Source organism: Micromonospora gifhornensis (genome assembly GCF_016863515.1).
Classification (GTDB): domain Bacteria; phylum Actinomycetota; class Actinomycetes; order Mycobacteriales; family Micromonosporaceae; genus Micromonospora; species Micromonospora gifhornensis.
In genome coordinates, this window is record NZ_BOPA01000042.1 from 1 (window position 1) to 47,095 (window position 47,095).

A 47,095-nucleotide genomic window follows, 5' to 3' on the forward strand; every position below is an offset into this window, starting at 1 on the left:
CTGACTGGACGTTTAATCCACGCTCGTGGCGAGAGTGGCGGATTCATATATCGATTCTGATGACCGGGCGGGTCCTCTGAGCGTCGCGCCTACCCGTCCGACCTATCCGACGCCCGCTGGGCCCTGATCGCACCCCGACTGACCGCCTGGCGACAAGCCCGCACCGACGCCGGAGTCGGCGGCCGCACCGCCACCCACGACCTGCGCGAGATCCTCAACGCCATCCTCTACGTCAATCGCACCGGCATCGCCTGGCGACACCTGCCCCACGACCTGCCGCCCTACCAGACCGTCTACGCCTACTTCGCCGCCTGGAGCAAGGAAGGCATCTTCTCCGAACTGAACTACCACCTCACCGGCCTGGTCCGTGACCACCACGGGCGGACCACCACCCCGACCGCCTCCATAATGGACATCCAGAGCGTCAAGACATCCACCAACGTTCCGACCACCACCCAGGGCATCGACCCGAACAAGAAGATCGTCGGCCGCAAACGCGGCATCATCACCGACACCCTCGGCCTCCTACGCACCGTGATCGTCACCGCCGCCAGCGTCAGCGACTACACCATCGGCATGGACCTGCTCGACCAGGCCACCACCGCCCATCCCACCCTGGCCAAGACCTGGGTCGACGCCGGCTTCAAAAACCGCGTCGTCGAACACCACCGCGGCTGCCCGACCACGCCTGGATCAACCAGCCAACCCACCAGGAACCGTCTCCGTTTGACTTGACAACTACCGCGCGGCCTGTGCATCGGCTACCTCGCGCAGTTCCCCGCCGAGCAGCCGCCACCTTTGGCCGTGGCACCACAAGGCATCAGAGAGGGCGCCAGTCATCCTCGAACGTCGAGGGATACGCGCCCGCAGGCAAGACCGGACGTAGCGCCTCGAAGACCCGCGCGGCCCGCTCCGGCGTGTAGTCGGCGACACCGGCAGACGCACGCAGCAACCACCCCCCGGCAGGCAGTCGCTCCACCCCGATGAAGGCACCGTCATCCGCCACCTTCCGCACCCCACCGAGCCGGTCAACCACGGCGTCCGACACCACGGTCACCCAGGAATACCCCCGCAGCACCTCATCGACCTGCCAAATCGTCCGCCACGGATCAAATACAGCGCATACTCCAGCCCGGTCATGTACTCGATGCCGTAATCAAAGCCGATGAGCCCGAACAGCGGCCCAGCCTGCTCCGCAGCATCCCGGAAAAACCGATACAGGCCGTCCTCACGGCCACTGTCGGCCAACAGAAAATCACGCGGCGCCGACACACCGAGCAACGCCAGCGTACGCCCGTCGACCTCGTAACGGTCGACACTGATGCTCAACTGACGGACGATCCAGTCACCACCGGCGACCGCAGTGTTGAACTCGTCGACCCACTCCCGCTCACTGGCATTGAGACTGTAGGCCTTGAACACGCCGCTATTCAGGTCACCCAGAAACCGCTGCCACTCCTGCGGGGTGTACGCGTCGCTCTCACTGTCATCGCCACCACCCTCCGTCACCCGCTCCAGACACACCTCCACCCCGAACGGACAAAGCACCTCCGGCAGCGACGCGCCCACCGCCTGAGCATCAGCCGTCTCCCTCAGCTCATGGCCAAGCCGACGCCACCCGGACTCAAACCAGTCCCGGATCACGCGGTCACTCCGCCCACCATCACCGGACACATCAATGACGAGCTGCGCATGCACCAACTGCGGCCGCCGACGATCCCCCATCTGGCCCTCCCTCGTCGGGCGATCCTACGACTACCCCGACAACTGACGGGCGGACTGACACTCCACGTCCTCATCGCCCCTACCAGGGATCGCAACATCGCGACGGCGCTCTTGAGCGCGGCCCGGTCTGGTCCTCATCGCCCCTACCAGGGATCGCATGTTGGTGGCCAGTTGAGATTCCCCAGTGGCGGCCACTTGGCGGGGATGGGGTTGACCCGGTTTGACGGACAGGGTCGATAATTTGATCTCACGCTACCCTGCGGGTTGGCCTGCGGGAATAGGCGGTCTCCTCGTACTCGCTGGGGCTGAGATAGCCGAGGGTGGAATGCCTGCGGCGGGTGTTGTACCAACCCTAATGGCAACCGAGGACGCCCGTACCAGCCGATGGCCGTCGAGCCGGGGAATCGAGAGCGGCGCCTCGTTGAGGATCGTGGCCGTTGCTGACGCCTGTAGAAGTGGCGGGGCGTTGACCCTGGATATCGAGAGGGGCGCGCGGCGGCCGCGACGATCGACGGGGATGATCGTTTGGTGGTTCGCCGGCGGGCTGAGCCTTGGTCAGTCGTAGGCCTGGAGCCTTGCGCTCCGGCGTCTGGTCCCCTCGACCTGAAGGAGCAGAGTGATGATCGCCAGCACGCTCAGCCGGGACGAGCTACTCCAACTACCCGCCATGATCGATCTCGCGACCGCCGCTCGGGCGCTCGGCATCGGCCGGACCAAGGCGTACGAATTGGCGAAGATCGGCGAATTCCCCTGCCCGGTGCTGCGGATCGGAACGTCCTACCGGGTACGCACGGCAGACCTGCTAAAGCTCATCGGCATCGAGCGAGACCAGCCCGGCCGCGAAAACCGTCCAGCCCGGACGGACAGCTGAACGACAGCTATCGGGGTGGGTCTGCCTCGTCCGGCGCCGGGGCAGCCCACACCGGCCGGTATCGGCCGGCGAGCACGTCATCGACGAGCAACGCGACGACCCCCGACGGCGTGAGATCAGGCCGCAGCACCGCCAGCCGTTCGATCTCCGAAGGCGTGAGCCGGATCTTGACCTGCTGATCGCGCTTCTCGCGGGCAGGCAACGGCGGCAGGTTCTCGGCAGCAGAACGCCGTCGCGGCATTCCTCAACTCCTCGGCGAGCAGCTCGAACGGTGGGGATGACGAGTCGAGGTTCCCACATCCCACACCGCCCACCACCAGCCACCACCACACGAGCCAATTCGGTACCATTAATAGGTACCGCTTTACGGTGCCGCGATATCGGCTCACCGCTCTGGCCTCAGAACCCTGAGGCCAGAGCGCCAGCCCTCCCCCTTCGCGAAAGGACAGGTCCCACGTGAGCAGCTCAGACCCGATCAAGAAGATCACTCTTCGCAACGGCAAAACCCGCTACCGGTTCGTCCTCGACGTCGGACGCAAACCGGACGGCCGCCGGGATCAGTGGACGTACACCTTCGACACCAAGAAAGAAGTCCGGGCCGAGTACGCCCGGATCAAACACGAGACCGACCGCGGCACGTACGTCCGGTCCGGCAAGGTCACGGTCGACGAGTTCCTCGACGAGTGGTTGGCATCCGCCACCCGCGACGTGGAGGAGGCCACGGCTTCGAACTACCGGGACGCGCTCCTACCGGTCCGGGCTCGACTCGGTGGAAAGCCGCTCCAGGACGTCAACGAGGCAGACTGAGGTTCCCCCCGGGATGTGGACACCGGGTTATGCCGCGATCTGGTGCAGCGTAGTCGGTGTAAGGGTTTGTTCGTAGTCGGCGGGGCTGAGGTAGCCGAGTGCGGAGTGGCGGCGTCGGTGGTTGTAGAAGGCGATCCACCGGAACACGTCGCGGCGGGCGTCGGCTTCGCTGGTCCAGGTGCGGCGGTCGACGTCGAGTTCGCGTTTGAGGGTGGCGAAGAACGACTCGGCCAGGGCGTTGTCGTACGACGATCCGACGCGTCCCATGGAACGGCGGACACCGTGGCGGCGACAGGCGTCGGCGAAGCCACCGCCGCTGTTCGAGCCCCTGTCCGAGTGGAAGATCACGTCCTGGACGTGGCCGCCGCGGGCGGCGACCGCAGCGTCGAGGGCGTCGATGACCAGTTCCGCGCGCATGTGGGTGTTGATCGACCAGCCGATCAGGCGGCGGGTGGCGATGTCGATGACGGTGGCCAGGTAGAGCCAGCTCTCGCCGACGCGTAGGTAGGTGATGTCGCCGCACCACCGCCGGTCCGGTGCGGCGGCGGTGAAGTCGCGGCCGATCAGGTCCGGCACCGGCGGGGCGGCCGGATCCGCGATGGTGGTGCGTTTACGGCGGCGCAGGTGCCGGCCCACCACGTCGCGTTGCCGCATGATCCGCTCCACCCGCTTGCGGTTGACCCGCACGCCCTGGTGGTGCAGCTCGACGGTCACCCGTGGGGAGCCGTAGGTGCCGCCGGAGTCGGCGTGAATCCTGGTGATCTGCTCAGCGAGGGCGTCTTCGCCAGCAGCGCGTTCCTGCCGGGTCGGCTCGCTGGCGACCCACCGGTAGAACCCGGAGCGGGATACCGCCAGGATCCGGCACAGCCGCTTGACGCTCCAGATGGCGCGGTGGGTGGAGATGAACCGGAAGCGGCTGGTCACCGATCCATCTCCTTCGCGAAATAGGCAGCTGCCTTACGCAGGATCTCCTTCTCCTGCCGCAACTCAGCCACCTCACGCCGCAGCCGGGCGATCTCCGCGTCCTTGTCCGCCACCGACAGCCCGTCCCCACCCGATGCCGAGCCCGTCCCGGTCTGCCGCTCCTGCTTACGAACCCAGTTCCGCAGCGTCTCGTGACTCATCCCCAACTCACGGGCGACCTGGTTGATCGGCCGCCCCGACGAACGGACCAGGTCAACCGCGTCACGCTGAAACTCTTCCGTGTACTTCGATGGACGCCCCAACGGGGACACCCCTTCCTCTGGACCAACATCCAGTCTCAGGGTGTCCACATCTCAGGGGGAAGCCCAACCCTGGAATTTTGATCGATCCTGTCAGTTAGGCGATTACACGTTCAGGTCAGATGCTCGGCGAGGCTACTTGAAAGCTGCACACGGGACCTGGCACTCGCGCACGCCCAAGCCCAATCGTGGAAGCCCGGCTCCGCGCCCGTAGTCAGCAGGCCATCGCCACGTTAAGACCAAAGATCCTGATCACGCCGCGCTGCGGACCCCACACGGTGCCCGTGGTCGTACGGGCCACCCTGGTCCCATTTCTCGCCGTGACCAGCCGCTACTCAGGATGGACGGCGCCCTGCATGCTCCGCGTCGCTATGGGCGACCCTGCGTAGCTAGGATCAGACCGCTTAGCGCAGCATCACGGATCTCGAGACGAGGCTCCATGGCCCACGTGGACGATGAGTTCCCGCAGCACCTTCTCGGCTACCGACGTGACCCGAAATGGCGGGATATGTCGGACTATCTAGTTCACTTCACCGAGAACGAAGTCAATCTCGTTTCGATCCTTCAGGAGGGTGAGATCCGGCCGGGAGGACCGTTCGGCTCGGCCGCAAATCTGGAGGACCGGCTGGGCTCCCAGAAGTCGGTCTGCCTCAGCGAGGTTCCTCTGGACCAACTCAACAGGCTGATGGCGCGTCACGGACGGTATGGGCTGGGATTCACCCGTGACTTTATACGCCAGCGAGGAGGTGCGAGAGTCTGGTATCTCGATCGAGATGCGCCAGCACAAATCGCATTCAACGAAATGGTTCGCCAGGCGATGATAGGCGGCGTCAATCCTGCTGCAGAAATCTGGAGGTTGACACCCTTCATCGATCGCGTAACGCCGGGAAAGTACGAATTCGAATGGGAGAGGGAGTGGCGGGTTGTTGGAGGACTCAGTTTCGAGCATTCCGATCTCGCATTTGTGCTTCTCCCGAACGGCGACCGACAGAAAGTGGAACAAGATTTTGCACTCGAGGCCCCCTACATTCACCACGACGGTAGCGCAACCGGCTGGAGTGCGATCCCGGAAGCCCTGGGAAGCAAGCTCGATGAAATGACAGCCAAATTCCTCGAAGAATTCGGCGACCCGAACAATCATTTACCCTGGGATGAAGGAGAGTACGTCTGGCTCGTGCCCGAGTGGAGCACAGAAGGTGCGGTTGAATACCTTTTCTCGGAACTAGGAGACAGTGTCCGCGAGCAGCTCGTTGGCCACTTGGATAGCATTAGCTTTCAGTGGCTACGGATCCGCGACATGAGGGAGCTCGCCGAGGGCGCCCGCTAACTTGATCTTTAACCTGCTGGGTGGCGGCATCGACCCTATCATGGGAACAGCCCTTGATCGATCATTCCTCTTGTCTAGGGAAAAAGATCGCAAACCAAGGGCTGTCTGGTGATCAGTGTGCACGATGCCGGGGCGACCGATGAGGTCGGGCGGTTGGCCGCGTTTCGGTGGAGTTCCACGCCTGTCTGACCGCTCGCGGGGACGCGTTGTTCGAGCTGGCCGACGCGCTGTTATGTGGTGACGCGCCGGTGCGGTCCCTGGCGGAGTTGTCGTTGGTGGACTACACAGGGCGCACGAGGCCGACCTGGCGGGTTACGCTACTCGGCATAGGTGGGTCCGCTACTTGATCGCTCATTATCGATGTCGTGGGCTAACCCTGATCAGCAAGCATCGAGAGGGCGCTGATTAGCGGTCCAAATGAGCGCCTTTGCCACGAGGACTCATCTGTCAAGTTTATCAGCGCGGTCATCTCGCGAATGGCGTGTTGGTGAGCGCCAGTCTGAAGGAGACGGATAGCTGAAATCATCCTGTACTCAAGTGAAGCGTCGCGCGCCATCAGAACTTCACGCCAGAGTTGCTGTGCCCCCCGCAGGTCTCCAGCAGCGGCGAGATGGTCCGCCACTGCGGCGCGGTCGCCAATGGGCAGATGTCGATTCATGATCGCATCGAGAATGTCCTCCGAACTGGCAAGCCCAGCGGCTGTAATCCACGCTTTGGCGGCGGTAATGATACAGAAGGGCTGCTCCGTGCTGGTAGCTATCGCCCGGGCTGCTAGCCACGTCGCCATCTCGACCAGGCCGTGTTGGGCACATGACTCAGCCACGATGGCGCATTCCCACCCGCCCAGGGCCTTGCGTTGCTCCAGGATCAGGCGCAGCTCGTCGGCGACGGTCGGGCCAGTAATCTCAAGCCATGCCTCAACGGCGCCCTCCAGGTCCAATCCGTCGATCCGCGGCGCGGCGACGAGATCCTTGGCAATTGCAACGGCTTGATCTCGACCCCCTGCCTCCGCTAACGCGGACAGGATCCTGCCCGGCCCGGATATCGGCTCGGTTGCACGCCGCTGCAAGTGGCTGGACAGGGTTTCTCGGATCGAGTCGCCAGCTGTCATCAGCCAGGCGTTGACCGCATTGCGGATGTCGTAGCCGTCCGACTCAGGGTCGAGCACGACCTCGCTAGCCAACGACGCGGCCTCGCTGAGATGACCTGCTTTAGCCAGCCCTTGCGCGACCGATGCCCGGTCCTCCGGTGCCCGCCGCTCTTGTAAAGCGGTGAGGACGAATGTGGGATCGGGATTGTCTGCGGTGGACAAATAGGCGGCGACGGCCTCGTCGAGTCGCCATGACGGACACGCTGGATCGGTCAGTGCCAGCCTCGCCAGTTCATGAGCCTCGGCTCGTAGGCCAGCTTCTGCGAACGCCTCGCTGATCTCGATACAGTGATGTGGGGACTGGCTTGCCTGTTGACGCACGGCGTCGGCGATTCGGCCAAGGTCGCGGTCGTCAGCGATTCGCAGCCATGCCTGGACCGCCGTCCGTAGCGCGGACGGGTCTAGTGAGGCGTTGCTGACGACGATCTCGCTGATGGTGCCTGCCGCATCGCTATCCGAGTTGGCTAGTTCGTTGGCGGCGTCTGCGCGGCTGGTCGGGTGGGCGTGAGGATCGTGTGCCAGTCGGACTAGCAGCGTTTCGGCGAGCGGGTCTTGCGGGTCGAGGTCGCGTAGGGCACGTGCGATGCGCACGGTGTCGTCGTCCTGGGCCAGCGAGACGATTCGCTTAAGAATCGGCAATGCGACTGCGGGGTCAGCCGCTCGCCCGAGTGCTGTCGCGGCCTCGATGCGTAGCAGTAACGGCAGCTGAGGGTGCTCCGCCAGGTAGGTTAGGCGCTGGGCGACGGTCGGGTTTTCGGCGAGAGCGCCGAGGACGTCCATGATCGAGAAGACTGGGGTGCGCGAAAGGCTTGCTCGCCCAGCGACATCTGCGACGCGGCCACTTTGCTCCAGGACGGCGTTGCCGATGGCGAGGTCCACTAGCCGGTCGACGACGAGTTGGGCGTCCTCCGGCGGCGTGACGGGCATCTCTGCCATCACACGTCCAGCCAGCATCGCGCGTTCAGGGTTTCGGGCGAGCAGTCGGCGCAGGATCAGCGATACGTTGTTGCCAGGGCGTCGGCTCCACATGACGAACAGGAACAGTACGAAGCTGCGGTCGGCGGGCTTGAGTCCGCGGGCTATCCAGGAATCCAGGTCGGGGAAGGTCGCGTCGATCCTCTCGGCATGCGCCTCGGCGGCCAGGTACTCGGCGAACGAGTGGTGCAGAAACCGCGGCCCGTCGCCTTCGTAGACGAACAACCCGCTACCGATGAGCAACAGTTGAAGGTCTTCCTCCCATCCAGGCGCACGGTTCACGTCGTTGGGTGTGTGGCTACTCACCCACTCTTCAGCCACGCGAGCAAGTGACTGCTCGCTCTCCAGTCGCGTGAGCGCCAGGTGCTGAATCAGCTGGAGACGGTGCTGGTGAATCCACTTGGCAAGGGGGTACCGGGTTGGATGGCCAGCCTCCAGCCTCCGAAGCTCTGCCGATGTTCCGCGCCCGCTTGCCTCCTCGTCGATTAGGTAAGCGAAGAAGCGCTCATATAGTTCGAGCCGTCCCGAGGGCAAGGGGCGGTTGGGTTCCAGCGTGTATGAGATGGCGGCGATGGTTGCCAGCAACGGGTTCCGTACGAGATCACGCAGTCGGCTGTCCCCGGTCTGGCGTAGGAACCGATCCGCCGACTCCTCCGCGTTCGTCACGTCCTGAGCGGTGAACCACTGTCTGGCGAACGTCTCAAGTTGTTCGCGTCCGAACGGCTCGATGCTGTAGTGGCCGACTTGCCGCGCGCGGAGCGGCGCGAACTCGGTGTCGGGAAGTTTGCGGGTGGTGACGACGACGCGGTAAGGCCCGGCTGGCCGGCAGTGGGTCGCGATGGCTTGGATTACATCTCCCCGCGCCGTGCGGTCGACGATTTCGTCGAGACCGTCTACGATGATCAGCCAACGGGTGCCCTGCAGGGGCCGCTCGAAGATTGCAGGCAATGGGCTCGTCACGAGTCGCATGCCCAGGGTTTGACCAGTCGCCTTTGCTAGGGCTTCGCTCCACGTCGCTGAGCCGGCAAGTGCACGGGCTGGCACACGAAGCGGTATCACCGGCTCGCGCAGAGGTGCGTCAGCACCGCTGCTCAGGCGAAGCCAGATTCGCGACAGCCGCAATGCAAGGTACTGCCCGAACGTCGACTTGCCCGCGCCGGGTTCGCCAGTCACGACTAGATGTTCGTGGCGGTCGAGCGCCTCCGCGACTTCTATGACCGAATCGGTGGCGCTTGCGTCGGGTCGGTCCTTGTCGTCCGTCTGGTCGCTGTGGCCGTCAGGCCGCTCCGGTTTGGCTCCGGCCTGCAGTCGAGCCTGCTGACGGACGTAGACCGTCGATAGCGGTGGCGCCTCAACGCCGAGCAGCCGATAGGGCAAATGATCTACGGCTCTGCTCTGGGCCTCCAGGATGTCGTGCAAGGCGAGTTCCGGCCACGGCAGCTCGGCCCACGACTTGAGTCGCCGGCTTACCTGGTCCCGCTGTGCCAGCGCTGAGCGTTCCATCGCCTCCTTGGCTCGCCACCAAAGAGGCTCGACTTCTTCGGCCTTCCGACGTAGCGCAACGGCGACCGCCTGCGTCGACTCCAGCGACAGGAACCGGGTTCCCTTGAACAGTCCATAGATCTGGTTCTTGTCGAACGGATGCCGTTGAACGAAGGCGTTAATGCTGGTAAAGCCCGCATCGGCTAACGCCTGCCGCAGCCACGTCGACAGCTCGGCGAGTTCGGCGTGGACCTGCTGCTTGCCCTGCTCAGGTCGGCCACCTGGCATCGCGTCCTCCGGCTAGGGGTTTCCTGAAGTTTCTCCACGGTAGAGGGAAACCGAACCGAGCCGCGACAGTCGGTGACAAGCAGATAGGCGACTGCTCGACGGAGGAGACAAGATGCCCGACCTTCAACTCGTGATCGCGCTGGCCACGCCCCTTTCTGCCGTACTTGTGGCCTTGCTGAACTATCGCAGCGTAGCGATGGCCGAGCGATGGCGGACACGACGCCTGTTGATCAAGCTTTGCAGCGAGGGAACTGCCGGACGTAACCCGCTCGCGGCCGCCGAGGACGAGACGACGGAGCCGCTGGAATGAAGTAAAGTTCCCCTTTCTCGTGCGGCAACACGGGTCCATTGACCTGCGCATCGTATTGCTACGTAACGTCACACACTGAACTCCGGTGTGGAGCCGGCCTTTCGGTCCGCCAGGTAGGGCGCCCAGTCCCGGCGGGCGTGGCCGGCCCACCGGATGGCGGTGACGCCGATGCAGAGCAGGTCAGCGAGTACGACCGGAGAAGGTCTGCGGCGAGGCCGGCGAGCGCGGTACTTCGGCCGGCCCGAGGTCGAATGCCGTGGCGTTTGAGGGTGTTCTGTACCGCGCTGGGTTGGCGGGTCGTCGATGCAGTCCAGGAATCAGGGGCCCGTCATCGTTTTGGTGGTGCCGATGGTCCACCGGCGGCATGTTTCGTTGCCAGAGCAGGACCCGGGTGAGTACGGGTGGGTCGAGCAGGCGATGGCGGGCCACCACGAGGGGGTTTTGTTGCCATGCTGCTCGATCTGCCCGAGGGTGATGCTGGTCAGCCGGGTGACGGACGGCCCGAACAGCAGGACCAGGGCGCCAGCGATACGAAGGTTAATACTCCAACGTCATTTGGCCCGGCCGTTGGGCGTGGCGCGGGCATGAAGACGGCCACCGCGTGATCATCGATGGTTTGTGAAGACAACCGAAGATCGTGCGGTGGCCGCGTGCCACAGCGTAGACCCCGGCCGGTGGCGGGTCGTCCTGGACGAGGCGGTGACGCGTGTCGCGGGCCGGTTCGTGCGGGCCGAGCCACGGGCGACGGCCGGACGGTTCGTGGAAGGGCTGCTGTCGGATGCGGAACGCAAGACCTGCTGGTCGCTTGCGGAGCGGGCGGGTCACGCTGATCCGCAGGCGATGCAGCGGCTGCTGCGTACGGCGGTGTGGGATGCCGACGCCGTCCGCGATGATGTGCGTTCCTGGCTGATCGAGCAGTTCGGGCATCCCGACGCGGTGCTGGTGACCGATGAGACCGGCTTCTTGAAGAAGGGCTGGTGTTCGGTCGGGGTGCAGCGGCAGTACACCGGTACCGCCGGACGTGTGGAGAACAGCCAGGTCGGGGTGTTCCTGGCCTATGTCACCCCGCATGGGCGGGCGCTGATCGATCGTCGGCTCTACCTACCGGAGACGACCTGGTGCGACCAGCCCGATCGCATCGCCGCCGCCGGCGTCTCCGACCAGATCGAGTTCGCTACCAAGCCGGCCCTGGCCCGGCAGATGATCACCGACGCCCTGGACGCCGGTGTCCCGGTCGGATGGGTGACCGGTGACGAGGTCTACGGCGCAGACCCTGGCCTACGCGGCGACCTCGAACTCCGCGAGATCGGCTACGTCCTGGCGGTCGGCTGCGACCGACGCGTGGCGGTCAACGACGGCCGCACCCTCGTACGCGTCGACGACCTCGCCGAGCGGATCCCCACCCGCCGAGTGGCAACTGCACAGCTGCGGACCCGGGGCGAAAGGTCTACGCGAGTACCTGTGGGCCTGGATCACCACCGCCACCCAGCCAGGTGAGCACCGGTGGCTGCTCATCCGCCGCAACCGCACCACCTCAGAGCTGGCCTTCTACCTGTGCTGGTCACACCGCCCAGTGCCGCTGCACACCCTCGTCACCGTCGCCGGCTCCCGCTGGAGCATCGAAGAGCTGTTCCAGACCGGCAAAGGCCAAGTCGGCCTGGACCACTACCAGGTCCGCGGCTGGACCGGCTGGCACCGATTCATCACCCTGGCCATGCTCGCCCTCGCCGTCCTGACCAGCCTCACCGCCCAACAGCCCGACACCGACCCGAAGACCATCGCGCTGACCGTCGCCGAGGTCCGCCGACTCCTCAACGCCTTCGTCCTCACCGCTGCCTTACCGCCGGAACACATCCTGCACTGGTCAATCTGGCGACGAACAACCCAAGCCCGAGCCCGCCGATCCCACTACCAGCGCAGACAGGCCAAGTGACGTTGGAGTACTAACCAGCGTGCTCGATATCGATGGTTCGTCACAAGGGGAAGGCGGCATCGAGACGGTAGCCTGCATCGGTGGCAACCCAGGCTCAGGTACGCGGCTACCTCCTAGAGGAGGTCCTGGCCTGGCTGTTGCGCAACAACGGTTACGTGCTGCTGACCGAACCGGCGTCCGGGGACCCGGCACTGGAGATGAACGGTGCCGGGCTCACAGTGCGCGGACGAGGCGCCCGCCACCAGGCCGACGTGCTGGGCGAGTTCCCGTTCACACCGCCATTTTCCCTGCCGATCCGGATGTTCGTCGAGGCAAAGAGCTATCAGCCCACGGACCCGGTAGGGCTGGGCGTCGTACGCAACGCTTGGGCCACCGTGGCCGACGTGAACGAGTTCGACGTGGGGTCGAGCCTGAGTCGGTACCGGTACGTGTACTCCCTGTTCTCCACGTCTGGGTTTACCGATGACGCGGTCGAGTTTGCACTGAAGCATCAGATCAGCCTCGTTGACCTGACGTTGCCGATGTACGACGCGCTTCGCACCGGGGTCGAGCAGGCCGCGTCGACGGTGCACCCCTATGTCATAGGGGCCGGCAGCGTCGAGCGGTTGCGCCAGCTCGTCCGCCATGTCCTCGGCACGGCGGACGTGCAGCTGCCTCGGCAGATCCCTGGACGGCAGACTCAGCTCGACACGATCCGGCAATTCCAGTCCGACCTGGAAGACAGCTTCGGAGGCGAGTTCCTGCTCGCCTTCCCGCCCGCGCCGTTCGTGCTCGCGCTCACCGGGGACATCGGTCGGTTCCTGCGCCACGCCGAGCTAGGGCACGATCATCGGATCAACATCCTCCGTGACACCGAGGATCCCACCGCCACCGGGTGGATCATCCGGCCCGCTAACGACAGTGGTCCTGCCGACAGTAACGATTTCTCCTACACCCTGCGGTTCAGCCTGCCGCCCTACGTCGAAGAGTGGCTCATGATCCACCGGCGGAACGCCCGACAGCTCAAGCAGACCAACCTCGCCACTATCATAATCTACCGGTTGTATGGCGGTATCCCGCAGGCGTACCAGCTGCGCTACGTACCTCGGCCGCCTCCTATCCAGGCCGTCCGATGACCTCACCAACCACCTTCGACCTCGGCGCATGGCTACTCAAGTGCAACCCAGCCATGTGGGACCTACCGAGATTCATTGGCGATGGCAACCACACCATCCGCAGCTGGACAGTAAGCCGGTACCGCGAGCGGTTCACGGCCGGACAGCCGGTGCTGTTTTGGGTCACCGGGCCGACCGGAGCATTCCCAACACCGGGTCTCTGGGGCGCCGGGGTCGTCACGGCCCACCTCAGGCCGCTGGAGATCACCACGGTTACTGGCTGACCTCGCCACCCGAACCCGGCTTCGTGCGGTGGCTACCAGTCGACATCACGCTGTTCTCCGCACCCGTGCCAAGGTCCGTGCTAGCCGACGACCCCCGACTGCACAGTCTGGAGGTCGTCAAGAATCCGAAGGCCGGTAACCCCCAGCGGGTAACGACCGACCAGTTGACGACGATCGGGCGGTATCTCAGCGACCGAGACACCGCCAGCTACGGATCGATCGCACAAGCTCGCGCTATTGTGACTCACGCCTACCGCAGCAGAGGCTGGCAGGTCGAACGCGCAACCACAGCCGGCTCAGACCTAACGTGCCGGCACGGTGCGCAGGTGCTCCAGATCGTCACCCGCCCGGTCGGCGAGGTCATCATCGGACGCGCTGAAGTCGCTGCCGCGGCCGCCCCGGACTGGCGGCTCATCGTCGTCGACGGACTGGACCTCATCGAGTTCGACGGACCCGGTGCCCTTAACCGTGCCGAACCGATCGCCTACTGGATACCACCGCTATAGGCGAACCGCGTTCCTGTGAGTTGTCCAGCGAGCCACCCGCCTGTATCGACACCGACAAGCTTTGCCCGCTACCCCCGCGAGCCACAACGGCAACGAGCTATCCGGCAGGGTTCGCCTCCCGACACGAACTGTGGAAGTACGCCATGGTCGGTCCACACAGCCGTCCGTGATCGACAAGAGCTGCCCTTGTCGGAACAGCATGCTGAGCCACGACTCAGCAATGGCCAACATCTCCGGCTGGAGTACCGATCATCGACACGCTCGGCGACGAGTGGGTTCTTGCCCTCGGCTCGGTGCCAGCGACCGCCCTCCCTGCTCGGCTGTGCAGACCTTCGTGCACGGCGGCCGCTGGTAGCGATTACCTCTTCATCCCCCAGCGATTTAGCTACGAATGCCGATCTTGAGCGGGTCATCACCGGTGCCAGCCCGGTAATGGAGGAATCTCGCCATCTTGCCCGTCGTCGGTGAGCCAGCATGCCATCGCCCAGACCACGATAGAGACCATCCGTCGGCGGTGCTGAGCCAGCCGGCAAGGGCTGCGGTTCGTGCCGTGGAGAGTCGTATGAGACGTTCACTTAGACGAGGCATCCGGGGTGTCAGTCCTCGAACCACTCAACGTGAGCGGCCCCTATCGGGTTTACGACTCCGTTCGGCACCGGCGCTCCGAGGCGTCGCAACAGATCTTCGACGCCATCTGCGAAGCCGCCGGGGTGGTCGTCACGGAGGAGTTCGACACCGACGTGGACGCCGTCATCGTACGACGAGCGGATTCGGAGACGCGAGCATGTCGCACAGCCCGAGATCGCGGCATTCCGCTCTTCCGCAGCGACGAGTTCACCGGCCGGATCGCGGAGGCGATGCTGTCTCGGTTCGTCGGAGCCGCCACAGGCGCGGCAGAATGCGGCACGCTCGGTCAACGTCGGAAGTGCAGCCGGTTCCTCGACGCCGGCGTGAGGAGGTGCCCGGAGAGTCCTGCTCGGTCCGGGCCTCGCCAATCCTCATCACGGCGCCGCTGCAGGCTGCTCGACCGGACCTTGATCTGGAACCAGCGGCACCTACTCCACGCCCTGCGCGAGTTCGAACAGTTCTACAGCGGACACTGACCACACCAGGGCATCGCGAACGCACGCCCGCTGTACTCGTTACCCGCACCGATCGCCGATCCGGACAAGCTGACCCGCCTCAAGTACGAAGACGTCAGCGCGCCGGCTACATCCTCCACGAGTACGAGCATGCCGCATGACCTGCGCGGACGAGGTTTTCGGCAACTGCATCGCCAGCGCCGCTGCCGGACCATGGCGTGCTGGCGTCCGGGGCACCGAACGCTTTCACCCGATACGCGCGGTCGGGGTTCCTCGGCCTCGTGTCAGAGGCCGGTCGAGGCAAAGGCAACGTCAGGTCCGGATGGCGTCCAGCGCCGGTTCGGGGGGCGTAGCGGCGTGCCGCGTGAGTAGGCGGCGATGCCGGTCATCAGGTGCGACCAGATCTCGGCCCGCCAGCCGGCACCCGTCCGGGTGACCAGGAGTAGACGGCGCCCGTTCCACCAGCCGTGCACCGCCGGCTCGTCGTCAGACACCACCTGGACGTCGGGAAAGTCACGCAGAGCGTCGAGGGCGGCGATCACCGCTTGGCGGGTGGTCCGGCCGCGTGCGACGTGGACGACGGAACCGTCGAGCCGGGCGCCGTCGAGCCGGTCCACCGCGTCGTGTAGCGCCGAGCGTCGCAGAATCCAGTCGAGTTCGGTCACGAAGTTGGTCTGCCCGAACAGCACCCCGAAGGTGTGCCCGCTCAGGCCGGCGGCATACCGTCGGACCGTCTCTTCCGGCACCGCGGCGCGCCAGTCGGTCCACTCCGCGTATGCCTGCCGTAGTTCCTCGAACTGTGCGACGAGATCGCTGTCCGGCTCGGTTCGTCGGTCGATGCCGGTGCGCAGCGCCACGAGTCCGATGGTGGCGAGGGCTGCGTGCTCGTCATCCAGGCTCTCTTCCTGGTCGGTCATCCAAAGTTGCAGCGCCACCCAGTAGAGAAGGTCGGACCAGTCGGCTGCATCCACCCAGAGTCCGCCGGCGACCAGGGTCAGCGCCAGCCGGCTGACCGCCAGCTTCGCCGGCAGCGGCCATTCCTCCGATGCATTGACCAGTTCTTGGATCTCGCGTCGTAGGCGGGTGCGTTGGCCTCCAGTGAGAGCGTCCAGCACGGTCGTGACGGTTTCCGGTCGCGCCGGTGGGACGGCGCCTGCCGTCCCGGTCTCACCCTGCGGTGTGGGCCGCGAAGCGTCGTTCTCGTCATCCGAGCCGTCGAAGATCTCGTCGTCGGGCGGCACGAGCGTGCTTCGACCGTCCATGCCGAGGGCGAAACGCAGTAGGGCTGGCCCGACGGTTGCGGTGATCCGACTTTCCACCTGACGGCGCCGGTCGACACCTGGCGAGGCGACGATGCGGTCCGGGCGGACCGAAGCGAGATGGGCGAGCGCCTCGAAGAGCGCGGCCAGGTGCGCCTGGTCGGCGATGACGAGCGGCAACGACGCATGTTCCAGCGGAGACGGGTGATCAATCCGTGACAGCGCTGCGGGCACGTCGGTCACCACGACGTCGCGGATCTGCGCGCCCGTGTCCGTCTCAACATGGGTGGTGGCACGTCCATCGGACGCGATGGACCAGCCGGGAGGCGGGACCCCGATATAGAGGTGGAGTTGGCCGTCACTGCGCTTGTGGTCGAGTCGCAGCCCTTCCACCGTGAGCCATGCCGGGACCCGGTGTCCGTCGGTGAGGACCGTTGCCTCCACGCTCTCTGCACCTACCCGGACGCCGAGGACACGCAGGGCGCACCGGGAGGAGACACCTTCGGCGGGTTTCCGCACGTGCAGGCCCGCAGGTTGTGCCAGGTCCACTTCGTGTGCGGGTACGGCGGAGATCAATGGGTCCGGGGTGCCGGTTAGCAGGCCCAGTTCACAGTTGCCACCCGTGGCCATGGTCTTGATCAGCGCAGCTTTACTGCAGTTGGCGCTGCCGGTCAGCGCCCATGACCGGCTATCCGTTGTCCATTCGACGACCTTCGCGTGGTGGTAGCGGCTGCTTTGTGGGGTGGCTACCACGCTCGTGCGGGCTCGTTTGACCACTTGGGCGACGGCGTCCGGGTCGCACTGGACGTCCCGGGTGAGCAGGAGCTGCAGTTTGGCGGGTCCGAAGCGGTCGACCAGCCGGCCCAGCGCCTCCGCCTGTGGGTCGAAGAACGGGGCGGCGACCGCCAGCGAGGTGGTGGGCGTCTTCGGCACCGGGAGCTGCTCGATGATCGGACGTGCTGACGTCGTCACGAGCACGGGCTGGCCGGGCGTCTGGTCTGCCGGGCGGGAGGTGAGCAGCTCTGCGACGCGGTCGAGGCATTCCCGGCCGAGGTTCTCCATCCAGACGGCGGCGGGCAGTCGACGTAGCCAGGCAGCGAGGTCATGGAAAAGCTGAGGCACTGTCGGGCCGGAGCCGCGCAGCACTGCCCAGACTTCGGCGTTGTGGTGCCAGCCCGACGGGGTGGCGTTGCCGGATCCGATGGCCACCACCCCGTCCGTCTCGGAAGCGATCACCACGAGCTTCGGATGGAAGGCCCCGCCTGCCTTGCAGACGACCGGAAGAGCCAGGTAATCGGACCGGCGGGGTCCCTGGGTCAGCTGGTCGGCGTCGTACAGAATCGTCGTGCGAGCGCGGACGGCCTGAGCCTCCCGCAGGCAGACGTCCTCGAAGAAGGACAAGTCGCAGGTGTAGGTGAGGACGAGGACCTCCTCCGCATCGGCGAGCGGCCGACCACGCAATAGCGTGGGTGGTGCGGCTCCCTGTAGTTCCTCCCAGGCCATCACGGCGTCACCTCAGCGGCATGCCGGCCGGGGCGCCAGGTGTCGCCGTCGTGGGACAGTACATTCAGTTGCTGCATGACGTTCGTAAAGGTCGGCAGCCGCAGAGAGACCGCCGCTCGGCCTTCCCGGCCCTCCAGGCGCCATCGGTCTCCGACGCGCCGCAGCCGTGTGGGAAGCCGCAGCCCGTACCGGGTCCACTGCATTTTTTGCCGGCTCACCGCCTCGGCCCGATGGAACAGCGCGCCCGTGAGATCCGAGACAGCATCGGCCAGCGGCCGGTGACCGTCGCGGGCCAGCCACGCTGCGACGAACCCGGGCCCCAAGTCGTCGGAGAACGCGCCGACAAAGGCATCCCGGGCGGCCGGGTCCAGGTGGTCCATGCGTCGGGCGCCTACAGCGAGCAGCCGCAGCATGCCGAACACAGTCCAGTCGTCGCTGTTCAACGCTTCGTCGTACAGGTCATGCTCGACCGGCAGTGGGGTGCCGACGCCGTCGACCACCGGAGGGAGACCGTCGACGAGCGCCTCGCGAACGGTCGCGTCCGGAAGATCGCGGACGAACTCGGCGGTCGCCTGCTCCAGGGTGCCGGTGCCGGACAGCGGCGACACCAACCGCGCCCAGATGAGCCGCCACGCCCAAACCGACCAGTTGCGCAGCAGCGCGCCACGCCAAACAAGGGCATGACGGTAGAGGTCCTCCCCCACCACCTCCCGCAGGCCCGGCCGGAAGCAGCACCACCGGTCCATGGACATGTCGATCGACTCACCATCGACGTGCTCGCCGGCGAGCGCCTCCACGAGTATCGCCGCGCTGCTCCGATGGGTTTGGGCGTAACCAGGACGCTCCGGGCCGGCGAAGTAGGCATTTCGGACGCACTCACCGTCGGACGCGTCGCCCATGGCGCACACGCACAGGTGGCGCAGGGCGTCGAGGTCCGCCAGGGAGAGCGGCTTCTCCCGTTGCGCCACGCTCAGTATCTCGTCGAGGGCGGCGAGCTGGTCGGTACCCGCCGCCGGCCCAGGCAGGGGGATTCGTCCCCCGTCGGTGAGGCCGAGCACCGCCTCGATTCCCGCATACGTCTGCAAATAGCCGCCCCGGACCCGGCTGTACGCGTCGGCTACCCGGCCGACATCGACGGCACGATGGCGCTGCAGTTCAGGCCTGATTGTGTTCACGCCGTGCGGCCCGAAAGACCCCGCCCGTAGGTGGTGATCGTCCTCTGCCTCACCGTGAGCGATGGACACCGCGCCCAGGACGACCTCGCTGCGTCGGACCAGCGCACGGAACGCTTTCAAGTCCTTGTCATCGGTCCAGCCACACCGCTGTGCCTCGATCGCGAGGCGGGCGTGCAGAGCCAAATAACGGGCATGAGGGGTGGTGGTGATGACACCGGGAATCAACGCCGCAGCATGCGCCCCAATCACGGTTTCGACGGCAAGCGGCTGACGGCCGGTGTCCTCGGGAGTATCCGGCTTGAGCGTCCAAGCCGGACCCAGCATGACGGTCACGAGCACTCCCCCACACTCGCCCGCTGGACGGAGAGATCCACCGCGCTACCGAACCAGACAGAAAGAGCAGCACCAGCGAAGTGACAGATAGCCGACATGCACACGGGAGAAGGACGGAGGACGAGCCCCCATGTGAGCCCCGAAGCGTCTCGGAGGAGCGGCTGGTGCCAATCGGCGAGGAGGGCATCGCTCGGTGCTGAACGGTGAAGCGCACCGCCCCAGGTTCGGCGGGCGGCCCGAGGAACGGGCCGGTCGAAGACCGGACCGCGCCCCGGACCGACCCAACCGGGCCGCAGGCAAGACCCCAAAGAAGCTAAGCGCTGCCTGAAGCAGCGTCTCGCGGACGTCGGCTTACCGCACCATGATCCAAAGCACGGGAACCTCGCGTTGCCGGACGCAGTGCGGCAACGGTGGCGCGGTGTCGAGGTCGATTTCCTCCACTGCGGCGGGCTGCTCGTGAACATGCCGCTCTAGGTTGCTGGACTGGCCCTATTGCAGTGAAGTCTTCATTCGACTTCTATGGAGCTATGCCATCTCCCCTGCGCACGATTGACCCCGCACGGCTGGTGGCTCGGCGTGTCGAGGCTGGGCTGACGCGTGAAGTGCTGGCCTCGCGAGTTGGCGTGTCACGTCGGATGATCTTCTTCTACGAGCAAGGCGCTCACACACCGACGCCGGCACGTCTAGAACGGCTGGCCAAGGCGCTCGGATGCGAGGTCGGCGCGTTAACGGGGGGCCCGCGGGGGCAGGAAACGCTCATCGACCTGAGATATGCCGCCGGGCTGACGTTGGAGGGCACTACTGAGATCCTCCGTGGTTCTGAGGCAGGCAGGGACCTTCACGTGTCCGCCTCGAAACTCTCTGCCCTGGAGAGCGGTCGGCCGGTGCGTGGACGGCGCTGGCTGGATCCCGATGCGACGGGTCGGCTGCTCCCTCAGTTGGCTAAGGCGTACGGGATGCCGGTTCGGATGGTGCTGGACGCGTGGATGCGTACCCGGGTTGGCGAGCCTGTCCCGGCGCTTCGAGGGAAGCGCGACAGAGCGCCCTCACGGGCGGCCCTGGCGGTGTGGGAGTCGCTGAACGAACGCCAGCAGGTCTATCTGGGGGAGATCATGCGGGACGATCGCATGACCGAGACCGAGATGTGGATGCGGCGTGTACAGCGACTCTCCGTGCCGCGAGCGGCCGAGTGGCGGCGGCTGCCGCTGGCGCTTAAGGCGCCGACGTCATTGACCGGGTACACCCGACTGCAGGAGCGGCTCCGCCGGCGAGGCGTGCACGATCCCGGTGCCGGGCAGACCGTGCACGCTCTCGCGCGGCGCGGACTGCTGATTATCACCGAGGACGTCGTGGAGCATCCCGTTGTCGGCGAGGTCGGCCGGGTGCTGGTGGAGATCACCCGCCGGGGCAGGGCGGCGGCCCGGGCAGGATTGGACGAGCTTGGCGAGCCGGAGCAGCCGACCCACCTGCTCTCGGAGTGGTTATGGGGGGTCTTGGCCCGCGTCGCCGCAGCCGAACCGGTCGGCTTGGAAGACGATCGACTGGCAGGCCGGTCGCTTTTCTACATCGGTGTGGGCTACAGCGGTAGGGCCGGCGGGCGGCCGAGCCGGGGCTTCGTGGACTCCGTCGCTGTGATGGCGCCAGACGACACCCACGTCGACGAGTACCGGTGGCGGCTGACAAGCCTCGGCAGGGCCCATGTGGTGGAGTACTTGGACGTCTACCGGGAGCTGTATCCGCGTGTGGATGCGACGGGGCTCGAGTCTCTTGTGTCCGGCTGCCGATAGGAACTCGTCACCTCGTTCTGGGAGTCTTGTCGGTGGTGGGGGCTACCATCCGGTCCGTGACGGGTCCCATGGATGAGGATGCGCGTACGCTGGGCGAGAACCGGATCCGCTATCTGGTGACCCGGGCCGCCTTGCATGCCGCGAAGGCGATGACCACACCTGGGCTTGCGCCGCAGCAACGCCTGACGACTTTGATGGAGTGCCATGGCACCGTTCTAGCTGCCCGGGGCCCGGCCAGCCCCTTGTCGTTCGGGGAGTTCCGGCGCGCGGTCAGGGGCGACTTGGCGCTCTTGCTTCCAAGCGGTGTGGATCCCTTGGACCTTGGCGGGCTGCGGGTCGTGGATCAGGACGGCCAGGTCACCGAAGATGCTTTCGATCTTGACCTTGAACAGAGGATGCTGCTGCACACCCTCCGGAAGCTCGACAAGACGGCAGGGGCGGTCAGCGGCAGGGACCTGCAGTCGGAGATCGAACAAGAAACGGTTTTCATGCTGCTTAGCAAGCAAGGCGATCAGCTTGCTTATGAGGAAGGTCGAAGTGATCTGATCCGGCACCCGTCCGGACCGGTCAGCGCACTGTCGGAGCTGAAACTGCCGCCGTTGGTCGTGGACTTCTACGAGGACATCCCCTACAGCTCGGTCTATCGAGGCTGGTGGTTTCCATGCCCAATATGCAGGTGGCCTATGCGCTTGGCGCTCAGAAAGGACGCTGGTGTCTTGGTGGGGTCGGCCCGCTGCTGGCATGCTCCCCATGCCGAGATAGGGGCGGCCTACCTGTTTCGTCCACCGACGGATGCCAGCGCGCCTGAGCTGCTGCCCGAGCCTTCCCCCGCCCGTCCCAACGGCCGCGAATCCGTGCTCTACCCGGACGTCGAGGCGCTTCCGGAAGCCCTGCCGGCGGCTGCTCATAAGGCTCTGGCCCGCGGCATTTGGCGGTACACGACGGTGCCGGGGCTGCCCGAGCTGGCGCTGCGTGACCGTCTGGCCGAGCGCGGACTCAAGGTGCAGCTATGGCCAGGGCTGGACGCCTATGACCTGCTGGTCGAGGTCGGCCCCAAGCGGGCGAAGAAGAAAGCCTTCAGGGTCGACATCAAGGACTACACCTCGGCGGCGATGCTCGCCAAGCTCGTTCACGCTCAGGAAGGGGACAAGGGCGGCGCCGAATGGCTGGTCGTGCCGGACTACCGCTGCGGCCAGGTTCCGCTGCTGTCTGGAGTGTGCGCGAGGTACGGAATGAAGGTGGCCACCGCCTCGGCGTTCGGTGAACTGGTCTGTGAGCAGTCAGGGGTGAGCTGGACATGAACGAGGCACCTATCAGGGAGACGGCGGTTCTCGCGGCGTTGGCTCTGGCCGCGCACTACTTCCCCCAAAAAGTCGAGGGAGATCCCCGGGCCGCTGCACCCTTCGCGGAAGCGGCCTTCCTCGTCTCCGGCAAGTACCAGGCGTGGAACCGCTGGAAGGGCCTCCCGCACAGTGAGAAGCAGCGGATCTCGATGGTTTGCTCGATCGCGCCCGGCGAGCTGTCCGAGCATCGGGCCTTCTCGATCGCCGCCCGCGCCATCCTTGCACCGATGAGCACGGGCCAGGCGGACGAGACATCTACCATGGCCGCGTTCGAACTCGTCGGCAAGAACCCATTCACCGCCGACGCCGCCCTACCCCGAGTGGGAGGCGACCTGCTGGAGTACGTCGACCGCCAGATTGCCCGATTCCGCCGGCCCAGCGCCCGGCCCAAGCCCCTGGACTTCGCCGGCCCCGGCACCTGGAGCACGGGAGAGATCTTCGTCAAGGAGGTAGGGCAGGTCCACGGACGGCTCACGATCCCCGCCTATCCACAGTTCACCGAGCCACTTGGCCACGACCGCCTGCCGCACGTCTCGACGGTTCCCTACCTGCCGAACGTTCCGATCCCCACCCGTGAACTTCTGCACCTAGCCGAGAAGATTGATCTCAGATACCCGCCGGATAAGCGGTACCTGCACCGGACTCTGTCGCAACTGTTCGCCGTGTTGCAAACCACCGACACCGTGTCAGCTCGGGAGGCGCTGACGCTGGCCGCAGGTGGCCTGGAGATCTTCCATGCTCCCACCGGCACCGGCAAGAGCGTCCTGGTTCGCGTCATGGCCGCCTGGTTCGCCGTGAACGATCGTCGAGTCGCCATCATTCTTCCGGACATCAAGGCGTGCCTGGCGGCGACGTGGAACGTGCGCGGGGACCTGGCGCATCTACACCGATCTGGCATCACAACCCGCGAGCCCACCTGCGCCCACTTGATGTCGTCATCAGGCATGCACGACCGAGCACTGAAGCTTGCCTCCTTGATCGACGAGGAGCCCGACGCCCCCGGAGAGTGGGGCGAGCGCGGCGAGCGCGACCTGGATCCGCTGGCATACGGGTGCGCGCAGAAGACGTTCCTGGAGGCCACCGGCGACTATCCGCCGGGCCGCGAGCCATGCCTGTCGCTCCACAGGCAAGGTGTGGGCTCAGCGGCGTGCCCATGGATCCCCACATGCGGGAAGTTCGCCCCGGTCTACGAGGCGTGCGCGGCAAACGTTGTCATCATGAACCACTACGTGTTCATGCAAGGCACCCTGCGAATCGGCGTGAACCTGGACAGCCGGCCCGTGCGGAGTATGACGGCGGCCGAGTTCGCGCTGCGAACCTGCCACGCGGTGCTTCTCGACGAGGTCGATCAGTTCCAGTCCCGGGCCATCGACAAGTGCGCCAGTGAAGTCGTCCTGCACTCCAGGCGGCACTGGTCAGCGGCCCCGCAGGAGATGGACACCGACGCGAAGCGGCTGCGCATCGACGACGAGCACAGCCTGCTGCCCGCCATCAGCCACGTCCGGCTGATGGCGGAGTTCCTTCTGCTGAATATCTGCAAGAACGCCCTGAGTCTCCACGCCACGGAGGACGACCGTGCCCAGGCCCGCATTCCGGATCAGACCAGCAGCCGATGGCATCTCGCCCGTGGCCGAGACCGTACGCTGATCCGCCTGCTCTGGCCTGATGCCGACCTCGCCGACGCGGACATTCCAGCTGAGATGTTCCAGCGCCTCAACGCGCTCATGCCCGCCCGATACCAACGCGATGACCCTCTGGGCGCACAGGTCAGCCTTCTCGAGCCCGACTGGGACGATGTGCGGCGTGCGCTGAGTGTGCTGGTAGCGCCACGTGGTGAGCACCTTCTCGACATGGTGAAGCTGGAGCTGCACGAGCTCCTCAAGGATTGCGTGGAGGACCCGCACCGCCGTGCCCAGACGATCAACCTGCTAGTGACGCGCGCCACCATGATCGAGCTGGACGAGGCGCTGTCGGAACTGCAGGACAGGGCCCGGGACTTTCGTTCCTCCGGGTTGCGATCGGCGCAAAAGATCTTGGATGACCTGCAGACGACAGCGATCACGTCGGTGCTGCCGCTGGGCATGCTCGGCCGCTCCATCACCGGCTACCGCGTCACCGGACTCGACGACAAGGAGAAGAACGCCGCCCTGGTCGCGCAGACCATCGCCGGAGACCCGCACACCTTCACTGCCGAGCTCGGTGGCATCGTCTCGCTCACTCTTGCGGGAATGGAGCGACCGGTGATGGGCCTGTCGGCCACCGCCTACTTCCCTCAAGCCGTGCGTGAGCACCTGCATGCCCCCGTGCGCTGGTGGATGACCGACGCGCAGGCCAAGTCGATCCGGGCCCGCAAACATCGGATCGACTACGGTGAAGGGCATCCGCTCTTCGGGGAGCCGATCAAGATCTCGGGGTTGCACCCCAGTCGCAAGAAGGACGCGCTCATCGAGCTGGGCAGCAACCTGTACGACCAGTACATCCACCGCGAACTCGAACGCACGGCGGCCAAAGACCCCGACCGGGCCCATGTCCTGGTCGTCGCCAACTCCTACGAACAATGCGCCCTGCTCGCCCGGGGCATCGCACAAGCCGGGCGGTACAACGGTGGACTGTGCGTGGCAGTGCGGGCGCAAGACCGCCACAGCATTGACCCCGACCTGCCCCGGGACAACATCGCCGTGCGCCTGACCTCGGAGGAGTTCGAGGACTTCCCGAAGCACGGAAAGATTCTGGTCGTGCCGCTGTCACTCATCGCCAGGGGCCTCAACATCGTGGTGGGCACCCGCTCCGCGGTCCGTTCGGTCTACCTGTGTGTGCGCCCCCTGGCGCTGCTCAGCGAGCCGGCGGAGATGTACGGCAGCATCAACGCTGCCGGCCTGCGGGCTCTGCCCGCCGATGGTAGTCCTGTTCCCTCACAGGCGTTGGCGCGCGCCCGCGACTCCGCCTGGGAGCGCCTCGCATTGCTCCTACGCACGGCAGCCCAGTTCACCTCCATACACAAGTCTCTGCAGGAGGAGATCGTCGCAGGCATGATCGTCGACCTGATCCAGCTCGCCGGACGGGCCCGCCGCGGCGGCACGGAAGCCGTCCTGCACATGGTCGACTACGCCTTCCACGAGGACACCTGGAGCGCAGACCTGGAGACCGTGCTGCGCCGCGTCCACTCCCAGTGGACGCCGCAGGTGCGCACTCAGATGAACAACCTGTACGGAGAGGCGCTCAACGCCTTCCTGTCCTACGCCGGCATCGAGACCCACGAACCCGGACAGCCGGGCGACTGAAGAGAAGAGGACGCGTGACCCAGCACGGCCGTGAGCCAGGTGTCTACCTCAACACGCTCGCCTTCCGATGCACCCCCACCCTGGTCGGGGACGACTCGGTGTATGTGCGCCACCTGGACCCGGAGACCCTGAAACTCTGGAGCGACTTCGACCGGCAATGCAAACAGCGGTATGGCGACGAGGCGGCACAGGCCCCCTACTCGATCGCCACCACCGTGCTCAGCGTCCTCAGCAATGGCTACGTCTACTTCGACCCCGACTACAAGGGACCGTTCCTCGCCTCGTTGGAGCCGCTAGCCGACGATCTGATCCGAAGGGTCTTCACCCTGACCTATTGGCTCGCCCTCGGAGAGCGGATCGACGCCATCGACCTCAAAGCGCCCCCCGAACTGGCCAAACGGATCGCCGGCACCACCGAACACCGATACTCTCTCGCCGAATTTCTCACCCCCCAGATCAACACGCAGCCGACAGCTCCCAACTGGGTCTTCCGGACCGTCGCCTGGGGCCTGTCCCAACGAATGGCAGGGCCCTGGGCGATCTCCGGCAGCAAGAAGATCAGGCTGCGTCCCGACACCACAGGCGGCCTGGTCGCGATCGACGATCCCTGGGAGAACGAGCAGCGCGGCCGGTTCGCCGTCTCGCGAACGGCACTGCGCCTGAAGACACTGCCCAACATCACCTCTCCCATCCTGATGGTGACCTCACGGGTCACCCGCATCTCCTCCTCGCTGGTTTTCTCCAGGACAGCGCTTGCCGTGCAGCCCGGAGAAGATCGCCCGGTGCTTGAGGTGCCGCTCAACGGCCGTGGCGGCGCCCGCACGGTTAACCGCCTGGCTCTGGAGGCCCTGGGCCGCCTCGAGATGGACTACTCCATCCTCAGCGCGATCGCGAAGCGGTCACAAGCCGAGCAGAAACTCCTCGCCGAGGCCAAAGAACAACGCCGCAAAGCGCTTTTCGCACGCGAACACCCGGGCCAGGTATGGCCCATCCTCGGAAAGAACTACACCTTTCCCATCGGCACCGGCACTGGTATGCAGCACCTACGCGAGCTGCACAAGCACTTCCGCGACGTGTTCGGAGGCACGGCTGAGCCTCTCGTGATCCGAGAAACGGACATGACGCTCCCGCACCGGCCCACTGACCCAGAGCGGGTGACAGCCAAGGAACTCGAGCGCCGCAAACAAGAGCGCGCCAACAGCGACAGCAAGGAACCGCTACGGGCCCGAGGCAGCGCCTTCCCTCAGCCTGAGTCCATCGTGGCTGCTGTCGAAGCTGCCGGCTTCACCAAACTGCGCATCGCATGCCTGTGGTATCGCGACGAGACACGCCTGCGGATGCTCGACACTCTCTGCAAGACCTACGGACTGGACACCGCGGGTCTTGATCCGCATGACGGACAGGAATTCAGCCTCCACGGCACTCAGATCACCGCGGTGTTCCACCTGGCCTCCGACTTCCTCAAGCCCGGCGGCCCCGACGGTAGGCAGCAAGCCCTGAACGAGACAGGCGCATCGCTTGTCTCTCGCGACGGCGTACTCGTCGGCGCATGGTGCGAGACAGAGATCCCCACGGCCGACGACGCGCCCGACGGCGCAAAGGGAGATCTCGAAGGCCTCGACGCGAAGCACCAGACCAGGACCATCCTGGCAGCGCTCGGTGCACCCACCCAGTACATCCTGGGCAGGAACGCACACGGCGTCATCCACCCCAAGGCAAAAGACCACCCAGCCGAGATGGCACTCCTCGACCTCTACCGCTCCCTCGGCATCATCGACGACCGGATCGCCAACGCGCTGCAGCCGCAAACCACGCACTCGGCCTACGCCGTCAGCCGCATCGCCCACGTCGGCTTCCACGTGCGGCAGCAGAACAAGCGCAAGGGCGAGGGCGGCTCTCCCAAGGTAGTCATCACGGCGTCGGCGCTCGTACCACCACTGCGGCCCGGTGGCACCTGGACCATGCTGGGCTGGAGCTCCACCAAGCCCCAGTGGCAGCCCTACCGCCTGGCCCAGACCGACTTCCACACCACCGCCTATCCGCAGGAGAACGGCACCAGGAAGACCCACCGCCAGCGATGGGACGACGCGGCGGAGACCATCGAGCTGGCTCTGAGCGACCTGGCCGAAGAACTAGACGGGGTCCCCTACGTCGTGACCATCGACGGGCTCGCCGGGCGGCGCATGTGGGACGGGTTGCACAACGTGAGGCAGGGAGCATCCCCGCAGGACCGCACGAGCCGATACTGGCTCCCCGGCAGCTCCCTGAACCCTGCCGAACGACCAGACGCTGTCATCCGGATTAACGTCGAAGACGACGAAGTCCCACCCCCGGTCAGCACCACCCGCTTTCTGAAGAGCAGAGCCGACGCCGTCAGGGAGGGCGAGACCACCCGAACGCTCTACCAGGTCGTCCAAGACTTCAGCACGCCCGTGTGGATCCTCTGCAACGTTCCCCGCGCCTACGACGGCGACGGGGCAGGCCGCTTGGGCTCGAAATACACCCGATGGGATGCCAAGCGATCCATCCAATCCGACAAGAAGGATGAGCGCCGCAAAGGCGAGATGCCTCAGAACTGGTACTCCATGACAGCCACCGAGATCTACCCCATTGCCTGCAACCCAGGCGTCTCGGGAGAAGCGCTGGCCTTCGCAACCGCGCAGCTGTGCCACCAAACCCTCTTCTGGTCTGACCGCTCCCGCTTCCCCGTGCCGCTGCACGCCGCCAAGCAGATGGACCTCAACCACCCGCAGTACCGACGCACCGCCCCGCCAGAGGAACAGCAGACAACCGAACCGGGCACAGACGAACCCGATACGGTCCCCGAAGAGTAGACAGGGTCTGCCGAACGGGACTCGTCGTGGCAGGCGGCACGACGAGCCACTTGCCGGCAACAGCCGGCGGCATGACTCGCTCACACCGACCCGGCAGTCGATTAGTACAAACGATCGAGTCGTCCGGTATCGTCGTGAGGGTGACGGCCCCCCGACGCACTCCCCGGCGCGCCTTGGCTGACGTCTCGGCAGCGGCAGATCCTCGCGGTAATCCGTGAGTGGGTCGAACGGCATGGTTACCCGCCGACGGTGCGGGAGATCGGCGCGGCCGTCGGCCTCGGCTCCCCCTCGTCGGTGGCCCACCATCTCAAGACGCTCGAGCGGCACGGCCTGCTCCGCCGGACTCCTGGCGGACCGCGGGCTGTCGATGCCCGCCCACCAGTCGGTAACACACCAACCGGGCTGGTCGGCCGGGGCACGCTGTTCGCGCTCCGCGTCCGAGGCGACTCCATGGTCGACGCGGGCATCGCCAACGGAGACGTCATCGTCGTACGCCAGCAGGCGGTAGCCGACAACGGCGACATCGTCGCTGCCATGATCGACCACGAGGCGACCGTCAAGCAGTACCGGACCCGCGATGGCAAGGTCGAACTCGTTCCCCACAACCCGCACTACCCCGTGATCCCGGGCGACCGGGCCACCATCCTAGGCAAGATCGTCTGCGTGCTCCACCGCCCGTGAATCACTCCGGTCCGCGCACCAGTCACAAGTCCTGGGCATTCAGCCGCGCCCGACCTCGCAGGCCGCAGCCCCTGCTGCCCGACTTGGCTCACGGTTGGCTGATTCTGGGGTCTGCGGTGCTGTGACCTGGGCTGTTGTGTTGGGAGGCACGCACTAAACGGGTCGGGTTCTATCGTGTCGGCTGTGGTGTACGTGCGGACGGTGAAGACGGCGTCCGTAGCGCGGGCGGTGCAGATCGTGCACTCCCAGCGGCGGGGCTCGCGGGACATCGAGCACATCGGGTCCGCGCACACCGACGCGGACCTGGAACTGCTCAAGGCGGTGGCCCGGCAGCGGATGACTGCGGGGCAGGGCGAGTTGGATCTGCGTCTGCCGAACAGCCCGGCCAACGGGGGTGCTCCGTTGCCGATCACGTCCACGAGGGCCGGGCACCTGCTGGATGCTTTGGGCCGTGGGTACGACGTCCTGGGGTTCGCCGCGGCGGCCGAGCAGGACGAGGTGTTCAAGGCGATGGTCCTGGCCAGGATCATTGAACCGACCAGCAAACTCGACTCGGTGCGGGTGTTGGACGAGGCCGGCGCGTGGGCGCCGTCGTACGCGACGATCAAGCGGCGGCTGCGGCTGTATGCCACGGGAGGCACAGCTTCCGCCGCCGGCGAGAAAGCCGAGGGCGTGCCGGTCCAGGACGGCGCTGAGCCGACGTTTGATCCGGCCGGTGGCCCGTGGCGGGCGCGGCTGGCCCGCGCCTGCGCCGAGCATGTGCGCCTCGGGCCGGCGACGTTCCTGCTCTACGACGTCACGACGTTGTACTTCGAGGCCGACGAAGGTGACGGGTTCCGCGAGCCCGGCTTCAGCAAGGAGAGGCGTCTGGAACCGCAGATCACCGTCGGTCTGCTCACCGACGGGTCGGGGTTCCCGCTGATGGTGCACGCGTTCGAGGGCAACCGGGCCGAGACCACCACCATGATGCCGGTCCTACGGGCCTTCCTCGACGCACACCGCCTGTCGGATGTCACCGTCATCGCCGACGCGGGGATGGTGTCCGAGGCAAACAAACGCGCGATCGAACAGGCTGGGCTGTCGTTCATCCTCGGCGCCCGCGTCCCCGACGTGCCCTACGTCGTCACCGAATGGCGCGACGCCCACCCCGACGCCGAGATCCCCGACGGGCACGTGTTCGTCCAGCCCTGGCCGGCCGGCCCCGGCGACAAACGCCGCGACCACACCATCTTCTACCAGTACCGAGCCGACCGGGCCCGACGCACCCTTCGGGGCATCGACACCCAGGTCGCCAAAGCCGAGACCGCCGTCGCCGGCAAAACAGCGGTCAAGCGGAACCGGTACGTACGCCTGACCGGAGCGACCAAGAGCGTGAACCGGGCCCTGGAGGCCAAGAACCGGGCACTGGCCGGCATCAAGGGCTACGTCACCAACCTCCCGAACCCGGACCCGCAGCAGGTGATCGGCGCCTACAGCCAGCTGCTCCAGGTCGAGAAGTCCTTCCGGATGTCCAAGACAGACCTGGCCGCCCGACCCGTCTACCACCACACCCGCGAATCGATCGAAGCCCACCTGACCATCGTGTTCGCCGCCCTGGCCGTGTCCCGCTGGATCGAGAACACCACCGGCTGGACCGTCAAACGGTTCGTCACCACCGCCCGCCGCTACCGAACGATCACGATCCAAGCCGGCGACCACACGATCACCGCAGCCGACCCACTACCCGCCGAACTCCAAGCCGCCCTCGACCTCATCCATGGCACGCACTGAGCCTTTTTCATCCTGCGTAGCGGTCGGTCTCGACGTGGTGCAGGACGAGGATGGCCTGCACGATCGGGGTCGCTCGGCGTGGGCAGCAGCGCAGCTTGGTCAGGATCTTCCAGGTCTTGAGGGTGGCGATCGCGCGTTCGCCGCGAGCGCGGATCTTCGCGTGGGCACGGTTCACGGCTTTCTGCCGGCGTGACAGCTTTGGGCGGAAGCGGCGCCGCTTGAATGGCGTGCGCACGCTGCCGCGGGCTCCTTGGTAGCCCTTATCAGCGAAGGTCATCACGTCTGCCCTGCTCAGCGCGTCGATGATGCCGTGAGTCCGGGCTGCGGTCAGGTCATGGACCGAACCGGGCAGCGCCGGTGATGCCCAGACGAGCCGGCCAGCGGCATCGGCGATGACCTGCACGTTCACGCCGTGGTGCTTGTGTTTCCCGGAGTAGTGCGGCTTCTGGTCGGCGACCCGGTCGATCGGTATCAGGGTGCCGTCCAGGATCGCGTACGCCAGCCGACGGATCCGTTCCATGGCGGTGTCCAGGTCGTCGGCTGCCGAGCTGAGCAGGGCTATCGCCTCCTGCACGTAGCGCCAGGCGGTGGCGACGCCGATCTCGAAGCCGGCCGCGAGTCGGGTGTAGGTGTCGCCGTTACGCAGATGGGCCAGAGCCAGCAGCGCCTGCCGGCCGGGTTCGAGACGCCGCCACCGTGAGCGACGCTGCTTGCGGTGGCCGCGGATGCGTTCGGCGAGGTGGTTCAGGGTGCGGCTGGACAACGGAATCGTGGCGGGGTAGGACAGCATGGCGAGGCTCCCGGTCGGGGCTTCGAGTCTTGGTCGACAGCTGTCCTACCTGGAGCCTCGCACCCATCGATCACCGGGCCTGCCGCACCCACCCTGACCTGCAAGATCAGCTTGGAAAAGGCTCACTAAATGAGCCAAGTCGGGATTCAGCCGCGCCCGACCTCGCAGGCCGCAGCCCCTGCTGGTCTGGCTGCCTGTCTTAACGGGTTGCCTGAGCATGCCAGCGACCGGCACGCCGTCACCGGCGAGGGCCAAGCCGCGTCCGGGCTGGCCGCCCCGGTGCGCCAGTCAGCGAGCCATCCGACATCTTCGTAAGCGCGGGCCGGCTCCTGCAGCACTGAGAGGACCCAGCCCGCTCCGAGCCCTGACCACCACCGCGCTGCAGGCAGCTCCACGCTGAACACGGTCCGACCGGCGCCGCGACCACCACCGCGACCGCCACAGCCACTATGAGCGACCACTCGCCATCGACCTCAGCACAGGATCACGAACTGCTACTGCCGTATGGCCCCTCCGCCGACCGACTACCTGCACGTTTCTTTTTCATTTCCACGCCTACCGGCCTCAGCGGCAATTGCTGTGATCGATGGCCAACGATCAGCAGCCTGCCGCAATGCCTGTTTGACCCACCTCTGCACCCGATGCGTCAATTTAGGGACGAAAATTCCTGCTGGGCCAGCATCAGAAGAACGTCTCCTGCGGGCGAGCCTCCACCCTCCTAAGCCGTGCGTAATCAAGGAGATCGCTAGCGCGGGCATTCTTCGCCTTCCAGTCACGCACGATGGATTCGCCCAGCAGCACGTAGTGCCAGCTAAGGTCCCCTCGGAGGTACTCAGGCAGCTGGTTGATTTGCTCGCACCAGGCGAGCGCCGCCCGCTGCTTGCGCTTGACGTTCTCGTCGCTGAGCGCGGACTGCGCCTTGGTCTCGACGACGTACAGATCGGTGTCGGTGCGCACGAGGAAGTCCGGCGAGTACTGGGCTGGCATGCCGTCGGCCTTCAGGTACGGCCGCCGGAGGAAGCCGTGGCGGTACTCGTGCACCTTGATGATGGCTTCGACACGGGTGTCCTGATCGGCCCACTCGATGAAGGCCCGCTCCAGGCCGCCACCCTTGATCGGCACGGGCAGCTTGGGATATATGCACTTCTTGACATCGACGGCCGAGCTCGAACGGACCGGGATGGTCTTGACCTCGGAGAGCAGTCGGTGCTGGACGAGGGCCTCTGCAACCGATTGCGTCTCCTGAGCTTCGGTCAGCTTGGTGGCGAACACGCCGGCGATCTCGTGCGCGACATCATCGAGCAGTAGGACGCGCCAGTTCTCACCCTCGAGCGGATCGAAGTCCTGTTTAAACATGCGGCGCCGGACGTAGGTGTCGAGCCAGCCGGTGAGCAGCGGCTTGTACGCCTGCAGGATCGGGTATTGGCTGATCTCCTTGTACTTGCCGGCGCTGCTGGTCAGGTTCCGGCCGAGCGCCTCGGTAATGCGCGTGGTCATGCGCGAGAGGTAGTCGTTATAGCCCGTCGCAGTTAGGATGCCGCCGTCGACACGGTAGTCGCCGTACTGCGTGCCGGTCTGGGCGTCGTGGGAGACGAACTGGTCACCCTTGCCGATCTGCTTGATCAGCCAATCCACCTGATATTTGCTCGTCGGCAATGCCGTTGGGTCGACACTGGGCTTCTTCAGCTCCTCATCGGCGTCACGGATGATGATCGGCACCTCAAAGTCGTAGGCCTGGTAGCCCTCGCGCAGGTCGACGTGCGCCAGATCGCCGGTCGCATCCGTCGAGTCGGAATCGTCCCCGACCTCGACGGCGAGGCCGCCGCTCAGGAGCTCGTCGTAGAACTGCGAAAACGCTGGGTGCTCGACGATGAACAGAACATCGAAGTAGTTGGTCGGCTCGAGTCGCTGAGCAATGCGGTCGCGCGTCTCGCGCTTGAGCTCGTCGATCTGCTCGTTACCGCGCCACATAAGGCGCAGACCGCGACCGACCGTCTGCTCGAGCAAGATGGGGGCCACCGAGGAGCGCAGCGGCACGATCACGCAGATGTTGTTTACGTCAAAGCCCTCGCGGAGCATCAAGACAGAGACGATGACCTTGGGCTGCTTATGGCGGTCGACATCGAACAGGCGCTCACGGATAGGCTCCCAGTCCTTGGCCCCCAACTCCTGCTTACGGCCAGAGTCGACGCGCAGGATGTCGTCCTCGGACAGGCCCGTGCTCTGCAAAAAATCGACAACGTGAGGCGTGACGTTGGTGTCCTCACAGATCACCAGCAACTTGGGATGCTTATCCGGGTCGGTCACGGTGAACTGCTGCTCCAGAATCTGCAGCTTCTTAAGGCCGGCGCGCAGCATGACGCGCTGGCCTTCGGAGAGACCGGTCACCCGCTTCTGCTCGTCGCGCTCGGCCTTGAAGTCAAGTGGCAGCGCGGCGACATCCTTGCGCTTGTCGAGTGCCAGCGCCTTAACCAGGCCCGCCCGCATCGCGGCGTTCAGGTCGAAATCGACCACGATATGCGGAAAGTATTGACGGTTCTTTTTCTTCCCCGACCCGACCTCGTTGTACGGGGTGGCCGAGAAGTCGACCTGGATGAAGCGCGACCCCTTGGTCGACGCGATTTCGAGCAGGCTCTTCTGCCACTCAACGTCGGTAACCTCTTCGGACTTGCGCACCTCGTGGATGTGGTGGGCCTCGTCGTTGAAGACCATAAGGTCGGGCAGGTCCTTCAGCGCCTCAAGAGGCCCACCGCGGGAGAATCGGCGGTCTAGCACGGCGAGCGAGTTGCCCGCAGCGGTGCCAGGCGTCAGCGGGAAGAAACTCTCCACCGCCGCCTTGGCGTCAATCTCCCGGCCCGGCGCCTCAACGTCCTCCTCGGCGAGAAAGTCAGGATCCTCCTGCCCGGCGAGCAGGTGCCAATTGGTGATCGCGACCATGCCCGATCCTGTCACCTTCCGCCCAATATCGTCCTTTGTGACGATCGAGGACTGCAGGAAACCGAAAACCTGCGTACGGTAGTTCTCCGGGATGAAGAGATCGCGCTGCTTGTAGATATCGCTGGTGGTGAAGTCACGCTCGCCGTCGATGGTCTTGCCTTGGAACGAGTCGAGCAGCCGATCGTAGACGATAAGTCCCGGCGCGACGAGCAGGAAATTGCTCGTGAAGCGCTCATCGCTGGGGGTAGCAATCTTGTTCAAGTACTGCCACACAAGCAACGCGTTGAGCACCCAAGTCTTGCCGGTACCTGTAGCCATCTTCGCGGCGTACTTTGGGTGATTGTGGCGGTCGCGTGTGACCTCGCTCAGCACTCCACCATCGAGCACGGCATCGCCCGCCACCGCCTCGTATAACTCGCGCAGGCTCTTAACTCCGAGTACCTCGTGGGCGAAAATCACGTGCAGGATCGCGACACGTTGCCCCTCATGGAAGTTGAGCGGACGGATGTCACAGAAGTCGTGCTGGAACCAGAACTTGAGAAGCTCCGCAGTCGTCGGCGTAACCTGGCGCAGCAACTCCGGCTGCAGTCCCGCGACGATATCGGGGATCTGCGAGTCGACGAGCTTCGAGATGCCGGTCGCCAGCGGGAAGAGATCGCGTTGCTGAATCATCGCGTTACCTCGACGTCGTCGACCACAACCTCGGATTCGAAGCCGAATACATCGACTGCGCGGACGCATACACGCCGAGCACCATCCTTGACCGGAAGCTCAAGATGCGCAGTGGTGACGACACGCAGCGGGTCGTCGTCGTTCTCCGTGTTGCCTCGGTAGTCCTGCCAGACGGATCGGAAGACCTCACCGTCATAGTCCGGATCAACCGCCCAGTACTCGATGAGTGCCAGCGGCTGCTCATTCATGACTTTCTGTAGTGCATCCCGATTCTTGTCATCGAGGTTGATGGCCTCCGGGGAGAGCAGCACGTAGTTGCGAAGATCCACAGCCAACTCCTCGCCGTCGCTCACCTGCTTACGATGAAGAACGCCTGCGTCGAGGTACTGGAGACTCGAGAAGCGCACCTCGCGGGAAAGCTTGTCAGCACCCTTCTTCTTCAGCCGATCCAGCAGGTCAGGCGGGATAACGAGCACTTCGAGTCGGTCGTCGTTGAGCGCAGCGATGTCCTGACCGATGCCGGCCGAGAAGTTCCAGCCAAGCACGATGACCTTGTCGAAGCCGCCGAGTTTGCTATCCCGGTAGCCCTGCGCACGACGGAGGGTCGACACCGTCGTGAGCCGGGACGGACTGTCCGCCATGACCAGCGTGCGAGTGTTCGGCAGACGGCCGAGACTGCCGTTGACGTTGTCCTCTGGGGGCAGCGGCAGCGCGCCGAAGAGGTCGAGAACAACCTTGGCGAGATCACCGACCCGGAAAGAGCGGCCGAGCGTCGAGCGCGCCTGCTCCACCTGATAGTCGCCGATGGCCTGGTAGAGGAAGGGCTTGGCGTCCTGGTCGATGAGGCGCTTGCGGGTAACCATGGCCGCGGGCTTGCCGAGATCGGAGGCCACCCACTTGCGGCCAAGGCGCTCGGCGACGGCAGCGGTCGTTCCAGATCCGATGAAGAAGTCGGCCACGAGGTCGCCCTCGTTGGTGGTTGCACTGATGATGCGTTCGAGCAGCGTCTCCGGTTTCTGGGTGTTGAAGCGCAGGTTCTCGGTCTTGTCGGCGGGCTGAAGCATCGAGAGGCGCCAGACATCGTCGACGGTCCGGTGGGTCGAATCGACGTAGATGACCTTCCCGTTCTCGTCTTTAGCATTGACGATTGCTTTCTTTTCAGAAGACCATACTCGCTTGATCTGCCGAATCGGCTTGTCTCGCTTTTCCTTTTGAGGATTAAACGTAAACTTTTTCGACTTTCGGTAGAACATGATAAAATCGTGATTGCGAGGGAATGTATTGATATTCCCCTGCATCTTGTTGTAATACCACCAGATGATGTCGTTCGAGAAGTTATCCCGGCCGAAGATCTCGTCCAGAACGATCTTTACGTAGTGCCCGACGTGCCAGTCGAGGTGCACAAATATTGAGCCCGTGTCCGCGAGCAGCTCCCGCATGAGCACAAGTCGCGGCGTAATCATGGCAAGGTAGGACGCGGTGCCATCCGCCCAGGTATCGGAGTACGCGAACTGCTCGAGCACGGTCGGCTTCTGATCGATGGTCGTTCCGGGCAGCGTGATCTGCGAACGATAGTCCGCTTTGGAGTCGAACGGCGGGTCGATGTAGATGAGATCAATCTTGCCGCGAAGGCTCGGGGTGTCCTCGTCGCCCGCGAGAAGCGCAGCCATCGCCAGTAGGTTGTCGCCGTAGATGAGTCGACTTGGCTGATCCACATCGGCGGCGATGTCGCCTCCCGCCTGCAGTGGTTGCCGGAAGAGATCGCGCGCCGACGTGTCTTTGGAGGGGACGACCAGCTCTCGTGTCTGGAGCGTGACCCGGTTCCGCCCCTCAAGCTGCTCCAAAATATGCGCCGCCTGCCGTTTCCCGGCAGCAACGATCCCAGGCAGCTCCTCCAGCAGCGACTTGCCCACGTTCTTCCTCTCGCTCACGCCTTGCCTCCGCGAAAGCGCAGCCCCACGCTGTGCTCCGCCCCTTTCGCGGCGACCCCATCGAGCCGGGCCGACAGAAGTCCCCAGGGTGCGCCGAGTCGATAGATCCCCGAGCCGCCATCGATGCCTGACAGGCCCGGTCCAACTGTCGGGCTTCCGCGATCACAATATGAGGTGCTCTGATATTTGACTCTGGCAAGTCCTCGCCCTTGTCCGTCACGTACTACACGAACGGCACCGTCAGGATGTAATATCTGCATCGACTGGCGTCCATACCACCACGCAGTTCGCCGCAGCTCCCCCACAGTGGGGTGTACAGGTCCGGCTTCCTCAGAGCTACTAACACGCCGACAGTTGGCCACGTCGAGCTCAAAGCCTGACGACAACCCCATGGCGAGGCGCCCGTGTGATCTATCCATCCCCTGGTGACCATCCTTAGCGTGCCATTGCGTAACAGCAACGTCACGAACGGTTATGCCGAATCTGAGCGCCCCTAACAATAGCGTCCGGCACCAGCAGAGCAGTCCCTCGACGCGCGGCACTCGGCGGTGTAACGGCCACCAGTGGGCCGGCATCCAGCTCGGCGGTGTATCAGTAATTGACACTACGAGCCTGCCCGGTCCGCAGTGTCGCCCCGGGCGCTGCTCTCGCGGCTGCGCCCCGGGGACCCCGCGCGGGGGTCCTGTTCGCGCCACTGGCCTGCCGTATCGACGCACAGAAGACGTTCAACCATGTGCAAGCTTCCGGCTCCTTGCCAAACTCCCACCGCAGCACCTTCCCGGTCTCGCTGTCCCCAGCGCGGGCGATCAGCTTCCATCCGCCTTCGGCGCCTCGGCCGTACGGCTCACCACAGTCCGGCCGGTGCCGGTACGAAGATCGCGGCCATGGCGGTGGCCGTACTCGGTATGATCTCCTACAAGCAGGCCTGCCACACATCCCCGCCGCCGGGCACCACCTGGCCGTCACCCGGCCCGCCGCGCAGCAGCACGTCCAGCCTCCGACAGCACGTGCGCGATGAGCGCCGGGATGCGGCGTACGAGACTCTGCCGCCCGACCAGCGGGGCGTAGGCCCGTCCCCGCAACCGAACCCCTGCGGGGACCGGCCGACGGCAATCTGCGGCCATAGCTGTTCCACCGCCGTCTCTACCGTGCCGGCCAGCACCGTGCGGGCCGCCGGCACCTCTTTGGGTACGACGACCACGGCGCCACCCGCACATGGCCCTAGCCAGCAGCCGAGCGGTGACCTCGCCGACGTACAGGGCCGCCGCCGACTAGCGGGCGGACATGCTGCAGCCCTGGTTGGCGCATTCGATGTCGCGGATATCCGGCCGAGGCCAGCCACGTCTCTCCCACGATGGGCCCAGGCGCAGCGGCAGGTGGTCCGCGGCAGGTGCCAGGACGGCGTCCGCGGCCCCTGGGGGCGGAAGATGAGCGGCACTGACGGCCGGCGTGGTGGAGACTGGACGTGATTCCAGCCCGCGGGCGGGCGAGCACCGGGGCGGAACCGGTGCTGCGGCGGCCGGTCGCGCCGATGCTGGCGGCGCCGGTCGGCGTGGTGCCGGAGGGCCCGAGCCTGGTGCATGAGCCGAAGTGGGACGGTGCATCGCCTTCCGCGAGGCCGGCGGGGTGTACCTGCAATCGCGGGCCGGCCGGAACCTCACCGGCGGCATCAGCCGCGCGGTGACCGTGCTGCTGGGCCGACTCGACCGGCGGAGGCGGCTACGGTACACCGCTCCCACCCGTTGACCGCCGACCAGCGTGCGGCGCTGGCCGAGCGGCTCTCGCTGCCACGCATGCCGCGCCCTGGCACGGTGGCTCATCCGTGGCCGCAGCCGCTGCCCGCGTCCTGGACCTGCCAGTTGGACCGGCCGGAACCGCTGCCGTACGTGCAGGTGGAGCCCAGCGTGGTGGCAGAGATCGACGCCGACGTGGCGTTCGAACACGGACGCTGGCGCCATCGGGTGCGGTACGCACGCCCTCGAGCGGACTTGCCGATCTATGACGTGCCGCTGCTGCTCGGCGAGGAGGAGGGCTACTTCGGCGACCTGGGGTGAGCACCACCAGGCCCGCTGATGAGCAGCTGGTGCTTCCGGAGCCGCTGCAGGCGCACGGGCCCGTCTTGCTGGCAACGCCGAAGACGGAGTCCCTTCCCGGTGGCGAGGTATACAGGCACTACCGGTAGCGACGCCATGTGACCTGGAGATCATCGAAGAGAAGCGATCGAAGTCGGTGCGCGAGTTCACGGGCTACATCTGGGCGGCCAGCAAGGGTGTCGATGGTACTAGTGACCAGCTGGAGCTCTCGAACCCGGCGCAAGACCGGCCAGCCCGTCCACTCCGTGATGTCGATTCCGTAGGCACCGACGAATTCCTGGTAGTCGGCAGGTGAGCGACCGAACCGGGTAGCCCCATGGGCGGTCGGTACGAGATCCCACTCCCGCGGTCCGATGCACAACCCGTCCAAGTCGCAGAGCAGCGGCTCCGAGCGGGCAACCGCAAAATGACCTGCTGCCGGGAGGAGAATGTTCCCGGTGTGTGCGTCCCCGTGAATGACACCCCATGGCAACCGCCACACCACCCGATCGAGATCCTCCTCCGCCTCGTCGCAGCGCACACGGAGATCCTGCAGGAGGTCGGCCGCCCCGATCCCCATCTCCGTTCTCGACCACTGCTCCAGTTCAACGGCTTCCTCGGGCGGTAGCACTGCGGCAGCGTCGAGACGCCGACGAAACTTCTCGATAGGCGACCAGTGCGGCAGCGCTACATCGAGCCGGTCAAGGCTGTGGAGGGCGCGTAGCGGCGCGGCCAGGTCGATCGGCTTGGGCTCGTCGCTGACAGTTGGTACGTATTGCCATACCGTGGCGACCCAGTCCCCACTAAAGATCGGCTGAGACGCGACATCCGAGGCGAGCCGCACGACCGGCATGCTGGCCTCCTCAAGGCACGCCGCGACCGACACCACCCGGCGGGCGAGCATCGCAGCGTGGGGACCGGCAGCCAGTCTGATCACGAATGGCGGCGCCACGAACACGGCGTTCATCGTGTACTTAACGAGGCTGGCGCCATCCGGGTCGATGCCGATCTGGGCGCAGATGTCGTTTAGGTGGCTCCGAAGTTCTAAAGCGACAGCATCGCTGAGTGCGGTGGTCATCAGACCGCCTGTAGCTCCGCGATCCGGCTGCCGAGGGCAGCGAGCACCGGCTCCCGCTCGGCCTGGGGGGCGGCGAGCTCCCATAGAGCGTTCAGACGATCGTTGGCGCGCGCCGATCGCATCCCGTCCGCCATCAGCCCCACCGCTTTCATCCCGTACTCGCCAGCGGTAGCGAGATCATCGGCCAGGATACTCGCCGTTGCGACGGAGATCGTGTCGAAGATGAAGGACCGACGATCTTCAGGCCGGCGTAGCCGCACCGCTTGGTGCGAGTACTCGGCGGCGCGGTCGACGTAGCGCACATGCTCCGGATGGCGAGCGAGGGCCGAGTAGACGACGGCGGAAATTCCGTGCACGTCTGCCTCGGTCAGCGCGAAGTGGGTCCAGGTCGGCGCGGTGTTCGGGTCTGCCTGATCGAGCTCGCCTTGCGCGCGGGTCAAGCTGTCGACGACCTGGATGTCGGCACCGAGGAGCGCGTATGCCCAGGCGGTGTTGGCGTGCAGGATGGCGACGCTCGCGTGACAGCCGGCTTGCTGCGCCGCGAGTTGCCCAAGACCGAACAGTTGCAGTGCGTCGGCGGGCTGTTCCTGGTGCAGGCTGACCCGCCCGAGGCGATAAAGCGTGTTTGCCAGCAGCGGTAGCGAGTTGGTCTGCCGCGCCAGGACGAGGCTCTGGGTGAGATGCCGGCGGGCCATGTCGTGGTCGTCGAGATCGTGCGCGACCCAGCCGACGAGGTTGTGCAGTTCAGCGAGGGCAGCCCGCAGGTCGGCAGCAACCGCGTCGGCGCATTTCATCTGTAGGAGCTGTGTCGCCCACGCCACGTATCCGCGTGCGGATTGCAGGCACCGGCCGCCTCCGGCAGCTGCGTCGAGACGCCGGTGGAAGGCGGTCACAGCACGAACGGTGGCCACCTCGTCCGGACCGACGATGGCCGGGACGGCGATCTCCTGGGAGCTGGGCAGCCACCGCTGCACGTCGGCGGGTATTGCACCGACCGCGATGCTTGCGACGACGCCGAGCAGCTCTCGGTGGTCGATCGGCGCGAGGGATCTGGCCTGGTCGGACGGCGAGCCCTGTCGGTGGTGGCTAGCCTGTTCGTCAAGGGCGAGCCCCATGTAGTGGCGCGGGATGTTCAGCCCTTCCGCGATTCGCTCCAGCACCGCATAGTCGGTGACGATGCGACGACCGGAAGCGATTTCCGAGACCCGGCTCGCGCCCAGCCCGGTTGCGGTCGCGATCGCCGACCAGCTGAAGCCGCGTTCCTTAAGAAAGCCGAAAACCGCTCCGATGTCGTGGCGAGCAAGGTGTACGCGCACGGCAACGCCCCGGTAAACGCCGTCGTGCCACCACTGCGGCCTGACGATCCGCTGCATGGATGCCACTCCCTCCGACCGCGGATACTGCGCAGAGTAGTCGGCCACGTGCAGGATGTCCGCCCTGCCGCAGGGCTTTCGGCCCGCCATCTCACGGTGAGAGACCCACCGTGGGGCGCTCACCGCTGGCTAGCTGGCGGTAACGGCATCGGCCAAGGTCGTTGGCATGCCAGTCAGAAGCCATCACCGCCTCCGGGTCCTGCAACAGGGTTCGGCGGCCGAAGCTGAGCAAGCTCCGAGGCTGACTCTCGTAGAGGGTGGCGACGGCCGCCAACAGGCTGGCCTGAACGGGTTCGGGGTGGGTGCTGTGCAGGAGGCCCGCTCGCCTCGGACCAATGCGCGGCTGGAGCTGGCGTTGACCCGAGACGTCGGTAGCGCTCCCGCCCGCGCTTGCCGGAGGTCCGTGTCACTCGGGATCGTCGTCCCCCGCGCTTTCCCGAGCCGGACCGCCGGTGCCGTGGTGGCGTGCCGGTGCCGGAAGTCGCCGGCACGCCATCGCGGACAGTCCCGCCAGCGTCCGCCCCTACGCCGAACAGTTCAATGGCGCTGCGCACCGCCCCGCTACGGGAGCAGCTCATGATCGGACAACACCTGGCCGTTCCGCGCCGGTTCGCCCTCGCCAGGTACGCCGACGGCGATGACAGCCCAGCAGTGATTGCCTGGGGTATCGAGCTGCCCAACGGATCCGCCGTCTCCGTCGGGATCGACGGTGAGGCGGTCGCTGTCTGCAGCAGAGCGACCCATTGCGAACTCATCTACGACGCCGAGCTGGTCTGGATCGATGGCAAGGTCAGCGACTCCGAGAAGGAGACCTTGCCATGAAGGCCGCCGGCATGAACGAAAGCCAGTACGCCCAGGCTCCGCAGGCCCACCCGGACAGCGACTTCCTCGCGACCGCGCGCGTGGTCCTGGACATCCATCGGGACGACGACGGCTTCTGCCTGGGCTGCCACGTCTACTTTCGCCAGCTCAAGCCTTTCCCCTGCGAGTACCACTCCTGGGCCGCGCGGGTCATCGCCACCTACCCGAGGGCGGCTCCCTCAGCTGGCCGAGCATCCGCTCGCAATCGTCGACCCGCGCCCCTTCGGCTGGTGCAACCGGCAACCACCTCCGCCTGCGACGACACGGTGGTCCTCCGCATGCGGTAGCGGGCAGCCCGCCGAGCCATCGATACCTCGATCTCCGCCTGAGTCGGCGGTAGCGGCGGCCGCCCCAGAGCGGCGGACGCCGAGCTTCGCCGCGGGCCAGGACGGCCCGCGGAACTCTGAGAAGGAGGCCCCCATGGCAAACGGAACTCTCGAGTTGAACGCGACGGGCAGCGACGACGAGTTCGATCTCGACGTCAGCCTGCTGGAGGTGGCGGACGTCGCTGGTCTGGTCAACCTGACCGACGACGGCTGTGGCAGCACCTGCACCGCCTGCACCACCAACGTCGCCTGATCTACGGGCTCCGCAAGGCCGGCCGGCGCCGTGGCAAGCGCCGGCGCCGGCCGGTACCCCCCTGTCTCGCTGAGGTGATCACGTGAGCCGTTCCGGGGATTCCCCCGCCTATCGGTCGATGGACACGGCGCTTGTCCGGGCCGTCGCCCATCCGGGGATCAAGCTGCCCCCGTGGCCAGATCTGACCGAACCCCGCTCCGACCTCGTGCCGTCCTGGGTCACCTGGCTGCGGCAGGTCTGGGCCATCGGGGCCGTGGCCGAGGCAGTCGCCCTTTCCAGCCCGGTGCTCGCGCAGCAGGTCGGCAGGCTCTGCGCGGGTGAACCCTGTTCCGTACGCGAGGCGCGGCGAACGGTCCTCGCCACCGCCCGGTACGCCCAGCGCATGTTGGGCCGCCCCACGCCATTCGGGCTCCTCGCCGGCGTGGCACCCGCCGTATTCGGATCCCGAGCACCCACCCGTTGGAGCTCGTCCCATCGGGCCGTCGCCCGGGCCGGCGCCGCCTGGCTCACCGACGTGATCGCCCATCTCGAAGGCTGCCCGGACCTGCTGTCCCGCCTACCGGTGGTCGCGAACAGCACGATGATGGTTCGCGACGACCGGCTGATCGTCCCCTACCAGCAGCAACCCGGACCCGACGGGCAGCTGGGAGCGGTGGAGGAAAGTAGGGGTACCACCACAGGTCCCGGACCTCGTCGGCGTCCGGGAGGTCGGTTGGCTCTTCTCGGAAGCGGACCCGCAACCGGTCCTGGCCGGTGACCTCGAGCCAGGGCATCCCGCCCCTACGTTCCCGCATGACGGTCGCGTTGCGCTGCGCCAGCACCCGGACCAGAGCCGGGTAGTCGCCCTCTACCAACGCGGCGGCGATGTCCCGCCACTGCTGCTCCGGCAGCAGCACCGCCCCCTCGGGCCGGACCGAGCCGAGCCGCTCACCCCATTGACTGCGCAGGTCCGTCACCACCTCGTCGAGATGCGCGTCGTGCCGGCTCAGCAGGTGGCTGAACAGCACGGTCGCCGGGGCCAACACCGATTCGCAGACCGCCACGCGGTGCAACCGCTCCGCCAGGTCGGGCCACCCGTGTCGCTCGGCATCGGCGATGAGCTGAGCCACGTACGCCCCGAACAACTGCCCGTCCTGACGGCGGCGAAGTCTGATGAGGGTGGCGAGCCGGCGTTGCCGGCTTTCCGTCTGGTCGTGCGGGCCGCCGTCGGCGAGGTGACGGCGGTAGAAGTCCCGTTCGTTGTCGGTGAGCGGCGTGCCGAACACCGCCGCCACGGCGTCCCGTCGGCTGTTGGGCCGGAGGTTGAAGGAGACCGTATCCGCGGCGAGGGCCTTCGTCAGGTCCTTGGCCGCGCGACCCCATGCCATGGCGACACGGGGAAGGTAGGTGGCGTCCACGAAGGCCGCGGCCTCGGGGGTAAGCCGCGCCGGTGCGCCGGGAGCGACCAGGGCCGAGGCCCGCGCCGGGGCGATGTAGTTGCCGAGCAGCCCGTCGGTCTTCTGGTTGCTCAGGATCTGCCGATCCGGCGCGGCCGAGAGCGCTACCTTGCCGCCAGTGCCGCTGGCGCCTGCGGCGCGGGCCGCCACCCGCTGCCGCCCGAAGAAGCCCCGGTGGTTGTGGACCTCGTGCCGGACGTACCCGGCCATCTGCTCCCACACCAGGAACGCGGCCTGCCGCCCGGCATCATCCTGAGCAGGACCCAACTCCGCCAGCCGGAGCCCGACCAGCAACGTGATGAACCCGGCGAGATCCCTGGTGACGGTGGTCAGGTTACCGATCAGCGGTCGGCCCATCGCCGACCACACCGGCCGCGCCCCGAGCCCGTCCCGCGACCCCTTGATCCGCGCACGGGGGTCCAACTCGGTGAGAAAGACAACCACCGTGCGATCCTCGCCAGCCGCGGCGGGTCGGGGACATCCCCCTTCAGGGCAAAGGATGAGGAAACCTGCCGAACGATCTCGAATTCGGCGGCCAGACGGGCGAGGGTGTCGCCGTTGCGTAGATGAGCCAGCACGAGCAGGGCTTGGCGGCCGGGGTCGAGGCTGCGCCACCGGGATCGTCGCTGGTAACGAGGGGTATGGATCAGGCCAGCGACATGTTCAACGATCGAATGGACAACGGGATCAAGGCAGAGTGAGACAGCAACGAGGCTCCCGGGAGGGGCACCTCTCTTGGTCGACTGCTGTCCTACCGGGAGCCTCGTCCTATGTCGACACACGCCACGCCGCACCCACCGTGACCAGGACCATCACGATGAAAAAGGCTGTGAAGGTAGGTGTTGGCTGGCCTGGGGCTGGCTGGCAGGGTCGGCGTCATGATCGCGGCTGGGTGTGGCTCATGAAAATGGTGGCCCCACAGGGTGCTCTCAGTGAGATCTGCCCATCCGGCCCGTGGTCGGGCGCCGGCCCTGCCCCTCTCGGTGGCTTGATCAGAAGCTTGCCCGGTCCGTTGCAGCGGATCGTGGCTCATCACAGTCCTGCCTCGAGAGCACACATCTCCCGGGCCGACGCCGTCACGACGTCTCCCGGGAAGGCAGTACGCCGCAATGGCCATTGTCGCAGACCAGTACGACTTCGTCATCGGCGTGGACACCCACGCCGCCTCCCACACGCTCGCTTTGATCACCGCTGGCACCGGCGCACTCGGGCAGCAGGCTCAGTTCCCGACCAGCCCGTCAGGGCTGCGCCGTGCCGTCGACTGGATCCAACGCCACACCCACCAGGCGCCGACGCTGATCGTCATCGACGGCGCCGGTTCCTACGGCGCCACCTTCACCGAGCAGCTAACTGCAGCCGGCTTAACCGTCGCCGAGGCCCCCGACGTCGCGGCCACCACCCGGCGTCGCCGTGGCAAGAGCGACGTCGTGGACGCCGTCGCGATGGCCCAAGCAGCTCGCAGCCTCGACATCGACGAATTGTGCTGGCCACGGGCCGGCGGCGATCGCACAGCCCTGCGCGTCCTGACAGCGGCTCGCGAACAGATGAACGGCGAACGCACCCGCGCGGTCAACGCGCTGACCGCGCTGCTACGCACCGTCGACCTCGGCATCGACGCCCGCCGCGCCCTGACTACCACGACGATCGCCGCCATCGCGGCCTGGCGCACCCGCAACGACAACGCCACCGTGGCCGTCTGCCGCGCCGAGGCGACCCGGTTAGCGCGTCGCATCCGTGCCCTCGACGCAGAACTCGCCGCCAACCACACCGCGCTACACGAAACTGTCACCGCCCAAGCACCACAACTGCTCGCCCTGCCAGGCGTCGGCGCCGTCGTCGCCACCACCGTCCTACTGGCCTGGTCCCACCCTGGCCGCGTCCGCTCCGAAGCCGCGTTCGCAGCCCTGGCCGGCGCGTCACCACTACCGGCCTCATCAGGCAACACCACCCGCTACCGGCTCAACCGCGGCGGCGACCGACGCCTCAACCGAGCGCTCTACACCGTCGCGCTGGTCCGCATGGGCCACGACCCCCGCACCCGCGACTACGTGACCCGCCGCACACGCGAAGGACGCACCAAACGCGAGATCATGCGCAGCCTCAAGCGCTACATCAGCCGGCAACTCTTCCGGACCCTGAACAGCGCCCACCCAGCCACCAGCACCACTTGACAGCCATAGAAGCATCTCACTGGAACGTCGATCTGCGAGCCGCCTTCGAGTTGAGGGACGACCCTGCACCGGGTATCGACGTCAGGCAGAGCAGCGACGACTTCGCGGAGCTGCGGGTGCCCCCCCCCCCCCCCCCCCCCCCCCCCCCCCCCCCCCCCCCCCCCCCCCCCCC

31 protein-coding genes and 6 pseudogenes are annotated in these 47,095 nt (G+C 66.1%); 23 read left to right on the top strand and 14 right to left on the bottom strand.

Annotated features, from left to right (window positions below):
* Window positions 1-75: 75 nt before the first annotated feature.
* Window positions 76-666, top strand: a pseudogene (locus Vgi01_RS25740) (IS5 family transposase); the annotation flags it as partial.
* Window positions 667-820: 154 nt separating this feature from the next.
* On the opposite strand, the gene Vgi01_RS25745 reads toward Vgi01_RS25740, so the two are convergent.
* Together Vgi01_RS25745 and Vgi01_RS25750 are read right to left on the bottom strand one after the other, a co-directional pair.
* Window positions 821-1,057, bottom strand: a complete 237-nt coding sequence (locus Vgi01_RS25745; RefSeq protein WP_204292791.1) for a hypothetical protein — start codon at window positions 1,055-1,057, stop codon at window positions 821-823.
* Window positions 1,054-1,725 carry a hypothetical protein gene (locus Vgi01_RS25750; protein ID WP_204292792.1) on the bottom strand — a complete coding sequence of 224 codons (672 nt, stop codon included), beginning with the start codon at window positions 1,723-1,725 and terminating at the stop codon, window positions 1,054-1,056. The genes Vgi01_RS25745 and Vgi01_RS25750 overlap by 4 nt, the downstream gene beginning before the upstream one ends.
* A gap of 619 nt (window positions 1,726-2,344) precedes the next feature.
* On the opposite strand from Vgi01_RS25750, the gene Vgi01_RS25755 reads away from it, so the two are divergent.
* Window positions 2,345-2,596: a helix-turn-helix transcriptional regulator gene (locus tag Vgi01_RS25755; protein WP_204292793.1), complete on the top strand. Its 252-nt coding sequence runs from the start codon at window positions 2,345-2,347 to the stop codon at window positions 2,594-2,596.
* A gap of 7 nt (window positions 2,597-2,603) precedes the next feature.
* Here Vgi01_RS25755 and Vgi01_RS25760 read toward each other — a convergent pair whose 3' ends face one another.
* Entirely contained in the window at window positions 2,604-2,837 is a 234-nt protein-coding gene (locus tag Vgi01_RS25760) for a hypothetical protein (RefSeq protein ID WP_204292794.1), read from the bottom strand.
* Window positions 2,838-3,052: 215 nt separating this feature from the next.
* Here Vgi01_RS25760 and Vgi01_RS25765 point away from each other — a divergent pair, with 215 nt between their 5' ends.
* A complete protein-coding gene (locus Vgi01_RS25765; RefSeq protein ID WP_204292795.1) occupies window positions 3,053-3,403 on the top strand; it encodes a hypothetical protein in 351 nt (116 codons plus the stop codon).
* Window positions 3,404-3,430: 27 nt separating this feature from the next.
* Here the strand turns inward: Vgi01_RS25765 and Vgi01_RS25770 are convergent.
* Window positions 3,431-4,629, bottom strand: a protein-coding gene (locus Vgi01_RS25770) for an IS3 family transposase (protein ID WP_373307038.1) whose coding sequence is annotated in 2 segments (ribosomal slippage) — window positions 3,431-4,360 and window positions 4,363-4,629 — 1,197 coding nt in all. Because the reading frame shifts where the segments join, the coding sequence is not laid out codon by codon here.
* Between the two features lie 436 nt (window positions 4,630-5,065).
* On the opposite strand from Vgi01_RS25770, the gene Vgi01_RS25775 reads away from it, so the two are divergent.
* On the top strand, window positions 5,066-5,953 hold the full coding sequence (locus Vgi01_RS25775; protein WP_204292796.1) for an abortive infection system antitoxin AbiGi family protein: 888 nt from the start codon (window positions 5,066-5,068) through the stop codon (window positions 5,951-5,953).
* A 108-nt stretch (window positions 5,954-6,061) separates the two neighbouring features.
* Window positions 6,062-6,231: pseudogene (locus Vgi01_RS31635) on the top strand (NF041680 family putative transposase); the annotation flags it as partial.
* A 92-nt stretch (window positions 6,232-6,323) separates the two neighbouring features.
* Here the strand turns inward: Vgi01_RS31635 and Vgi01_RS25780 are convergent.
* Window positions 6,324-9,848, bottom strand: coding sequence for an NACHT domain-containing protein (locus Vgi01_RS25780; RefSeq protein ID WP_204292797.1), 3,525 nt, complete (start codon window positions 9,846-9,848; stop codon window positions 6,324-6,326).
* Between the two features lie 112 nt (window positions 9,849-9,960).
* Between Vgi01_RS25780 and Vgi01_RS25785 the strand changes: the two genes are divergently transcribed.
* The 5 genes and pseudogenes from Vgi01_RS25785 (at window position 9,961) to Vgi01_RS30880 (ending at window position 15,078) form a co-directional block, all read left to right on the top strand.
* Entirely contained in the window at window positions 9,961-10,158 is a 198-nt protein-coding gene (locus tag Vgi01_RS25785) for a hypothetical protein (RefSeq protein ID WP_204292798.1), read from the top strand.
* 699 nt (window positions 10,159-10,857) lie between these two features.
* A pseudogene (locus tag Vgi01_RS25790) lies at window positions 10,858-12,091 on the top strand (IS701 family transposase).
* Between the two features lie 80 nt (window positions 12,092-12,171).
* The gene (locus Vgi01_RS25795) at window positions 12,172-13,206 is read left to right on the top strand and encodes a PDDEXK family nuclease (RefSeq protein ID WP_204292799.1); all 1,035 of its coding nucleotides are present in this window, start codon (window positions 12,172-12,174) and stop codon (window positions 13,204-13,206) included.
* A 589-nt stretch (window positions 13,207-13,795) separates the two neighbouring features.
* The gene (locus tag Vgi01_RS25800) at window positions 13,796-13,975 is read left to right on the top strand and encodes a hypothetical protein (RefSeq protein WP_204292800.1); all 180 of its coding nucleotides are present in this window, start codon (window positions 13,796-13,798) and stop codon (window positions 13,973-13,975) included.
* Window positions 13,976-14,568: 593 nt separating this feature from the next.
* Entirely contained in the window at window positions 14,569-15,078 is a 510-nt protein-coding gene (locus Vgi01_RS30880) for a hypothetical protein (RefSeq protein WP_239089155.1), read from the top strand.
* A gap of 263 nt (window positions 15,079-15,341) precedes the next feature.
* On the opposite strand, the gene Vgi01_RS25810 is transcribed toward Vgi01_RS30880, so the two are convergent.
* Window positions 15,342-17,822 (bottom strand): phospholipase D-like domain-containing protein, encoded by a 2,481-nt coding sequence (locus Vgi01_RS25810; RefSeq protein WP_204292801.1) that lies wholly within the window; start codon window positions 17,820-17,822, stop codon window positions 15,342-15,344.
* The gene (locus Vgi01_RS25815) at window positions 17,819-19,327 is read right to left on the bottom strand and encodes a hypothetical protein (RefSeq protein WP_204292802.1); all 1,509 of its coding nucleotides are present in this window, start codon (window positions 19,325-19,327) and stop codon (window positions 17,819-17,821) included. The genes Vgi01_RS25810 and Vgi01_RS25815 overlap by 4 nt, the downstream gene beginning before the upstream one ends.
* A 527-nt stretch (window positions 19,328-19,854) precedes the next feature.
* Here Vgi01_RS25815 and Vgi01_RS25820 point away from each other — a divergent pair.
* From Vgi01_RS25820 to Vgi01_RS25845, 6 genes are all read left to right on the top strand, one after another.
* On the top strand, window positions 19,855-21,114 hold the full coding sequence (locus tag Vgi01_RS25820; protein ID WP_204292803.1) for a helix-turn-helix domain-containing protein: 1,260 nt from the start codon (window positions 19,855-19,857) through the stop codon (window positions 21,112-21,114).
* 56 nt (window positions 21,115-21,170) lie between these two features.
* Entirely contained in the window at window positions 21,171-22,415 is a 1,245-nt protein-coding gene (locus tag Vgi01_RS25825) for a restriction endonuclease-related protein (RefSeq protein ID WP_204292804.1), read from the top strand.
* Window positions 22,412-25,738, top strand: a complete 3,327-nt coding sequence (locus Vgi01_RS25830; RefSeq protein WP_204292805.1) for a hypothetical protein — start codon at window positions 22,412-22,414, stop codon at window positions 25,736-25,738. The genes Vgi01_RS25825 and Vgi01_RS25830 overlap by 4 nt, the downstream gene beginning before the upstream one ends.
* Before the next feature lie 14 nt (window positions 25,739-25,752).
* Window positions 25,753-28,572, top strand: coding sequence for an RNaseH domain-containing protein (locus Vgi01_RS25835; RefSeq protein WP_204292806.1), 2,820 nt, complete (start codon window positions 25,753-25,755; stop codon window positions 28,570-28,572).
* Between the two features lie 177 nt (window positions 28,573-28,749).
* Window positions 28,750-29,253 (top strand): LexA family protein, encoded by a 504-nt coding sequence (locus Vgi01_RS25840; protein ID WP_204292817.1) that lies wholly within the window; start codon window positions 28,750-28,752, stop codon window positions 29,251-29,253.
* A gap of 183 nt (window positions 29,254-29,436) precedes the next feature.
* Complete coding sequence (locus tag Vgi01_RS25845) at window positions 29,437-31,023, top strand: IS1634 family transposase (RefSeq protein ID WP_425559841.1); 1,587 nt, start codon at window positions 29,437-29,439, stop codon at window positions 31,021-31,023.
* A 7-nt stretch (window positions 31,024-31,030) separates the two neighbouring features.
* Here Vgi01_RS25845 and Vgi01_RS25850 read toward each other — a convergent pair whose 3' ends face one another.
* From Vgi01_RS25850 to Vgi01_RS30885, 4 genes and pseudogenes are all read right to left on the bottom strand, one after another.
* Window positions 31,031-31,813 (bottom strand): transposase family protein, encoded by a 783-nt coding sequence (locus Vgi01_RS25850; RefSeq protein WP_204292807.1) that lies wholly within the window; start codon window positions 31,811-31,813, stop codon window positions 31,031-31,033.
* A 681-nt stretch (window positions 31,814-32,494) separates the two neighbouring features.
* Window positions 32,495-35,422: a DEAD/DEAH box helicase family protein gene (locus Vgi01_RS25855; protein WP_204292808.1), complete on the bottom strand. Its 2,928-nt coding sequence runs from the start codon at window positions 35,420-35,422 to the stop codon at window positions 32,495-32,497.
* Window positions 35,419-37,353 carry a site-specific DNA-methyltransferase gene (locus Vgi01_RS25860; protein WP_204292809.1) on the bottom strand — a complete coding sequence of 645 codons (1,935 nt, stop codon included), beginning with the start codon at window positions 37,351-37,353 and terminating at the stop codon, window positions 35,419-35,421. Before Vgi01_RS25860 ends, Vgi01_RS25855 begins: the two co-directional genes overlap by 4 nt.
* A gap of 810 nt (window positions 37,354-38,163) precedes the next feature.
* Window positions 38,164-38,347, bottom strand: a pseudogene (locus Vgi01_RS30885) (hypothetical protein); the annotation flags it as partial.
* A gap of 596 nt (window positions 38,348-38,943) precedes the next feature.
* On the opposite strand from Vgi01_RS30885, the gene Vgi01_RS30890 reads away from it, so the two are divergent.
* The gene (locus Vgi01_RS30890) at window positions 38,944-39,099 is read left to right on the top strand and encodes a hypothetical protein (protein ID WP_239089156.1); all 156 of its coding nucleotides are present in this window, start codon (window positions 38,944-38,946) and stop codon (window positions 39,097-39,099) included.
* On the top strand, window positions 39,096-39,407 hold the full coding sequence (locus Vgi01_RS30895) for a hypothetical protein (protein WP_239089158.1): 312 nt from the start codon (window positions 39,096-39,098) through the stop codon (window positions 39,405-39,407). Before Vgi01_RS30890 ends, Vgi01_RS30895 begins: the two co-directional genes overlap by 4 nt.
* Window positions 39,408-39,525: 118 nt before the next feature.
* On the opposite strand, the gene Vgi01_RS25870 is transcribed toward Vgi01_RS30895, so the two are convergent.
* Window positions 39,526-40,503: a phosphotransferase gene (locus Vgi01_RS25870; protein ID WP_204292810.1), complete on the bottom strand. Its 978-nt coding sequence runs from the start codon at window positions 40,501-40,503 to the stop codon at window positions 39,526-39,528.
* Window positions 40,503-41,876, bottom strand: coding sequence for an NsdA family TPR-like regulatory protein (locus Vgi01_RS25875; protein WP_204292811.1), 1,374 nt, complete (start codon window positions 41,874-41,876; stop codon window positions 40,503-40,505). The genes Vgi01_RS25870 and Vgi01_RS25875 overlap by 1 nt, the downstream gene beginning before the upstream one ends.
* A gap of 540 nt (window positions 41,877-42,416) precedes the next feature.
* Here Vgi01_RS25875 and Vgi01_RS25880 point away from each other — a divergent pair.
* From Vgi01_RS25880 to Vgi01_RS31525, 4 genes are all read left to right on the top strand, one after another.
* Window positions 42,417-42,698: a hypothetical protein gene (locus tag Vgi01_RS25880; RefSeq protein WP_204292812.1), complete on the top strand. Its 282-nt coding sequence runs from the start codon at window positions 42,417-42,419 to the stop codon at window positions 42,696-42,698.
* Window positions 42,695-43,024, top strand: coding sequence for a hypothetical protein (locus tag Vgi01_RS25885; RefSeq protein ID WP_204292813.1), 330 nt, complete (start codon window positions 42,695-42,697; stop codon window positions 43,022-43,024). The genes Vgi01_RS25880 and Vgi01_RS25885 overlap by 4 nt, the downstream gene beginning before the upstream one ends.
* Window positions 43,025-43,157: 133 nt before the next feature.
* Window positions 43,158-43,316 carry an FxLD family lanthipeptide gene (locus Vgi01_RS25890; protein WP_204292814.1) on the top strand — a complete coding sequence of 53 codons (159 nt, stop codon included), beginning with the start codon at window positions 43,158-43,160 and terminating at the stop codon, window positions 43,314-43,316.
* A gap of 118 nt (window positions 43,317-43,434) precedes the next feature.
* Window positions 43,435-44,073 (top strand): lantibiotic dehydratase, encoded by a 639-nt coding sequence (locus Vgi01_RS31525; RefSeq protein ID WP_373307039.1) that lies wholly within the window; start codon window positions 43,435-43,437, stop codon window positions 44,071-44,073.
* 1,197 nt (window positions 44,074-45,270) lie between these two features.
* Here Vgi01_RS31525 and Vgi01_RS25900 read toward each other — a convergent pair.
* Window positions 45,271-45,461 (bottom strand): annotated as a pseudogene (locus Vgi01_RS25900) (transposase family protein); the annotation flags it as partial.
* Window positions 45,462-45,861: 400 nt separating this feature from the next.
* Here Vgi01_RS25900 and Vgi01_RS25905 point away from each other — a divergent pair.
* Window positions 45,862-46,927: pseudogene (locus Vgi01_RS25905) on the top strand (IS110 family RNA-guided transposase); the annotation flags it as partial.
* Window positions 46,928-47,095 lie beyond the last annotated feature (168 nt).

What these genes read in the sequence shown, in the direction of transcription:
- Vgi01_RS25750 (WP_204292792.1), bottom strand. Translation starts at nt 1,725, where the DNA reads ATGGGGGATCGTCGGCGGCCGCAGTTGGTGCATGCGCAGCTCGTCATT.
- Vgi01_RS25755 (WP_204292793.1), top strand. Translation starts at nt 2,345, where the DNA reads ATGATCGCCAGCACGCTCAGCCGGGACGAGCTACTCCAACTACCCGCC.
- Vgi01_RS25760 (WP_204292794.1), bottom strand. Translation starts at nt 2,837, where the DNA reads ATGCCGCGACGGCGTTCTGCTGCCGAGAACCTGCCGCCGTTGCCTGCC.
- Vgi01_RS25775 (WP_204292796.1), top strand. Translation starts at nt 5,066, where the DNA reads ATGGCCCACGTGGACGATGAGTTCCCGCAGCACCTTCTCGGCTACCGA.
- Vgi01_RS25780 (WP_204292797.1), bottom strand. Translation starts at nt 9,848, where the DNA reads ATGCCAGGTGGCCGACCTGAGCAGGGCAAGCAGCAGGTCCACGCCGAA.
- Vgi01_RS25785 (WP_204292798.1), top strand. Translation starts at nt 9,961, where the DNA reads ATGCCCGACCTTCAACTCGTGATCGCGCTGGCCACGCCCCTTTCTGCC.
- Vgi01_RS25820 (WP_204292803.1), top strand. Translation starts at nt 19,855, where the DNA reads ATGCCATCTCCCCTGCGCACGATTGACCCCGCACGGCTGGTGGCTCGG.
- Vgi01_RS25830 (WP_204292805.1), top strand. Translation starts at nt 22,412, where the DNA reads ATGAACGAGGCACCTATCAGGGAGACGGCGGTTCTCGCGGCGTTGGCT.
- Vgi01_RS25850 (WP_204292807.1), bottom strand. Translation starts at nt 31,813, where the DNA reads ATGCTGTCCTACCCCGCCACGATTCCGTTGTCCAGCCGCACCCTGAAC.
- Vgi01_RS25855 (WP_204292808.1), bottom strand. Translation starts at nt 35,422, where the DNA reads ATGATTCAGCAACGCGATCTCTTCCCGCTGGCGACCGGCATCTCGAAG.
- Vgi01_RS25870 (WP_204292810.1), bottom strand. Translation starts at nt 40,503, where the DNA reads ATGACCACCGCACTCAGCGATGCTGTCGCTTTAGAACTTCGGAGCCAC.
- Vgi01_RS25875 (WP_204292811.1), bottom strand. Translation starts at nt 41,876, where the DNA reads ATGCAGCGGATCGTCAGGCCGCAGTGGTGGCACGACGGCGTTTACCGG.
- Vgi01_RS25880 (WP_204292812.1), top strand. Translation starts at nt 42,417, where the DNA reads ATGGCGCTGCGCACCGCCCCGCTACGGGAGCAGCTCATGATCGGACAA.
- Vgi01_RS25885 (WP_204292813.1), top strand. Translation starts at nt 42,695, where the DNA reads ATGAAGGCCGCCGGCATGAACGAAAGCCAGTACGCCCAGGCTCCGCAG.
- Vgi01_RS25890 (WP_204292814.1), top strand. Translation starts at nt 43,158, where the DNA reads ATGGCAAACGGAACTCTCGAGTTGAACGCGACGGGCAGCGACGACGAG.
- Vgi01_RS31525 (WP_373307039.1), top strand. Translation starts at nt 43,435, where the DNA reads ATGGACACGGCGCTTGTCCGGGCCGTCGCCCATCCGGGGATCAAGCTG.